The following is a 57671-nucleotide window of genomic DNA, read 5'->3' as shown; positions in this document are numbered from 1 at the left end:
AAGGTTTTTTAACTAATTCGCTTAATTCCTCTTGAGAACGTATATCTTCCCGACTAAAACCAAGAGTGTGCACAATTATCGCAAAAGCATTGTCATAGAGATGCTTAATCTCATTTTCAATCGCATTCAACGCTTCATCAGGATACTCAATAATTTCGTATTTTAAGAATTCTGGTGCACTAATATCCTTATCTTTAGGTGCTTTCACCGTTTTATCTAAAAATGCAACAATTTGTGGGATAAAAGGCGAAATAATCAAAACAGCGATTAAATTAAACAATGTGTGAAAAAATGCAACTTTTAAGGCATAGTTGTCCTCTGCAATTCCAAATGTTGAAGAACCAAAATTCACAAGTTGCACAAAAAGAGGGAACAAGGCTAAAACGATAATGGCGATTGTAAAATTAAATACACAATTTCCTATGGCAAGCTTCTTCCCTTCAATATTTGCACTTAATGAAGCAACAACAGCCGTGACAACACCTCCAACACTTGTACCCAATGTTGCTGCAAGGGCATTTTCATAAGTTAATTGCCCAGCAGATAAAGCAAGAAGAATCATCGCCAAAGTTGCATGACTTGATTGCACAATTCCAGTCAACAATGCACCAACACCACAAAAAATAAACGCACCAAGATAACCATCAGCACTAAATTGTGCAAAGTTAATCATATCGCCTGATGCACTAAAACCATCTTTAATATAAGCAACACCCAAAAAGAAAAAGCCAAGACCGATAAAAACCCCCCCCAAACCTTTGTAAAGCTTTGCTTTTTGTAAGGATAACAACGCTCCAACAACAACCAACGGAAGAGCCAAGTCAGAAATTTTAATATTACTTAATCCAACAATAATCCACGAACCAGCAGAATTTCCTAGATTTGCTCCAAACACAACACCAAGCCCACGTGCAAGGGTAATTAATCCTGCGGATAGGAAAGAAATAGAAATCACAGACACCAAGGTTGAAGACTGCATAATCACCGTCGCAATTGTTCCAAAAGTGATACTTTTTGGTGTTGTAGAAGTTGATTTCTTTAGAACTTTCTCTAATAAACCATCACTAAAACTTTTAAAGCCATTTCCTAAACTAGAAATACCAAAAAGCAAAATAGCTACACCTGCCAAAATCTGGCTCAATTCTGCATTTGTAGAGAAAAAGTAAAGTAGCAAAACAATACCCACTGCCAACCCAACTTGACGCATTCCACCCTCCTTTTTTAGATAAGACTGAATTTTATCGCTATGTAACTTAAAAGATTCCATAATTTTTTACAAAAATTTCTATAACACTCCCTTCTTAACCTGTAGCCTCTCGCATAAAACGCAAGAATCATTGCTAAACTAAGATATTATCTGATATAATCCAGCATCAGGTTATTATTTTTGAGCAGAGGTTTTTAACGAATGAAAACTTTTTTTAAAACAGTCCTTATTTTGATGATTCTTGCAATAGTCGGTGTTGTTGCCATTATCGTTCATCACTATAACGACATCCGTTTTGATTTGGATAAGGTTGTCCATTATAATCCTCCACTAACCACACAAATTGTGGATAGAAAAGGAAGGTTAATTGCTAATCTATTTGATAAAGAATTTCGATTCTATGCCCCATTTGAAGAACTCCCTCCAAGAGTCATTGAAGCATTAGCAGCCGTTGAAGATACGCTTTTTTTTGAACATATTGGAGTCAATTTTGATGCTATTGCAAGGGCAATGGTAAAAAATATTGCTAGCGGGAAAATGGTGGAAGGGGGAAGCACAATCACACAGCAACTCATTAAAAATGTTGTACTTACACCAGAAAGAACATTGGATCGCAAAATTAAAGAAGCTCTTCTTGCTATTCGCGTAGAACAAGAATTAACAAAAGAAGAAATTTTAGAACGTTATTTAAATCGTGCTTATTTTGGACATGGCTATTATGGTATCCGTACTGCCGGGTTGGGCTATTTTAAAAAAGATTTAGACCGCTTAACACTTAAAGAATCCGCCTTACTTGTTGGGCTTGTCCGTGCCCCAACATTCTATGACCCTACAAAAAAACTTGAATTTGCACTAGGACGTGCCAACAGTATTCTGCAAAGAATGTACACACTAGGCTGGATCAGTAAAGAAGAATTGGATCAGGGCGTAGAAGAAGTCCCTAAGATTTATGATGACACTTTAAGTAAGAATGTTGCTCCTTATGTCGTTGTTGAGGTTTTAAAGCAACTCAAAGATATGCAAGATTTAAAAAGTGGGGGCTACACTATTAAGTTAACCGTTGATTTGGATTATCAGGAAATTGCACAAGAAGCCCTTATATACGGCTATGAAGGTATCAAATCAAGACAAAAAGATAAGGATAACTCAACACTTAACGGTGCTATGATTGTTTTAGAGAATCAAACGGGAAGAATCCTTGCCATCACAGGTGGAGTAGATTTTGAAAAAAGCAATTTTAATCGTGCAACACAGGCAAAAAGGCAACCGGGTAGTAGCTTCAAACCTTTTATTTATCAAGCCGCACTCGATTTTCAATTCTCTGAAAGTGATTTACTTGCAGATATTGCAAGAACTTATGAATATGTTCTTCCAGGCGGAAAAAGAAAATTATGGACACCCAAGAATTATAGTAGTAGCTTTAATGGAATTGTAACGCTTAAGTATGCAGTAGAACAATCCTTAAATCTTGCAACAATCAACCTTGTTGAGAGCGTTGGGTTTGAGCGCATTTGGCAAATGGTTACCCATTATGGTTTCACAGATGTCCCTAAAGATTTAACAATTTCACTAGGAAGCTTTGGAGTCTCGTTGATGGATATGAGTCGTGCTTACACCCTCTTTTCTAACTATGGCACAATCATGGAACCTATGCTGATTGATTCCATTACAGACATTCATCATCGTGAAGTCAGATTTAATGAAAAAGCGACAAAAATCACAGAAGCAAGGCAAGCTTTCTTGATGATTGATTTATTGCGTAATGCTGTAAATAAAGGAACAGGCAGACGTGCAAGGGTAAAGGGTATCGAAATTGCAGGAAAAACTGGTTCAACAAATGGTAATGTAGATGCATGGTTTTGTGGTTTTTCTCCAACAATCCAAACGATTGTGTGGTATGGGCGCGATGATAGCTCTACTTTAGGTAGGAGAGAAACTGGAGGGGTAACAAGTGCTCCTGTGTTTGCATACTTTTATGATAAACTACTAAAAAAAGAACCGGGTTTGCAACGTCGATTTGCCATACCTCAAGGAGTATATCAACGAAATAAAGACAATGAAATATACTACTATACAGATATTTCCTATCCAAAAGAAGACCAAACATTCAATCAACAACTCATTGATTAGGGGGACAAAATCATGAATCACGCAAAAGCAGCTGCACTTGCATACAATCGAGAAACAGACAGAGCACCAAAACTTGTTGCAAAAGGGAAGGGACATATTGCAGATAAGATCATCGAAAAAGCAAAAGAATTTGATGTGCCCTTATTTCAAAATGAGATGCTTGTGGACTCTTTGCTAAAGGCTGAAGTTGATGCAGAAATTCCTCAAGCTCTATATCAAGCTGTTGTAGAAGTCTTTGTATGGCTGTACGAAAGTGAACAAAAAGCCCAAATGAGCCGTTAAGACCGAATTTTCAACCCATCAACTTTCTGCACCTTGGAAATCATTTGTATTTCAACATTACGATTCAACTTAGAATCTTGTATTTCCTCTTTTACCTGTTCCACGGTTAGTGATTCTATATCTTCATCTACATATATCATCTCAAATACAATTTCAGAAAGAGAGCTTTGAAGAGAAATCAGTTTATGAGCAACTTTAATAATATTATATTTGTTTGTCATCAGAAGCTTCACTTTGACGCCAACCATCAAATCAACATTATTAGAGATGATTAAATAATACTTTTTTTCCTGTTTATCAATTTTCTGGCAATAACGATAAAGCTCCTCCTCTGTATCGCGTAACAGGGCTTTATCAAGATGACTAAGATAAAGTCGTGCAAAATTTACAGCACATAAATTTTCCTCCGCACCCCCCTTAAAGTATTGCCCTTTTAAAGAGGCAGATTTAGAAGAAAGCTCCCAAATTTGGTCATCTAAAAGTGTTCCACATAAATCTAAACCCTCTTTCAATTTTTTTGTAATACGATTAAAATTGCTCTGAAAAACAACATTAAAAGTGTCATAATGACGCTTATAAAAGGAATCCTTAATCGCTGTAAGAGTATCAATAAATTGTGAAATATTTTGAAATTGGTTATTGCTGCCCTCTAAAGCTTGTGTCTTATCATCGATACTATCTTGGATTGTTGCCATTTCTTGTTCAATATTAGCAATCACTTTCGCATTTGCTGCCTCACCTTTATTTTCTTGTGCAACTTTTTTAGCTTGGAGAATTTCAAGCTTGGATCGTAACTTCTGAATCTCCACGCCAGTAACTTTCTCTTGACGACTACACAATGACAAAGATTCCTGATTCCCTGAAATTGCCGCTACAAGAGCCTGATAATGGGTTTGATAACGTAAAAAATATTCCTCAAAAAGTACCTTTGTATTCATATTATTATAACGCACCATACCACGATAGGAATTTTCTAAACGCGTAATAACACCTGTATATTGCAAAAAACGATCGCGCGTAATAGTTTTATCAAGAAACAAGAATGTATCTAAAGCTTTCAGAATAAATCTCTTCATTAAATGATAATTCAACAATAATGTTTTACTGTCTTTTGCCAATTCTCCCAACATATCAATCGTTGCATTTTCTAATGTAAAGTAATTTTTAATTGCTTGGGCGACAGTAATTGTTACATCAATATCCTGTAAATTTGCATAATTTGTTGTTCGATAGATAGCCTTAATTGTATTCATTCTTGCTTTTTCAGTAATTTCTTCCAGCTGGTCATCAGTCTCTGTTCGCCAAAAATCATACTCTCTAATCAATGCCTCATCAGAAAAGTTCTGAAATTTAGAAGAATGGATATCTGTAACCCTTTGTCCATCAGCACGATATTCAACATATAAACCCACAGTAGGAACAATTTTTGGATCATGCCAACTTTCTTTATTAAAATCAAAAAGTGTTTTAGAAATATTAATAACAACACCCCGACCGGTAAAATCTTGATAGCTGACAATTTTGCCGTGCATACACCCTCCTTCTACCTAAAAGGACAAATTTTATCAAAAAAAACATAAAAAAAGCTGAAAAATTATGACTTTAATACAATTTCTCCACCATAAAATCTCTTATATATTCCAAAAATACCCAGCAAAAGCAAACCTCCAACAAGATACCCCAACCACACATTAGTAATACCAGCAACACCAAAACTCACTAGTGCAACACAGGCAACTGTAGTCACATAAGGAAATTGCGTAATAAAATGGCTTTGCACAGAACAACCCGCACCTGTAGCCGAAAGAATCGTCGTGTCTGAAATGGGCGAAGCATGGTCACCATACACAGCACCCGATAAAACAGCCGCGATACACAATATAGTATCAAAGTGATTTACTTCTGCAATACCTAGTGCAATGGGTAGCATAATCGCGAATGTCCCCCAACTTGTACCTGTTGCAAACGCAATAAAACCGCTAACCAAAAAAAGCACAATTGGCACAATCATATCAGGATTCATCAAGCTCATCTGCAACCATTCTTCACTAATTTTTGCTAAATAAATTCCTGTTTGTAAATCCTCACGAATGGCAGGAGCAATTGCCCAAGCAAAAATTAAAATAAGATTTGCAGGTAACATAATCATAAAACCTTTATTAAAAATCATAGGGAATGAGCGTAAATGAATACGGCTAGAGGTAAGAAAAAGTGTAAAAACTAAAGTCAATAAGCCACCATAAAAAAGTGCGAACGGTGTTTGTGCCTCACCCAAAATAGCAATTAAATGGACTTCTTGTTGCTGTTTTTGGAGTTGTACAAAACCACTATAAAACAAGAAAAAAGCAATTAAAACAATCAAGACAAAAATAGGAAGAATCAAGAACCAAATGGAAGTACCCTTAGAATCCCCATCCGTACGTTTTTGAACGCCTACATTACAATTTTTACGCATAGCGGGTAAATTAATTCTCCAATAAATTGTTAAAAAAACTGCTAACAATGCAAACCAAGCATAAAAATTACTCCAAATACTAGATAGCAATGTTTGAAAATGATTACCCTCCTGCATTCCACCTAATAAACCAATAATATATGCCCCCCAACTTGAAAGTGGCATCAGAATACAAACAGGTGCAGAGGTCGAATCAATAATATAAGCCAAACGTTCTCGTGTAGAACGATTAATATCATTGATAGATTGCGAAATTTGTCCAACAGTGAGAGCATTAAAATAATCATCAATAAAAATGATTATCCCCGCAATAAAAGCAAAAAATTCCGAACCTGTTGCACTTTTAATGCGTTTTCTCGCCCAGTAAACAAAAGCCGCCATCCCCCCTGAATAGCTCATCGCCTGAGTTAAAATTCCTAAAATAACCAAAAAACCAAAAATATAGAAATTAGAATAAACAATTTCACCTCCATTTTGGTCATAAAACACTGCAATAAGGCTATAAAACACATACTCTATTGTTCCTAGTAAACTTTGTGACAATAAAATACCTGCAAGCAAAATACCCACAAAAAGTGAAAGAACAACACGACGCGTCAAAAAAACAAGTATAATAACCCCTACAGGAGGAATCAAACTCAAAGCAGAATCTGCATACATTACTTAAAAGACTCCTTAAAAGGTTAACTCTATCCTAATTGGGCTACAATTTCGCGTGTATCTCTGGCAATAATAATCTCTTCATTTGTCGGAATAACACAGACTTTAACTGGAGAATCTTTTGTAGAAATAACAACCTCTTTTCCGCAAACATTATTTGCCTCCTTATCAAGCGTTATGCCTAAGAATTTGAGATGTTCAACAATCATACCACGTATAAATTTTGCATTCTCGCCCACACCCCCACAAAAACAAATCGCATCAACGCCATTGAGGACAGCACAATACGCACCTACATATTTCAGCACACGATAGGCAAAGGTTTGTCTCGCCAGTCTCGCTAAATCATTTCCACTCAAGTCTGCGTCAAGCAAATCTCTAAAATCACTTGATAGTCTGGAGATTCCGAGCACCCCTGATTTTTTATTTAAAATATTAATTAATTCTTTGATAGAATAGCCCTCTTTTTCAGCAATATATTCTAAAACACCCGGATCAATATCTCCTGATCTCGTACCCATAGTTAAACCTTCCAAAGGTGTCATACCCATACTTGTATCACGACTTTTTCCATTTTCAATTGCTGAAATGGAAGATCCATTCCCTAAATGACAAATAATTAATTTATGATGTTTCTTATCCAAACCCAAAAATTCCACCGCTCGTTGAGAAACATATTTGTGGCTCGTGCCATGAAAACCATAGCGTCGAACTTTATGTTTTTCATACCAATCATAAGGTACACCGTAAACAAAAGCTTTTGGCGGAATTGTTTGGTGAAATGCAGTATCAAAAACTGCAACCATTGGCTTATTAGGCATTAATTTTTTACATGCTTCAGCACCCATAAGATTTGCCGGATTATGCAAAGGTGCAAGAGGAGTACACTCGATGAAACGTTTGATAACTTCATCTGTAACAAGCACAGAATCTTTAAAATACTCTGCACCATGCACAAAACGATGTCCTGTTGCTGCAATTTCATCAAGGGATTGAATCACGCCAGTTTTTTTATCTGTTAAGGCTTCCAAAACAAAACTAATTGCTTGAGAGTGATCCTCCATTGTCAACTCCCTTTTATCGTCAACCCCTCCATTATTTTTATATTTAAGAATACTCCCACTCAAACCAATTCTATCGCAAATTCCTGACGCTAAAACATTTTCTGTATTCGTATCAATCAATTGAAACTTCAATGACGAACTACCGCAATTTACAACCAAAACTAACATTTATACACTCCTTGAATCTAAATAATTTTTATGCTTGGCCTTGTGCCTGCAAAGCCGTAATAGCAACAACTCCAACAATATCATCAGCAGAACAACCTCGCGAAAGATCATTAATTGGAGCGGCTAACCCCTGCGTAATGGGACCAATTGCTTCAGCTCCTGCAAGTCTCTGCACAAGCTTATAGCCAATATTCCCTGAATCTAAATCCGGAAAAATCAACACATTTGCTTTTCCTGCAACATTTGACCCTTTTGCCTTGCTTGCACCAACACTAGGAATAATCGCTGCATCAAGCTGTAATTCACCATCAAGACACAAATTTGGTGCAAGTGTTTTGGCAATTTTTGTTGCTTCCACAACCTTAAGTGCATCGGTATGCGAAGAACTCCCATAAGTAGAATGACTTAACATTGCAACAATAGGCTCTTCTCCAAAAAGAGATTGAAAATTCTGTGCTGAAGCAATAGCAATGCTCGCAAGCTCTTCTGCATTAGGGCTTGGCACCAAACCGGGATCTGAAAAAATAAAATTTCCACCCAATCCATAGGGACAATTTGGAATTAACATTAACATAAAAGAAGATACAATCTTGCAACCTTGTGCACTTCCAACAACCTGCAATGCTGAACGCAAAACATTTGCTGTAGAATTAATTGCACCTGCAACCATTCCATCTGCTTTACCGCTTTTAACCATTGCTGCACCAAAATACAAGGGATCATCTAATAATTCCTGTGCCTTTTTTTCATCAACACCCTTATGTCCTCTAACTTGAACCAAAAGTTTGATAAACTCTTCACGATATACAGAATTCTTTGGGTTAACAATCTTAACCTTTTCTATATTCCTTACTTTCTTGATTTCATCTTCATTTCCAAGCAAGATAATATCAGCAAAACCTTCTTGTAGTATCTTTTCGGCTGCCTCTAACGTGCGTGGCTCACTACCCTCCGCAAGAACGATGGACGACTTCTTTACACGTACCTTATTTTTAACTCCCTCAATAAAGCTCATTTATATCTCCTTACACTTTAGTCTCGTCATTCTTTCTATGATAGATTGAATCCTACAAAGATTAACCTACAATTACTTAAAAAAAAGATTAAAAATTCACCCAACTTTAAGCAAGAATCTTAAAAGATTTTCCCTAAAACACCTATTACAGGGCTAAGGAAGCGTTAACTTACTCCTTAAAAGTTGTTTTCCAAATTCAACGCCGGGCTGGTCATATGTGTTAATCTGAAACAATGAGCCAATACATGAGGTTAAAATTTCATATGAAAAGATAAGAATTCCAGCTGTTTTTTCAGAAAGCTCATCAACAATAATCAAATCTGTTGGCACTCCTCTTGCAATAAGTGTTTCCATTGTTGATTCTCGTTGCAAACGTAATAATTTCTTAAAAGAAATTCCATTTACAAAATCTGTTGATTCCAGAGAAGAGAGGCTCATATCCGGAATTAAGACGCTTTCATCTCCAAATTGTCGCACAGATAAAAAAGTAACACTTTTATCATTAGGTCCTTGTACAATAAGCTGCAAGAATGAATGCTGATCAATGCTACCAATCAAAGAAACAGGTGTTAGCCCCACGCTTTTACTTTCTTTATTAATTTTTCCTAAAGATTCTCCCCAAAGTTGCACATACCAAGCATTAAAGTGTGTAAAGGCACTTGAATAGGAAAAAAGAACATTTATTGGATATTTTCTATAATTTTTAGCATAATAGATTGCCTTTTCTAAAAGACAATCAAGCTCTCGATTAAAAAATTTTTCTTCTACCTCTCTTGCACCCTTTAAAATCTCCTCAACATTATAACCAAGCAACATCAAAGGTGTAATACCCACATGACTTAATACAGAAAAACGTCCGCCAATTAATGGATCAATCGTCAATGAATAAATATCATTTTCATCTGCCCAATTCGCCAACGCAGAGTCACAATCCGTAATCACCAATAAGTGTTCTTTATGTACAGATAAAAGATTATAGCGACACAAAACATATTTCATAAGAGACGTGGTCTCAATGGTTGTTCCTGACTTACTAATAACAATAAAAAGCGTATTCTCCACATTAAGCCCCTCAAGGTTCTGAACAATCAAAATAGGGTCTGTATGCTCCAAGAATCGTAGGGAAATTTTACGCCGATGGCTTAAATGACTTAACATTGAATCGATAGCTTTCAATCCCAAAGAACTACCACCAATTCCCACAATTACAAGAGTATCAATCTTAGCCAACACTTCCTCCCGCACTCGCATAAAGGTTTTTGTTGTCTGTAAAGCTTCTGTGGAATAAGGCAATTCATAATAGGCACTCACACGGTCTTTTTTTTCTTTTTTAATTTCCTTAAAAAGTAAGCTTTTTTCCTTTTTGTCACTTGTATTTTTAAAAAATGAATGAAATTCAATCATCACCTTTCCTTATCGTGTCGCAACAAAAGTAGCCATATCAATCAATCGTGCCGTATATCCCATTTCATTATCATACCATGCAATCACTTTTGCATGATTCTTATCTACAACCTGTGTACAATCAGGAATAAAAATACTGCTATAAGTTGAGCCAATAAAATCACTGGAGACGCATCTTTCTTCATCAACTGCAACTAAATTTGCAAATTCTACTTGACTCATTTGACGCATTAAATCATTAATCTCTTCCTTGCTTGTATGCTTTTTTAACTGTACATTCAAGTCCACCAATGAAACATCAGGGGTCGGCACACGCACTGAAAAACCATTTAAAAGGCCGGATAATTCAGGAATCACAAGCCCAATAGCTTTTGCAGCACCGGTGCTTGTAGGGATGATATTTAAAGCAGCTGCCCTAGCACGTCTCACATCTTTATGTTTCACATCAAGTAAATTTTGGTCGTTAGTATAACTATGCACAGTTGTCATCAAACCACTTTGAATACCATAATGAATGTGAAGAATCTTCACTAAAGGTGCAAGTGCGTTGGTTGTACAACTTGCATTTGAAATCACTTGCTCCCCATTGTATGTCTGGTGGTTGACACCATACACGAATGTGGGGGTATTATCTGCTGGAGCTGAAATAATCACTTTTTTCACACCTTCTCTAAGATGGGCAGTAGCTTTTTCTTTAGAATTAAACGCACCCGTACATTCTAACACAATTTCTGCACCCAACTGCCCAAAAGGAATTTTGAGGGGATCTCTGTCGCTCACAACCTTAACAATTTGTTCACCGATTCTAATTGTATCCTCATTCACTTTTTCCGCATCAAAAAAACGATGAACAGTATCATATTTCAATAAATGCACAAGCGTATCAATGGGGGTGGTTGAGTTGATAGCAACAAGCTTAATATTTTTATTTTTTCCCAAAAGACGACAAGCACACAAGCCAATTCTTCCCGTGCCATTAATCGCGACATTAAATTGTTCCATAATTAAAATTCCTTTCTGTTAGCAATTAAATCAATTTTCAAACTCATATTTTATTGTATTTTTTTATATTATCCTCTTAAAAACAAAATCTTTGTATAAAATTTTCAATATTTCAATCTTTTTTTAGCCACTTTATGGGATAATTCGCCCAGCGAAATCGACCAAGTGGATGAAAGAGGCAGTTTTATGTTATGGCTTAATTCTGCTGAAATGTCATTAATAATACAACTGAATAGTTATCGGGGCTTTAAAAATGCAAAGTGACACTTATCAAAGACTATTAGACGCTATCGAAGTTCATATTTCTGGCTTAGATGGATTTTTAAACATTACAGAAGAAAAAATAGGGCAGATTCTTCTGGAAGCGTTGAAAGTAGAACATTTTTCTGCACACAAGGAAGTTGTGAGACAGGTTTTATTTGATTATTTTGCCTCACATGGCTTCCGTGCATATATTGTCATTAAGCATGATAGAGACATCACTTACCGATTAAAGATTAATGATTATGATGGTTGCATTTATACGGAAGCCTGCATGCAACAACTTCCTAAATTAGAAAATGCTCTAACTCCAAGCAAAAGTCGTCCCGGCATCTCTGTGTTGGATTCTGCGGTTTATAAATCCATCACTGACTTCTTAAATAAGTATATTCAGGAAGAAGAAGACAAAAAAGGTTTATTTAAAGCGATTCTTAAGAATTCATTGGGATTATCGCCACGTGATGCAATATTTTTTGTTGACCAGGGTGTCTTGGTGAAACAATTCCAAGAATCTGAAACATCACAAAACTCCATTGGACAACTTTCCTCCACAAGTCAACGTCTCCATGAAGGTTTAGATAAGACATTTCTGAAAGAAATTGAAAATATGGCACTTAAAAATGGCTTAAAAAAGAATATGGCGGAATTGATTGTGTCTTTGCTTAAAGGACCTCTTAATGTTTCAGAACACGATAATCTATATTTTGCAAAAAATTTTGTTCCAATTTTGCAAGAAAAATTTCTTGATTTTGTACCTGATGATAAAAGAATCCAAAACCCAGAAATTAAGCAAGCATTAGCAAACTATATTCTAAGAAATCATTTCAATGATTGCACCAACCATTTTGCTAAAGAGATTATCGGAAAACTCATCAACAAAGAACAAGGTGTTGATGCGTTTATTAAATTTTACAATGGTGATGTTAGCTTTTCACCGGAAGGAAAACGTTACACACGACCGGAAATTATGGATAAAGATGGAAATCGTTGGAATAGTGCAACTATTTTTCAGATTGGAATGCAACGAAAAATGGGCTTGGATAAAATTGCACGTAATATTGAAGCGATTCGCCTCACAGAAGAGTCGATTGCAAAATGCAAAAATAACATTAAAATGCAAGAAGACTTTATTGAGAATAATTTATCTGTTATCGCAAGCTTTGAAGCTGAAATTCAGAAGAAACTAGATATTTCAGGACAAGCAAAAGAAAATATCTTTGAACTTAAAAGACGATTGCAAAACACACAAAAAGGAACGGCAGCGGCAACAGAGATTCAAAATAAAATCAATGCACTTTCGATTCAAATTAAGCAACTTGACCGCGATGAGAAGCATATTTTTGGAGAAAAGAAAAAATTAGATGCTGAATTAGAAAAAGCAAAGGCAAAGATTATCACTTTAGAAAAAGATCAAGTTAGCTATGAATATAAACTAGGTAAAGATAAAGAACAAAAAGAGCAATTAGCGAAAAATCAAATTCCGCTTGAACAACGTTACAGTATTGTTGTTGAAGCTTTCTCTAAAGCCCTTTCTTCGTTCAGAGGATTCTAGCTTTGTTGAGTGATTCATTATTTTATAATTAAGGAGATTATATGATTGAAAGTATTGTGGCAATGCAAAATACAAAAAGCATTAAGGACATTGACATTCAGGATAAACGCGTTTTAATTCGTGTTGATTTTAATGTGCCAATGGATAGCGAGTTTAATATTAGTGATGATTCAAGGATTCGAGAAACAATCCCCACAATCAACTACTGCATTGACAATGGTGCAAAAAGTATTGTACTAGTAAGTCACTTGGGACGCCCTGTAGGTAAAAGTATAAATTTTTCACTCAAGCATATTTTAAAACGTTTAGAACGACTCTTAAATCGTGCAGTTACTTTTGTCGAAAGTGTTGAAAATGTCCAATCTGCCCTTAGTCTTCTACCCAAAGGCGGTATAGTCTTGATTGAAAATATCCGCTTTTATGAAGGAGAAGAAAATAATGACCCAGAGCTTGCAAAAGCATTAGCAAAACTCTGTGATGTTTATGTGAACGATGCCTTTGGAGCATCCCATCGTAAGCATGCATCGACTTATGGTATCGCAACATATGTACAAAATAAAGTTTCAGGATTACTATTAAAGAAAGAAATTGATTCTTTCTCCAAAGCACTCAAGAATCCTCTCAAACCTGTTCTTCTCATTGTTGGTGGCTCAAAGGTCTCCTCAAAATTAACTTTATTAATTAATATTTTAGATTCTGTTGATAAAATTATTATTGGAGGAGCAATGAGCAATACTTTTCTTCAGGCTGTGGGTTATGATATGCAAGAATCATTAGTAGAAGATGCGTTAATGGGTGATGCTATTGATATTTTGCGTTCAGCGAAATCAAAAGGTGTCAAAATCTACCTTCCTGTTGATGTTGTTTGCACAAATGATCCTAAGAATCCCACAGACATTAAAATTACCCCTGCACAAGATGTTCCGCAAGGAATGATGAGTGTAGACTTAGGACCCGCAACTGTAAAGCTTTTCAGTGAGGTGATTCGATCATCTGAAACTATTATCTGGAATGGTCCAATGGGAGTTTATGAAGTCAGTCAATTCTCACGTGGCACGTTCTCACTTGCGCACGTTCTTGCAGATACTTATGCTTATAGCGTGATTGGTGGGGGCGATACTGCAGATGCAATTGATAAAGCGGGAGAAAAAGATAATATGAGCTTCACTTCTACGGGAGGTGGTGCAAGCCTAGAATTACTTGAAGGCAAGGCACTTCCCGCGTTTGAAGTATTAGAGAAACGAGACCAATAAATTTTTATAGTTGTCTGTTTTTAGCACATCCATTTTAGGGTGTGTTTGTTACTCTTGCGTAAGTGGCTTCATTGCTAAAAAAGAATCCATCTTAAAAATTCTAAGCAAAAAATCCATAAAAATAAATCCATCAAGAGTTAACCCAACCATTCTTAATAAATAAACTAGTATAAGTTTTACGAGAGATTCAGGGAACTATCCAGCGTAATGCCCTCTAAGATAGGGCTTATAAACACCTCTAATCGCGACACCAAAAGCATTCAAGGGCAATCTGAATCGCTTTGCAATTCTTTTTGATTTTAGCCACTTTTGGCGTGGAATTGCAAAAAGCATCTCATATTCCTCACCACTTTGCATTTGATGGCTAGAGAATTTGCGCAACATTCTTACGCCACAATGATTTTGCTTACACAATCGTCTTAATTCAAATGCTAAACCATCAGAAATATCGATTCCAGCATGCAAACAATCTCTCAATGGAAGAGTGATAACGGAATGTGGAATGGGTTGCTTGAACCGCTGATTTCTTCGACTTTGACTATTTTCAAACTTATTTTGACGCATCAAACACTGAAACGTTTTCTTTGAGTCTCCAATCGTTCCACTAAAGGCAAAAATATCCCCTCGCTTAACACCCTTACGCATCACCCAACGATAACTTGAAGACTCTAAGCAATTTTGAAAACGGGGTTGAGAAGTTGGAGAATGAAGAATTTGGTAAGCCACTTGATTAGAATATTGTTGTGACATTTTCTGCCCAATCAATGTCCAATGAAAACCCAAAAGCGGAGAAACAATACTATCCCCCCCAACAAGCAAAATACCATAATGCAAACATGCAGCATCGACTGCCTCAGCAAGATGGCATACATCAGTTGCCGAAAGGCTCTTAGGTATCGTGATACATAATAATGCATAACGCGGAACTGCACCCATCGCATAAATATCAGAAACATTCACACTAAGAGATTTAAAAGCAATTTCTCTCAAAGAAAACCACTCGCGTTTAAAATGACTTCCTTCCACAAAGGAATCTGCGGCAAAAACGCATTTTCCAATTGCCACAGCATCATCGCCAATCCCCTTTACACTACGACCATTTATAAGAGTTTTTAAAAAAAGATCTTCTCTATCGATTCTATTCATTGATAAAAGTTATAAAAATTTTTCGCAAGTTTCTTGGATTTTTTTAGCGACTCTTTGTGCATCAACAATATCCATTTCCTGATGGCATGGAATTGATAACTCAGCTAAATAAAACTCCTGTGCTTTTGTGGTTTTTGTTGTATCGGCACCATAGCACTTATAGCTATTAATTGGCTTATAATGCACCTGTACACCGATACCATGTTGCCATAAAAGCTCAAAAATATCTTCTTTTGCACACCACAAAGAAGAATGCAACAAGATAGGATAAAGATGGTGGGTGCTTTGAATGGAGGAATCTTGACTAAGAGTCTCTACCCAATCTAGCGACTTAAAAAAATTATCATAAAACTCAACTAAAACCCTACGTTTATCAACAAAAGCTTGAAGTTTCTGAATTTGTGAAATACCTAAAGCAGCAGAGAGTTCATTAAGACGAAAATTAAAGCCAAACTCTTCAACCTCACTATTCCATAATCGTCCCTTTTGAACACCGTGTGAATGTAACATTCTTGCACGTTCCGTTAAAGAATCATCCTTGAAAATCACCGCCCCTCCCTCGGCAGTCGTAATCGTCTTTATAGCATGAAAACTAAAAACCGTTGCATCAGCAAAAGAACCAATCATCTGATTACAATAAGACCCGCCGAAAGAATGTGAAGAATCTGATATCCACAACAAATGACGTCTCTGTGCAATATCAGCAATTTCCTTGACTGCAACACTTTTCCCAGAATAATCCACACTCACTATTGCTTTTGTCTTTGGAGTAATAAGAGATTCTATCAAATTCTCATCAATATTTCCATCTGATTTAATATCACAAAAAACAGGAACTGCACCTAACGCAAGAAGCATATTGGAGGTTGCAACATAGCTATTCGGCGTGGTAATAACCTCATCACCCGGCTGAATACCCAAAACACGATAAGCGACATATAAGGCTGAAGTCGCCGAATTCAAAGCAAGAGCAGAAGGCATACAAGCAACCCTCGCTACCCGCTTTTCAAACTCAACAACACGCATTCCCTGCGTTAAATGTGAACTTCTCAAAGCATCACAAACCGCCTCTACATCTTGACTCGAAATAGACTGTTTACTATAAGGAATCATCAACTAACCTAAAAGCGTATTCACTTTTTGCTGAAGATACTGTGTATTAAAAGAATTTGCATACAATGCCGCATTTTGCTTTAGTTTTGCCTGATTAGCTTCATTATAATTTTCTGCCACATCATTATCCTGCTGATTACTTTCGGATGCAGTCAAGTTAACAATCGCCACAAGATTAGAATTCACACCATGCTCAATCCCATTCATAATAGCACCAATATTTGCACGTTCCATATTGACATTATCCAAGAAACGCAAAATACTGGATTGGTTATTCACATCAACTGACGATGTATTTGGTGCATTCACATTCAGTGTTACAGAAGAATCATTACCTGTTACGAATGTCATTTCAGAAGCAAAAACATTCTTACCATTAAAAGATGCCTGCATAACAGAATCTTTCATGCTTGTTCTAAGTGCATTTGTTTCAGATTGAATCATTGCCTTTTGTGTTTCATTTAACGCTCCGTTACCAAGCTGCACAGATAACACATTAATCCGGTCTGCAGTAAGCGTCATATTATTGAGGGTAGAATCTGCAATTTGCAACATCCCAATCGCATCATTAGCATTCTTAATCCCTTGTGTCAAGCCCGAAATCTGAGACAACAATGAATCAGCAATCATCATACTCGCCCCATCCATTCCATTGAGGGCACGCATAGCAGCGATATTTTCAAGAGACTTGTTCTCTTCTTCTTTTGCCTTGTTTGCATTATTAACAGCAGTTGAACCAACGCTCTGTACTTCTCCGACTTTCATTACTAACTCCTTTTATGGTGTGTTTATTATAGAAGTCTACCCCTTATAACTGCTTTAACTTCCAGTAGTTATATCGGCTTTTTCTTCTTAAACAAGAATCAAGCAAATTTCATTCCACAAAGGCACTTGCATTCTTAAGCGAATTAAAGCAATTATTGTTCCAAATATTTCGTATGAATCTTATTTGCAATAAAATCAATATTTTTCATCATCTTTTGATGAAAAGGAATTACGCTACGAACACCCTCTATAGTAAATTCATTTAAAGCACGATTCATACGTGATATAGCCTTTTCACGCGTCTCTCCCCACACAATCAACTTACCAATCATAGAATCATAATGCATAGGAATACTATAACCCTCATACGCATGTGAGTCAACCCGCACAAATTGTCCACCAGGAACAATATAATGTTTAATTTTACCCGGACTTGGAAAAAATTTCTCAGGGTCTTCAGCAGTAATACGGCATTCAATGGCATGTCCTCTAAATTGAATGCTCTCCTGAGGAGGAAGTTTCTCACCCTCTGCAATACGAATCATCAACTCAACAATATCAACTCCACTCACCATCTCACTTACCGGATGCTCCACCTGCAAACGCGTATTCATCTCCATAAAATAGAAATTCTGATTTTCATCAAGTAAAAATTCAAATGTTCCTGCACCCTCATATTGAATAAACTTTGCAGCTTCTACTGCTGTATTCAACAACCTCTCTCTTGTTTCTTTATGTAAAGCAAGAGCAGGAGATTCTTCAATCAACTTTTGGTGACGTCGTTGCACGGAGCAATCCCTCTCACCAATATGAATTACATTCCCATATTTATCTGCTAGAATCTGCACCTCAATATGCTTTGGTTTATCAATAAATTTTTCCATATAAATTGTTCCATCACCAAACGCACTCACCGCCTCACTCTCTGCTGCTAAATAGGCATTAATAATATCTTCTTCCTTATAAACCACACGCATTCCGCGTCCACCGCCACCACTAGCAGCCTTTAAAATAACCGGATATCCAATTTCTCTTGCCTCTTGTTTAGCATGTTCGTAATCTCGCAACACACCATCACTTCCTGGTATAACAGGCATTCCAGCACGTTTCATTACATCTTTTGCCTTGCTTTTATCGCTCATCAATTTCATCACTTCCACGCCCGGACCAATAAACTCAATCCCATGTGCTTCTAAAATTTCGACAAAATTTTGATTCTCGCTTAAAAATCCATAGCCCGGAAAAATTGCATCCGCTTCAAATAATTCTGCAGCAGAAATGATCGCCGGAATATTTAAATAACTTTCGCTTGACTTATCTCCGCCAATACAAACCTTTGCATCCGCTAAATCCAAGTAATGGGCATCTTTATCCGCTGTAGAATGCACAGCTATAGATTGTTTACCTAATTCTCTGATTGTCCTAATAGCACGTAGAGAAATTTCTCCACGATTGGCAATTAAAATTCGTTTAATTTCGCGCTTTTTTTCTTCCATTTCAATCCAACCCCACAAATCTTAGAGTTTTTCAACCACAAATAGCACAGTACCATATTCAATCGGCTGTGCGTCTGAAGGAACAATATCAAGAATTTTACAATCAAATTCAGCTTCAATTTCATTCATAATCTTCATTGCCTCAACAATTGCTAAAGTATCGCCTCTCTTCACTTTATCGCCAATATTGACATAGGCTGAAGCACCTGGTGAAGGTGAACGATAAAATGTTCCAACCATTGGTGAAGTAATTTTTTCACCCTGAACTTCTGTGGGGTTTTCCGCTTTTGCCGCTATTTGAGGAACTTGCGGTACACCAGCCACTTGAGCTGTTGGAATGCTATATGTTGGTTCACTTGCAATGATTGATTCCACTCGATTTGAATTTGGTTTTTCTAATTTCAAGCAAAAATCACCAATTTGTAAGTGCATTTTACACGCTTGTGTTGAATCAAACGACTCCATCAGCTCCTGAATTTCTTGTAGTTTCATCGTTTTTACCTCACTTTGTTTAATATTCTTAAATAAAATTCGTTATAATACCATAAAATAAACAATGTTTAGGAAAGATGATGGGCTTGAAAGAAGATTTATGGATACAAGAGCAATCCTTAAAGCATGGAATGATAGAACCTTTTTGTGATGCACAAGTGGGGATAGGGGTTGTTAGCTATGGATTAAGTAGCTATGGATACGATATTCGTGTCAGTAATGAATTTAAAATTTTTACAAATATTAATGCAACTGTTGTTGACCCCAAGAATTTTCAAGCAACAAATGCGGTAGATTTTTGTGGTGATGAATGTATCGTTCCCCCTAATTCTTTTGCTCTTGCACGTACAATAGAATACTTCAGAATCCCACGCAATGTTCTTGCAATTTGCTTAGGAAAAAGCACCTATGCACGTTGTGGTATCATCGTAAATGTTACACCTTTTGAACCAGAATTTGAGGGTTTTATCACCATCGAAATCAGTAACACAACACCTCTACCTGCAAAAATTTACGCAAATGAAGGCATTGCACAAGTCCTCTTTTTCGAAGGGGATAACCCATGCCAAACCAGCTATAAAGACAAGAATGGAAAATACCAAAAACAACAAGGTATAACCCTCCCCAAAATCCTTTAATTTGAGGTATTATGATCACTGAACAAATGAAGGCTATACCCTTTTTCTCTTCTTTTTCACCATCACAAATCCAAGAAATAATTTTATCAAACCATTATGTATGTTACCCAAAAAAGGCGATTCTTTGTTATGAATGCGACACCCTAAAATCTGTTTATTTTTTGTTACATGGGCGCATTAGAGTTTATAAAATAAATCGTTTTGGACAGGAAATCTTTTTATATCATATTCGCCAAAATGGTTTAATTACCGGATTATTTAAAAATATCTCATATGGAAATATAGAATTTGTTGAAGATTCAAATGTTCTTATTATTCCGCAAGAATCGTTTTGGAATCTCGTTCGTAAATATTCATTAAGTTCCCCTCTTTTACAACTCCACCAAGACTACATTATGCGTTTAGAATCCATCATTGACCAAGAAATTATTTTTGATGGACTTGCTAAAGTTTCTCATTTTCTTGACCAACACCTAGATGAATTTAATGCACTCAAAAAGCAAGAAATAGCCGCTTGTTTAAATATTCAACCTGAAACCCTTTCACGTATTCTTAAAAAATTACATCGTGATAATATCATAACAACAGATTCGAGAGGAAATATAGAGATTATTCAACAAATAAAATTAAGAAATAATTACAGAACGGAGGAAAAATGAATTCCATTGTTAAAGAACTCACATTTATGGGTATTGTGATTACTATTTGTATAACTACACTTATCAGTTCCACACTATTGATTAACTCAAAGGGAATTAGCGATGCTGAATTAATCAATATCGCAGGAAGCGAACGTATGCTAACACAAAAAATGCTGAAAGAATTATACACTCTTGATTTTATCTCACTTTATACAACAACAAACACCTTTGAAGAACGACTTGCTTTACTAGAAGGTGGGCAACACAAGGGTATTAAAATTCCTAATGATAAAAAAATTAAAGAGCAATTAGAGGCAGTCAAAATTCAATGGAACTTATTCCGCAAACAACTTGAAAATTTTAAGCATCACATTTACCATTCCTTAAGACAAGAACACATTCAACAAGAATTTGATAGCTATCTTTATTTTTATGGTAACGCACAAATTTCAGAATTTGACCGCGAACTCACAGATACAAATCTTGTTCTACTTTGGCTCATTGATGACCTTGTTACACTTTACACAGAAAAATCAATCGCTACGCGTGAATACTTAAGCCTTTTTCAGTATGTTTCTGCCCTCATCCTACTCTGTGTTGGTGCATACGGAATGCGACTCATTTGGAATATTAAAAAACAATTTGATGACTTTATTGCAAAAAGCAAACAAATTGCATCAATGGACACACAAACTGCTATACAAAGCCCCTTATTTACACAAACAGGTAAAGAGGAAAATGAATTCTGCCAAGTCGCATTACATTTAAATACATTCCTAGAACGTCTTAATATCGTTAAAAGTAGCCCTGCTCAAGCTAAAATGTTAAGTGAAAAAATTAGCAATGACATCAATGCAATTATTGACGATATTAACCATAATATTAACGAATTGCATTTGAGTAATGAGGAGAAAAACAAATTGATGAATGAAATTAATATTTCAGAAAATATCGCCATTGAGTCAAGCGAACAGCTCATCACAACAGCTAAACTTTTAGAGCAACTCAAAGAATCCCTTGAAAATGTAACACTCTACTTGAATAATCCAAAATAAAGTTGCCCTAAGGAAATACATCCATCATTACTAGGTAGTTTTTGATGAATAATATAGGGAATTTTTCTTTGTTTAAAAATCTGCAAGGTACTTTTCAATAAAACTTGGTTACAAAAAACACCACCACTTAACCCAACCGGAATAACACGTTCCTCATTCTCAAAGATATATTCAACACATTTCACTATCATCTCAACAATTGTATGAAAAAAACGCGTGATAGAGATTTTTGCTTCAATGCCTTGCTGTCTATCTCTAAGCATTGCGACAATCATATCAAGAAAGTAAATTTTATTCTTATTTATTTCAAAAGGATAGGGATTGAAAGGAATATCAACATAATCTCCCTCTAACATTAAGCCACATTCTCCATCATAAGTAACTTCAAATGGGGGATAAAAAATCATAGCCACCGCATCAAAAAGTCGCCCCATAGAAGTTGTTATCGGAGAATTCAAGTCCTTTTGATAAAGCTGATAAAGAGCTTTTTTTTGGGTTTCATTAAAAAAGGAAAGAGCGGGAATATCCATATCCCACACCCCTTCTTGATAAAGCATAAATAATAAAGAAAGAAGAACTCTTGCTGGTTCTTGTATCGCCCTCTCACCCCCTAAAAGCTTAAAAGGTTGCAAAGAAAAATAATATTTGTATTTCTTAGGAGTCGCTAAGAGAATCTCACCACCCCAAATATTCCCGTCATCGCCAAAACCACTCCCATCAAAGACAACACCTATTATCTCTTGAATGCCATACTCTGCCATTAACGCAAGTGAATGGGCGTGATGATGCTGAACAAACAAACTATTTTTAGCTCCCTTAGCCATTTTGTGTGTCCGATAAGATGGGTGTTTATCGGCAATAAATATATCTGGCTCTGCATAGTGACTTGTAAAAAAATCTTTTGTTTGCAAAAATAGATTCATACTCTCGACATTCTTCAAATCTCCAATATAAGGACTAACCAACATTTTATCCAAAAAACCAAGCCCGATTGTTCCTTTTTGCTCTGCCCCTAAACCCATCACTGGTTTCGTGAATTTTTTTTGGTCTGGAGTAGAAATCATCAAAGGAGCAAACCCTCTCCCAACCCTCAAAGGATAAGGTTTTTCATCAACAATCGTAAATAAACTATCATCAATAGAATGTGCAATGATACGATTATCATCAACACATAAATCATAAACATCTAATATTTTATTTAAATCCTCCAAACAAGCAATGATAGGCTCTCCGCTTAGATTTGCACTGGTAAAAATAATGGGATTTCCAAATTCCCTCAAAAGAAGATGATGCAAAGGAGAATAAGGGAGAATTGCACCAAGATAAGGAGTTTTTGGGCTAATATCCATCATCGCTAAAGAAGTGTGGCGTTTAGGTTTGAGTAAAACAATGGGAGCAGCAGTGCTTTGCAATAATTCTTCTTGAATAACAGAACAATTCGTATGTTCACGGATAGATTCTAGATTAGGAAACATCACAGCAAATGGCTTTTGGGGTCGTCTTTTACGCTTCCTCAAACATTGAATAGTTTTTTTGGAATGTGCATCGCAAATCAAGGTAAATCCCCCTACCCCCTTACAAGCAATAATTTTACCCTGCCTTAAAGATTCTGCAAGAAAAGCAAAGGGATTGGGTGTATTCAAAATATTATTCTGCGAATCTCGCACAAATAAAGTTGGTCCGCATTCTGGACAACTATTGATTTGTGAATGAAAACGAAAAGATTCTGCAGAATGATACTCTTCTAAACATTTTTGACACATTTCAAAATATCGCATTGTTGTTCGATGTCTATCGTAAGGTAGATGTTGAATCAAGCTCCAACGCGAACCACAATCAGTACAGCTAATAAACGGATACTTAAAACGACGATTATTGCAATCTAACATTTCCTTTAAACAACGTTCACACATAGCATAATCAGTGGGGATATGGACAAGAGACTGGGATTCTTGATTACTCTTTTCAATAAAAAAACAATGATATTCCTTCGCATTTACCTCCACACATTCCAAGGAATCAATTTGAATATGTGGGTGTAAATCTTTTTTAATACTGTATAAAAAATTCTCAATTTCTTGTTCATCTCCCTGCAAAAGAATTTCGACCCCAGACATACTATTCCGCACAAAACCACACAATTTTCTCTTTTGAGCATTTTTAGCTATAAAAGGGCGAAAACCTACACCTTGAACTTTACCTTGTATATGAATTTGAAAACTTTTTTTCATCATATGTAACCTTATTTTATTATTTCCCTAATATAAGGATATAACTTTTAAAATTTTAACATAGACTAAGTGATAAATAACTATCATTAGCCATCATTAATAAAATAATCCCTCTAAGGAATTCTAAGAATTGCTGTTTTTGGATTATTCTGTTAATGGAATTTTTTAGCTAAAGCATACAATCTGGGTAATATTACCATCTTTTGCATGATGATTTACCCAAAGTATGGCTTTTTGGAGTCTAGTTATGAAAAGTGTTTATATAGGCAATATAGTCTATAGTGCTTCCGAAGAAGATATGCGGAAGCTTTTTGGGCAATTTGGCGAGGTAATTTCTGTTAAACTCATTAATGACAGGGAAACAGGAAGACCTAAAGGATTTGGATTTGTGGAGATGGATGATACGGGTGCATTAAAAGCGATAGAAGCGTTAAATAATACTGATTATATGGGACGCAACCTTCGCGTAAATGAAGCAAGACCAAGAAAACAGATGTAAAGCGGATTTGAGTAGCTTTTCTTGAATATCTGAACTGACTCTGCACTTTATTCTTTTGATAATGTACAGAGTCATTCTACTGCATTCCAAAGAAAATTTGAAATTATTTCTTTCTCTGAGGGTGCGTTATTTTTTTGAAGTCTTACATAAGTAATTTGCGGACAAATTCATTCAATCTTTTGCCATCTACACTCGCTCCCATTCTTGCTTTCGCCTCTTTCATAAGCTTTCCTTGTTCCTTTATATCTGTAATGCCCAGTGTTTGAATCATTTCTTGAAGAATGCCCACTAATTCTTCATCACTTAATTGTGTTGGCAGATACCCTGCTAAAATATCTACTTCCTTTTGCTCTTTTTGTGCCAAATCCTCGCGATTACCCTGCTGATAAAGCCCTATTGCATCTTTTCTTTTTTTAATCTCACTCGCAATAATTTGATAAATACGTTCATCGCTCAATTCAATCCGCTCATCAACCTCAATCTGCTTAAAGGCTGCATTCAAAACGCGTAAAGTATCGCGTTTAAAATCATCTTTATTCTTCATTGCCTCTTTGATGTCATTCAAAACCTGTGTCTTAACACTCATCTTTTTCCTTTAAAACTATCAATATTATTGTTATTAGAGAATGCAAGAATACTTCGATAATCTACATTCCCGCACGAACAGCAATTGCTGCAACAATTACTGCAGCCTCATCAGAAGCATCTCGCTCCTCTTTTGGCATCAATTCTGCTATCCTTTTTTCCAAATAGGAAGTGTCATATAATCCTTTTCTGAATTCTTTATCCTTGCAAATATTCATCAAAAAAGGAAGTGTAGTATGTACTCCACGAATTTTAAATTCTCCTAAAGCACGTTGGAGTTTCCTAACCGCAAGATCATAACTAGATGCCCGCACAATTAACTTTGCCACCATAGAGTCATAATAAGGTGGAATAACAAAATCTTTATAAATACAGCTATCCACACGCACAAAAGGACCCAATGAAGGATAATAAGCAGTAATTTTTCCTGGGCTAGGCACAAAATCATTTCGTACATCTTCAGCATTAATCCGCACCTCAATCGCATAACCTTGATGATGAATATCAGATTGTGTTAAATCTAAAATCTCGCCACTCGCAATTCTAATTTGCCTTCCAATTAAATCAAGCCCCGTAATCTCCTCCGTTACACCATGCTCAACCTGAATCCTCGTATTCATCTCCATAAAATAAAAACGATTGTCGTCATCAAGTAAGAACTCGACTGTTCCTGCATTCTCGTAACCCACAGCCTTTGCAGCTGCAACCGCAACCGCACCCATACGACGTCTTAAATCATTGCTAATAGAAGGTGATGGAGCAACTTCAATTAATTTTTGATGACGTCTTTGAATGGAACAATCGCGTTCAAAGAGATGAACAGTATGTCCATAATTATCAGCAAGTATCTGAAATTCAATATGTTTGGGGTTAACAACAAACTTTTCCATAAAAACCGCGTCATTTTTAAAAAATGCCATCGCTTCGCGTTTACATGCATTGAAACTATCTTGTAAATCTTCCTCCTTATACACAACACGAATACCACGTCCGCCCCCTCCACTACTTGCTTTGAGGATAACCGGATAGCCAATTTTTTGTGCATAAAGTTTGATGGTATGCATACTCTCTGAATTCAGTGGCTCTGTTCCTGGCACAACTGGAATTCCATTCTTAATCATCAGTTCTCTGGCTGCATTTTTATCTCCCATTTTTGCAATAACTTCGCTACTTGGACCAATCCATGTTAAACCTGAATCTCTAACTTTTCTTGCAAATTCAGCATTTTCACTTAAAAATCCGTAACCCGGATGAATTGCTTCTGCACCATTTTCTTTTGCCATCTCAATAATTTTATCTGCATCTAAATATCCAGCAATTGGATCTTCGCTAATCTCATGAGCTTCTGAAGCCATTTTTACATGCAATCCATCTCTGTCTGCACGCGAATAAATGGCAATACTCTGAATGTTTAAGTCATTACAAGCACGGATAATCCGCACTGCAATTTCACCTCTATTTGCAATTAAAATCTTCCTAAACATCACTCCCCCTTTTTTAAAGCCTGATTGTAGCAAAAACAGCCTTTAATATGCTACAATCTTTTAAAATTTTAAAAAACTCTTTTCAAAAGGATACCTCTTAATGGACATTTATCACAGTATGATTCTGGGTTTTGTCGAAGGATTGACAGAATTCTTACCTATTTCTTCAACTGCACATATGCTAACAACCGCACATTTATTAGATATCGATCAACAACACAATTTATTTAAAAATTTTGTTGTTGTAGTACAATTAGGTTCAATTCTTGCCGTACTTGTTTTATTTTGGCAACGTTTTGTTTCAGGGCTTTCTTTTCTCTCTAAGCTTGCTATCGCATTTTTTCCTACAGGAACGGTTGGCTTTTTGTTTAGTGACTTTTTAGAAAAAATTCTCACTTCAGGTATCATTCCTTATACTCTCATTCTTGGCGGTTTTATTTTTATTATTGTCGAGTATCTCCACCGTAATAAGATTTATGCCATTCAAGATATTAACTCTATTTCATACAAGCAGGCCTTTATTATCGGTTGCTTCCAATCGTTAGCAATGATTCCAGGAGTTTCAAGAAGTGGTGCAACAATTATTGGTGGACTCCTACTAGGCTTCAATCGTGGAACTGCTGCAGAATTCTCCTTTTTGCTTGCCTTTCCGACAATGCTGATTGCCTCTTCGTATAGTATTTTTAAGCATCATGAAGCCATCAGTATAGAATATATTGAAGTTTTACTTGTCGGTATGCTTGTTTCATTTATTTCTGCCCTTTTTGCAATCAAATTTTTTCTAAATTTTATTTCTAAATTTAGTTTTATCCCTTTTGGAATATATCGTATTTTGTTGGGCATTCTATTACTCTATTTGGGGCTTTAAGAAAAATTTGCTATGATTCCAAAAAATAATAAATAATATTAAGGAGTGATATGCCACCTCAAACAAAAATTTTAGACCTCAAGACTTTTGATAAAGAGAATACAATTTTTATTGATGTTCGTACAAGAGGCTATTATCTTATCAGTCATGTAGAAAATGCTATTCATATTGAATCCGCCGAACGTATCGGTTTTATTGCTGAAGAAAACCGCGATAAGCAAATTGCACTTTACTGCCATAGTGGTTCTGTCGCTATGAGTTTAGCCGCAAAGCTAGAACAAGAAGGACACGATAATGTTGTTGCTATCAATAAAAATTTTTTCTACTTACCTAAATACGGGATTCCCATTGTAGGAGAGGGTGCTACAAAAATATGAGCTATCTTGTTCCTTTAGGTGTCGCTGCCGCTTTACTGATGCTTTCACCTTTTTTCAGTCGCTTAACAAGAATCCCCCCTTCAGTGATTGAAATTTTGCTAGGTATGGCCGCCTTTTACTTCGGTATTTTAGACCCATCTGGAGTATTTGTTGCAGTGGCAAAGGTTGGTTTTTTCTTTCTAATGTTTTTAGCCGGAATGGAAATTGACCTCAAGGAATTTTTTAAACTTGGAAAATCCTTTCTTAAACGGGCATTCATTTATTTTTCAACAATTTATATTCTTAGTGTCATCATAGCAATTAATACGAACTATTCCAATTTTTATGTCATTGCTTTTCCTGTCATGTCTGTAGGTATGATTATGGCACTTTTAAAATATTATGGAAAGAATCAAATTTGGCTAAATAATGCCCTACAAATTGGGATTTTAGGAGAATTTTTAAGCATTATTGCCCTTGTTTTAGTCTCCGGATTCTATCGCTATGGCTTTACCTTTGAACTTTACAAAACACTCCTTGTTTTATTTTTATTCTTAGCGGTTGTGGGTGTTTTATTTATGATTGCAAAAATCATTTTTTGGTGGTTTCCACTCTTAAAACTTTATTTTATTCCAAAAGAAATTACAATGAACGAGGATATTCGCTTTAGTATGATGCTCTTTTTTGTAATGATTGCCATCGTTACTTTCTTAGATATTGACCATATTTTAGGTGCATTCTTTGCAGGAATGATCATCACAACTTTCTTTCGCTACAATAAAGAATTACCCAAAAAACTCCACGATTTTGGTTTTGGATTCTTAGTGCCATTATTTTTTGTCTTTGTTGGTACCACCCTTGATATCAATATCATCTTACAAAAGCCCTATCTTTTTATGGATGCAATTCAACTCATTTGTATTATGCTCTGCATTCATTTATGTGCAGGATTCCTTGCAAATCGCCACTATCTCAAGGATTGGAATAGTCTTCTTTTAAGCTTATTTAGCTCATGTATGCCTCTGACATTCCTTGTCGCTTTTGCAACACTTGGGCATGATATGGGTGCAATTACCTCTGATGAATATTACACCTTTGTCATTGCCGCATTAAGTGAGGGTATTCTCTTTGTCATTATTATCAAATTCTTGAATATGTATCGCTTAAAAAACGCTTTACAGCATATCAAGCAACATAAAGAATCTAGCGGGAAGAAGCCTTAAAATCACGCATTTCTTTTAAATATAAATGAATAGCACGTATTTCTGAATCCTCTAAGTAATAACGTGGCATAACACGTGTCCCTTTTTTTAGAGTGGAGGCAAATTGTGAATAGTCTAAATTATTAATCACACCACCACTTAAAATTTGCATACCCTTTTTATTGTGGTAAATGGCAATTTCCCGACCCTCACCCTCAAGCCCATGGCAACTGACACAACCGATACCACGCGGATTCTCATAGAGCATTCTTCCATATTCAAATTGTGTAATAAAGCTTTCATCTTCCGCCCATAAACATAAAGAAAAAAACAAAATTAAAAAAACTCTCTGCATTTTGTTCCTTTTAATGAAAATAAAACCAAGTTTTCCCTATAATATCACACTTTAAGTTCAAAGTAAAGGGAAAATATGCAACTCCTTGATGGCAAAAAAATTGCAGAGAATATCGAGCAACAATTAACACAAGAAGTCAATCTTATCTACGAAAAATATCAAAAAAAACCAATTTTAGCCGTTATTTTGGTTGGGGATGACCCTGCAAGTCAAAGCTATGTACGTATGAAAAAAAAAGCAAGTGAGAGGGTTGGCATTCAAGCTATTCTACATTTATTGTCTCGTGAAACAACTCAAGAAGAATTAGAAGGCCTTATTCAACAGCTCAATGATGACTCAAATATCAATGGTATTTTAGTACAACTTCCCTTACCCGCCCACCTGAACACCCATTCCATCTTGGCAAAAATTTCTGTCCACAAAGATGTTGACGGATTTCACCCTTACAATGTCGGACGAGTGATGTCTGGACTAAATGCCTTTATTCCTGCGACACCAAAAGGCATAATGACCCTACTGAAATCCTATAACATTCCTTTGCGTGGAAAAAATGTCGTGATTGTTGGGGCAAGTAATATTGTCGGAAAACCCCTCTATGCTCTTATGTTAAACGCGGAAACAACCGTCTGCATTTGTCATATTTACACGAAAAATCTCACATTCCACACACAAAATGCAGATATTGTTTGCGTGGGTGTAGGAAAACCTAACCTCATTACAGCAGGAATGGTCAAAGAAGGTGCGATTGTAATTGATATTGGTATCAACAAACTAAACCATCACATTGTTGGTGATGTTGACTTCAAGAATGTCTCTCCGCTATGTTCGTATATCACTCCTGTTCCAGGTGGTGTTGGACCAATGACTATTATTTCTTTACTGGAAAACACTCTTATTGCTTTTCGGCAACAAAACTAAGGAAAATATATGAAACTTTGGAAGTCAAGTTTACAATTTTTGAATAGCTGGACTGGCACACTTCTTATCGTCCTGTTTGTTATTTTTTTTATTACACAATCTTATATTATTCCTAGCGGAAGTATGAAAAATAGTATGTTGATTGGTGATATGCTTTTGGGTAAAAAATACGCTTATGGCGTTATACTCCCCCGTATTCCATGGCTGGAGCTACCTATTTTACCTGACTTCAATGGTAATGGACACTTAATAGAAGGAGAACATCCAAGACGTGGGGAAATTGTTATTTTTCGCTATCCCTTAGATGACCGCACAAATTATGTTAAACGCGTTGTGGCTGTAGGCGGTGATGAGGTGATTTATACCAAAAAAGGTTTATATTTTCGCCCAAAAGAAGGGGATAGTTACATTGCAGAACATTATGCCGGCAATGAAAAACGAAGTTTTTTTAATAATAAAATTTTTGTTTATGACCCTTATTTAAATGAACATCCGGGTGTTCATTATGGTAACCACGCACTAGATACGCCAAATGCTTACGACACCCTACGCTATTTAAGTGAAAGCATTGCAATGGAAGTTTACAGTCAGGGTAATGAAATTTTCTTCCATTATAAGGTCGAAGAGGATCATTTTTTTATGATGGGTGACAATCGCGATGGTTCCAGTGATTCTCGTATGTGGGGAAGTGTACCTTATCGTTCTTTGATTGGAACTCCTTGGGTCATTTGGATGAGTATCGATGATGACTACAAAGTTCGTTGGGATAGACTTGGAAAAAGTATTGAAGAGCTAGAATTAAAGAAAAAACAACAAATTCAAGCACAAAATCAAGAGAGTAATCATGCCCTCAAAGAAGCTGCTGAAGAATTAGGACAAAAGGCTAATCCATAATGTTTGAGAATTTCGATATAGCAAAAATAATCATTGCCATCGGTGCATTGATTATTGCGATTGTTGGACATGAATTAATGCATGGCTTAAGTGCTTATCATTATGGAGACAACACCGCAAAACATTATGGACGTTTAACGATCAATCCCATTTCACATATCGACCCAATCGGCACTCTCATTCTCCCCTTGATGCTTTTTTTAATTGATGCACCTTTCTTGTTTGGTTGGGCAAAGCCTGTTCCTGTTAATACAGAAGTTGTCTATAAGAATGGTGGCTATAATGCACTTACTGTTGTCGCTTTAGCCGGAATTTCTTACAATTTCTTAGTAGCTTTACTGGTGGTAATGATATGGAATTTTTTACCTCCTGTTTGGTTAGATGATATGCTCGGAACTTTTTTGGAACAGCTTTTGCTGATTAATGTTGTGCTTGCTGTAATCAACCTATTACCATTTCCATCTTTTGATGGTGCACATGCTTTATGCTATCAGTTAAGTCGCTTCAAACTTTATGCGATTCCTCGTCTTTATGAGAGGATTGGTATGATGGGTGGCACTTTAGCATTTATGCTTTGTTTGGCTTTTGAACCAACAAGACAAATTTTATTTGTTCCTGTGCAGGCGGTGTTAGCATTCCTGTTGCATATTGGCACTTTAATATAGGAGAGAGTAATGAAATATATTATCGCATCTGACCACGCAGGATTTGAACTCAAAGCATACCTAAAGAGTTTCTTGGAATCTAAAGGTTTTAATGTGCTAGATATGGGAACGCACGATGTAAATCGTGTTGATTATCCTGATTATGCGAAAGAAGTAGCACAAATTCTAGCACAAGAAAAAGAAGCAAGAGGGATTCTAATTTGTGGAACGGGTATTGGAATGAGTATTGCTGCTAACAGATTTGCTGGAATTCGTGCGGCTCTGTGTCATGATGCTTACACAGCTCAACTTTCTCGACTCCACAACGATGCAAATATTTTGTGCTTAGGGGCAAGAGTGGTTGGAATAGGGACGGCAGAATCTATCCTTGAAGCCTTCATTCAAACAAGTTTTGAAGGTGGTCGGCATAGTCATAGAATTTGCAAAATAGAAACAGCTTAGCAAGGAATTTTCATCACACTTAAGGAGAGAAAAATGCTCTATGAATGGCTCGTTGTTGCTGCAATTATTTTATTTGTAGTCTTTGTTACCGTAAAAACTCTTTATTATCGCAGTATTGCACAAAAAGAGGAAAAAAATAGTGCTGTGTTAAAATTGACTTTACAGGAAGCAGAAATTCTGATTCGTAAGCATCAATTACAACTACAGAGAGGACTTGGGAATATTGATATTCTTACAGATGAAATCACTTCATTACGCAATGAGGTTAAACTCTTAAAGCAAAGAAATTCGCAATATCGTGTAGATAGCGAAAAATACAAGAATCGCATTAAAGACCTAGAGCAAAAGATTGAAGCCTTATTGTAATCTTTAAATAAAAATGAGGGTTACCTCCTTTAGGTTTATCTTATCTTGAAAGGATTCAAAATGACGGAAAAAGAAAAGAATTTTATTCTTAGGCATATTCGTTCTATCCCGGATTTTCCAAAACCCGGAATAGTATTCAGAGATATAACAACTTTACTGAACCATGCAGAGGCATTTGAGTTCTTAATGCAAAAACTCACAGAACGTTACCAGACTTATCCACTGGATTATATTGCAGGGATTGAGTCAAGAGGGTTTATTTTTGGTGCAGCTCTTGCTTCTCGCCTTAAAAAAGGTTTTATTCCTATTCGTAAAAAGGGTAAACTCCCCTCAACGACAATCACTGAAAAATATGCCCTAGAGTATGGTTTTGATGAAGTAGAGATTCACATTGATGCATTCAGGGGTGAGGAGGGTTGTAAAGTTTTATTGATTGATGACCTCATTGCAACAGGTGGAACTGCAGAGGCAGCAGTCAAGCTCATCACTTCAGCAAAAGCAAAGTGCATTGAGGCATGTTTTTTACTAAACTTACTTGAATGTCAAGGAACAGAAAAATTAAAAAACTTAACACCAGTCTACACAATTTTGGATATTTAATGGATTGTTCTGCTATAATTATTAGCGGAGAAACCAATAAATCAAGAACCTCTTGTGCAATAATAGACTCCAAAAGTAAGAGGTTGGGTAGCATTTTAACGGAATCAGCTTGTAACATAATGGCGTTCACATCTTAGTGTGGTTTTCGAATGATTAGGCAAAATATGATACCATTACCGATAAAAAATATGTTGCTTTTGTGAGGTTAGTAAGAAATGTTATTGTATTAGGAGAAAGAAGATAATGTTACAAAAAAGAATTACTCGATTTTTAAGAAGCTATTTTTTATTTATCATTGCTGGAGTACTTATTGTTGGGTTGTTCGCCTATAGTTATTATTCAGACTTTTCATTTGAAGAATTCATCACAAATTTATGGGAAAATCACTTAGAAGACTGGGGTTATTTGATTCTTTTTGTATGGAGTTTAATTGAGGGGGAATTAGGCTTAGTTTTTGCCGGTTTGGCTGTACATGATGGAAAAATGCACTTTATTCCGACAATTATCATCGCAGGCACTGCTGCATCCATTGCTGACCAATTCTACTTCTATATCGGGCGATTCAATCGTAGAGGTATTCAGGATAAACTTTCTTCCCAAAGACGAAAATTTGCCCTTGCAAGTCGTTTGCTACAAAAATATGGCTGGTCAATCATCTTTATCCAACGTTTCTTATATGGAATGCGAACAATTCTACCCATGAGCATTGGCGCAACACGTTATTCAGCAATTAAGTTCTGTATTATCAACTTAATCAGCTCATGGATTTGGGCATCGATTGCCGTTGGACTCACTTGGTATTTTGGAACAGAAATTTTTGGCATTATCGATTGGTTTGCCGACAACCCCTTTATCTTAATTGGTATAGCCGTTTGCTTTATCTTAGGCGGTTGGTGGCTTTTTCACACACAAACACAAAAAAAGGAAAGAAAATGAACATACAAGCAAATAAGCTCTCTTTACAAGAGATTCAAGCGGACGCGACTTTAGTTTTTATTTTGAATCAAAACTTAGAACATCGCTGGGTAGAACAAAGTGTTGATTTTACATCAGTAGGCTTTAAGGCAAAGGAAGATTCTAGTTTTTTTGACCCCACACATAAGATTCTTTATCTCGCTCTAGAACGATACGATATTGATTTATTGCGTGAAGTAGCAGCAAAGGGCATTAGAACTCTCAAAAAATACCCTTTTACCTCATTTAAATGCGGTATCTGCGATGACTCTAAGAATCCAAAAGAGGCATTAGAGGCAATTTTATCAGGTTTTCTACTCGGAAACTATGAAAACAATGCGTATAAAAGTAAAAAGGAAGAATCCAAGCTTAAGAAAATCATTTTTTCTCTGGAATGCTATAGTGGTCAACAACTCCCAAAAAACATTTTTGAATCCTGCTTAAAAGACGCTTTAGCAATGGCTGATGGCGTGAATCTTGCACGTTCTTTAGTTAATAAAATTCCAGAAGAGGCAACACCTGAATTTCTTGCGCAAACTGCAAAAAATTTAGCAAAAGAATATGATTTAAAAGTAAAAGTAAGAGATGAAAAATATTTATTAGAACATGGAATGGGAGCATTTTATGCGGTTTCAAAAGCAAGCGTTCACCCTCCAAGACTCATTCACCTCACCTATTCCCCTAAAAAACCTCTTAAGAGAATTGCACTTGTTGGTAAGGGTCTAACTTATGATAGTGGCGGATTAAGCTTAAAGCCTGCCGATTATATGGTTACAATGAAAGCAGATAAAAGTGGTGGTTGTGCCGTACTTGGCATTATTAACGCTGTAGCAAAAATGGGTTTAAATCTTGAAATTCATGGTATTATTGGTGCAACAGAAAATATGATTGGTGGAAACGCCTTTAAACCTGACGATGTCTTAACCGCAAAAAACGGTAAGACAATTGAAGTGAGAAATACAGATGCCGAAGGGCGATTAGTTCTTTGTGATTGCTTATGTTATGCACAAGAATTTGAACCTGATTACATCATTGATATTGCAACACTCACCGGTGCATGTGTCGTTGCCTTAGGCGAATATACTAGTGGAGTTTTGGGTTTTAATCATGAGTTAAAGGAACAATTCTTGAAAGCTGCAAAACATAGTGGTGAACTTGCCGCTACTCTTCCCTTCAATCGCCATTTACGTAAGTTGATTGATTCTAAAGTTGCAGATATTTGTAATATTAGCTCTACGCGTTATGGTGGCTCTATCACTGCTGGATTATTTTTGGGTGAATTTATTGAAGAGAAATATAAAGATAAATGGTTACACTTAGATATTGCAGGACCCGCTTATGTTGAAAAAGAATGGGATGTTAATCCATTTGGTGGTAGCGGTGCTGGTGTGCGTATGGTTTTGGAATTTCTTAAAGGACTTGCACGACACTAACTATTATTGTTAAGGATAGTCTATCTTAACATCCAAAATATAATAAACACAAAAAAGAGTACATAAAGAACAGATTTCGGATTTGTATGATCACTCTTGCAATGTTTGTGTTAATTGTTGTGGAACTCCATGTGAGTATTCCACGCAAAACTGATAAAATAGATTCTAAAAGGCAAAGCTTTATTAAATAAAAAGCTTAAAAATATACTCAAACTGGTGTTATTTCCAACAACAGACAAGAATATAGGGTGGATTTTTTATAGCAAATTGCCTGCACACATCATTAAAGGTATGCGAAAAGCTTTTTTAAAAGAGACTTAAAACGAAAATGTCTTGTGATTATCCATGTAAAGATATTATAGAGATTAAAGATTATATCTCATACACCCACTAAAGATATTTCTAAAGTTTTTAAAAGCAAGAAAATTAAAGACAAAGTTAGGCTTAAAGTTGAACTAGATTTTTCAAACTATATACAAAAACACTTTATTTAAGCTACAAGAATAAATCAAAGCAAAAAATTACCCCACAAACAAACAATCTGGCTTTAATAGATATTAAGATGGTACGCCCAAGAGGATTTGAACCTCTGACCTACGGCTTAGAAGGCCGTTGCTCTATCCAGCTGAGCTATGAGCGCACAAAGAATAATGACAATGGTACGCTCGGAGGGAGTCGAACCCCCAACCCTCAGATCCGAAGTCTGATGCTCTATCCAATTGAGCTACGAACGCATTGACTTTCACAATTTAAATGGGGTGGGCGACGGGGGTCGAACCCGCGACCCTCAGTGCCACAAACTGATGCTCTAACCAACTGAGCTACGCCCACCAGAAATAAATAAAATAGGTTAAAATGAAAATGGTCGGGGCGAAAGGATTCGAACCTTCGACCCTCTGGTCCCAAACCAGATACTCTAACCAGGCTGAGCTACGCCCCGACTTTGTTTTAAGGTCAGCATTATAAACCATTTTAAAGTATTTGTCAAGAATATATTCTCTTAATTATATTTGACGCTTTTTATTCCTAATAACATAATGTATGATATAAAAATTTTAGAAAAAAACCTATGTTAAAAGTAAGGAAGTGAGAAATCTAAAAGAAACTGATTTTAAAATGCTACCTTAATCCCTCCATAATCTAACAATTTTTCTATTTTTTAAATATAAAATATTAAGGTTTTAATTTAATATGCATGTAAGGAGATATTCCATAATCTCTTTACGCAACTCTAAGATATTGCTTTGCCGATAAGCTTTAGAGGAAAACAATCCACCGCATTAACAGCCTTCTTCATTCAAGAGTTTGTATATATCACAACCTTCTTGTTCTCCCAAATCACAAGCCTTACTAGCATATTCCTTTGCTGTACTATAATCTTGCCGAACACCTTGTCCAGTAAAATACATAGTCGCTATAATAACACAACCAACACCATCTCCAAAATCACAAGCTTTTGTAAAATATTCACTTGCTTTTTTGTAGTCCTGTTTTACACCTTGTCCATTATTAGACAAATCCCATAAGTTAACACAACCGTCACGATTCCCCAAATCACAGGCTTTTGCGTAATATTTACTTGCTTTTTCATAATCCTGCTTTACGCCTTGTCCATTATTATACAAACCCCCTAAGTTTTCACAACCAATACCCTCTCCCATATCACAGGCTTTTGCGTAATATTCTCTCGCCTTTTTATAATCCTGTTTTACGCCTTGTCCAACATGATACAAAACTCCTAAATTAACACAACCATTACCATCTCCAAAATCACAAGCTTTTGTAAAATATTCACGTGCTTTTTTGTCGTCCTGTTTTACGCCTTTTCCTTCATCATACAACAACCCTAAACTATTACAATCAACACCATTCCCCATCTCACAAGCTTTTTTGAAATCCTCAATTTTATTCCCAAAGCTCACACCAAAAAAACAAACCGCCACAAGTAAAATTTTCAAAATGTGCCACATAAACCCTCCTAAATATACCAATAAAAACAATCCACCGCATTAATAGTCTTTTTCGTTTAAGAGTTCGTAGGCATCACAACCTTTTTGCTCCATTAAATCACAAGCCCTGTCATAGTATTCCTTTGCTATGTTATAATCTTGCCGAACACCTTTTCCATCAACATACATAGTCGCTACAATAACACAACCAACACCATCTCCCATCTCACAAGCTTTTGTAAAATATTCACCTGCTTTTTTATAATCCTGTTTTACGCCTTTTCCTTTAGCATACAAATCCCCTAAGTTTTCACAACCAATACCCTCTCCCATATCACAGGCTTTTGCGTAATATTCTCTCACCTTTTTATAATCCTGTTTTACGCCTTTTCCTTCATTATAAAAAACTCCTAAATTATAACAACCATTACTATCCCTCGAATCATCACAAGCTTTTGCATAATATTCACTTGCTTTTTTGTCGTCCTGTTTTACACCTCGTCCTTTAGCATACAAATCCCCTAATTCCTTACAAATTAAACCACTTCCCAAATCACAAGCTTTTGTAAAATATTCACTTGCTTTTTTGTCGTCCTGTTTTACGCCTTTTCCTACTTGATAAAAACGCCATAAACTTTCACAACCATCACGACTTCCCAACTCACAAGCCTTTTTCAAATCTTCAACTTCACTCCCAAAACTCACGCCAAAAAAACAAACCGCCACAAGTAGAAATTTCAAAATCCGCCACATAAGCTCTCCTAAAATACCTTAATATTAAAGACAGCCCTAACAATTCCTGCAATGTGTAACATTTCTTGTTCTTGTCTATTGAGTAAAATTGTTCCATAATTTGGGTTACTAGAAATAAGTCTTGTCCACTGCCCTGTCGGGTCAATCTCAATCTGCTTAATGTAAAGCTCATCACGCACAACTGCGATCACAATATCACCATTTTTAGGGATACATTTTCTTTCAACAATGACTTTATTGCCATCTTCCGCATAAGGAAGCATAGAATCGCCTACAATCTTAATGACTTCAAGATTATGGATATTCACAATCTTGCATTCACGCAACAAAGCAGTATCTAGCTCCATGACTTTGCATTCTAATTCGTAGTTTGCAATACCATATCCCGCTGAAGCATTGATAAATGGGTAGTAATTAACCATTATAGCGGATTTTTTATGTTGCTTCAATGTATCTTTTTGATAAAATCTTGTCAAAATGATTAGCTTAACCTTATCAGGTAATCCTCTTACACGATAATTATTAACAGATTCCATTTTGATACCCAAAAGTTCCGCTAGTTCTTTATCATTAGCACAATTGAGCAATTCTTTAGCCTCTTTTACGCCCATATTTTCGATAAACTGTTCATCAAAATCAAAGGTAATAGATTGAGGCATTGAATTTAAACGCTTATTTTTATCCTCTTGATATTTTAATGTAGCGTGGGCGGTTAATTGCTTTTTATTTCTCCAAGAAGTTGCAGAATGAGGAGTATATCCCATTTTTTCGGCTACAGCTTCTAAACTTTTAACACCATAAAAGCCTTTCATTTCTTCCACAAGCACCTTAAAATCAGCCATATCAAGTCCTTTTAAGTATTTTTTATACATATTTTTACAAAAACTATTGACTTATGTAAAAAAAATACATATAATTTCACTATCAAAACATTAAAAAATGTTTTGAAACACATTAAAAATCCTCCTTGCAAATCCTATTCCAAAACAAGGAGGAAGTGAAAAGTATCTCTTGAATTAAGAGATTGCCATTTTAAAAAATTGTTCTTTAAAAACTAATTGTCAAATATTCCTAGAGTTTGCATTCAAAACTAAGAGATAAAAGGAGCTTTATGCAACAAACTGATGATGACTTAGAAATTTACACCATCAACATTGATGAGGATGAGCTAGACGAAATCTCCTCTAGTGAATCAGAAGAGTCTCACTCTGAAGACTCACCAATAGGGGTAAAATGGGTAAATGACAGAGACTCCTACACAATGGAGTTAAATAGCATTTAGTGAGAGTGAAGGAGACGGCGAAAAATTCTATCCTAGCTCTAAAACTTGTAGTAATTGTGGATATATCAATAATGATTTAAGTCTCAAAGATAGAATATTTCAATGTCCTAGTTGTGATATAAAGATTGATAGAGATTATAATGCTAGTTTGAATATTTATAGAGTTGGGGCATCAGCTCTTAGTGGAGAATTTGTAAGACCTGTAAAAGTAGGCTAGACTTGTTGATACTAGAAACCCCCTATCCTAATATTTGACCACAAAGCCCACAATAACTTCAATGCAATCCCTTGCAATATAAATTAAAATTAAAAGAAGTAAAGCGAAAAGCCCTTCTTTATGCTACAAAAAAACTAAATTGTGTTGGGAAAAATTTTTGCAAGGGCTTTAAATGTTAATGCGGAAAGAGGTAATTCCTTTAAGCAAGTGCGGTTAAAAAAATTCTCATTATTTAAACCCTGCATTATTTCTTGTGGAATCTGATTTTTATCAGATATTTCTAAAATATAAATATGTACTTGAAGAATATATTTCGTGTAAGAATGTTTAAAGGAATGGTGATGTTGAAATAAATTCAAATATGGAGATTCTTCCAAATTTAAAAGATTATATAATCCGTAATAAAGTTTTGTATTGCTTTTTTGCAAATAAATAAAATCTTCAACAATCAGCACTCCTAAAAAAAGTGCTTTAGGCTCTAATGCTGTCTTTTTTGGTGTTGGATATATAAGAGGATTATTTTTACCTTCACAATAGCATAATAATGGGCAAATCAAGCATTGTGGGTTCTTAGATATACATAAAGTTGCCCCCAAATCAAGCAATGCCTGATTGTAATCAAAGCTTGAATGTAGACATAAAAGATTCTTTGCAATATCATTTAAATTCCGCAAAGATGGTTGCTCCAATGCAAACAATCTCGAAAAAAGTCGCCTAATATTTCCATCAACAAAACTCACAGGCTTTAAAAAACCAAAACACAAAATTGCACCGGCTGTGTAATCTCCAATACCCGGTAAGCTTTTCAATTCTTCAAATGTTTGCGGAAGTTTTGCATTATATTGTTTAAGACAAATCTTTGCACTTCGATGCAAATTCCTCGCCCGCGTATAATAACCAAGTCCCTGCCATGCTTTCAGCACTTTTTCTTCATCTGCTTTTGCAAGAGATTCTAAAGTTGGGAATTTTTCTAAAAATGGGGCATAAAACCGCTGTTGCACAACATTCACCTGCGTCTGTTGCAACATAACCTCACTCACATAAACCTTATAGCCCCTCTCTACATCATCTGATAAATTACGCCATATAAGCTCCCTGCGACCATATAAGGCATACCATCCCAAAATGGCCTCATGAAAAGCCGATAACTGCTCAAAAATCTTACTCAATCTATCAGTTACCCTCGTAATTGCTCCAATCGTTCGTGTTTTGTTCCAATTTCTGTAATTTGAATACCAAAGTTACCATCAACAATCACCACCTCACCCTTTGCAATCACTTTATTATCAACAAGAATTTCAAGCGGATCGTTTGCAAGTTGATTTAATTCAACGACACTCCCAATATCCATCGCAATCACATCCTTAAGAAGCATTTTCTTTTGTCCGATACGCACTTTAACAGGTAAATGCACATCCATAATCATATTAATATTTTTCATCTCTCCACTAGAAAGATTTACGCTTCCACCTGCTGATGGGGTAGCTGGAGAATCAGATTCAAGAGTATCATTCTTTTCAAAATTACCAACAAAAGCTGAATCTGCAATAAAATACAATTCATTATTAATCTCGTTCAACGAAAAACTAAAGGTTAAAATTTTTGCATAAGAAGAGAGATTCAATTCACCTGACGCGACAGACTCTACCTTCTCTGGAGAAAAATTCAGTTTGGGTAACTCCTTTTGTGAAGCAAGTGCCGTACTGACTGCACCTACAATATTAGAAATCACCTCTTTTGTTGCGTCCAAATCATCATCAGTCATTTCATCTTTACTACTTCCATCGCCTCCGAGCATTAAATCTGAAATAGCCGTGCCAAGTGCAACAGGAACGGCCATTGCCACACCACCATTCCCGCCACTCACAGCAATTTTAACAAGTGCTACAGGACCATCGATAGTTTGGGAGGTGTTACCCTCACCCTTGAATTCCACATCAGGAGCAGAACCAGTTAACCCCTCAATCGTCGCCACCACTTCTTGCGTAATGAGTTTTGCAAAATCTGTCATCATATTTATTCACCCTCCCTTTCTTTCATCTCCGTCACACGGCTCTTACGTTGTGCTTCAAGCATTTCAAGAATCTCTTTAACTTGGTCTTTTTCAGTTTTAATAATTTCTTTCACCTTGATTGTTTTGCGGTATCTTTGCAAACCAATGCTAGAAATATATTTTTCGCGTCCATTCACATTTACAATAACAGTATCATCAGCAGCCCTATCAAGTCGCACAATATCACCCTTCTTCAATTCTAAAACCTCATTGAGCGTGAGTTTAGTACCGCCTAAAATTGCTGAAAGTTCCACCGCAGAACCACCCAACAATGCTTGCAATTCTTTGTTGCGACTTTTCTTAGAACTTGTCTCACTTAGCATTAAGTCCCTACTTGCCAAACGAGAAAGCACAGACTCTAAAGAAATAACAGGATAACAAAGGTTCATCATTCCACTTGAATGCCCAATAATAATCTCCATAACTACCATAATAACAATTTCATTTTGTGCAACAATTTGCACAACATTTGGGCTTGATTCTTTTGCATCAACGCTAGGAAAAACCTCCGTAACAGGTGCCCATGCCTCTTTAAGGTTTTGCATCATTTGCTTAAGAATCGTATCTAAAAGATTTAGCTCAATATCACTAAACTCACGCGTTGACTCATAAGGATCGCCCTTACCCCCCAACAATCTATCAATCATTGGAAATGCAATACTTGGATTAATCTCTAAAACACCTGTTCCGTCAAGAGGTTTTAATGAAAAAACATTAAAACTCGTTGGGCTCGGTAAAGACATCAAAAACTCTCCATAAGTCATCTGGTCTACAGAGTGCAGCTGAATTTCCACAATACTCCTCATTACCGCTGAAATTTGACTCGAAAGATTCCTTGCCATCTTGTCATGGATTCCACGAAATGCACGCAACTGCTCCTTGCTTACACGATTGGGTCGTTTAAAATCATAAAGAGTAACCTGCCTTTGGGCAAGAATGTCATTTTTCTCTAAAACTTCAACATCACTGGAAGCTTCATCATCATCAACAACTTCCAAAAGGGCATCAATTTCTTCTTGACTTAGTATATCAGCCATTATAACCCTCCTAATTGTTCAAATTTATGGCGAATTTTACCCAAAATCTCCTTATGAATCTGGGAAATTCTGGATTCTGTAATTTCTAAAACTTCACTAATCTCACGCAAACTAAGCTCTTCAAAATAATAAAGCTGAATGACTAACTGATCTCTCTCACTTAGCCCTTCCATAATTTGTGTAATAACCTGAATCAGCTCCTCTTCTTCTATCTGAATATCAGTCGCCGTATCTGTGGAAAAGTTCAACTGTTCATCAAGTGGAAGGGTGGCATAAATATCTGATGCAACTCTAGCATCTCTGATATGATCAATATCCTCATTCAATAGTTCACTCAAATATTGATCACTTGGAACTTCATCATGCAAAGTCGCATACTTATTTATCTCAGTTTCAATAAGACGAATAAGACGACGACTTGCACGACTCACCACATCAAGACTTCTCAAATAATCAAACATAGAACCCTGTACCCTTGTTCTTGCATAACCCCAAAAGGAATCATTTTTGTTTGCATCGTAGCGACGCGATAGCTTGATGAGTTCCTCTGCTCCTATGGAAATTAAATCATCTACATCAACACTACTCGGTAAGCGTTCTTTCATACGAAAAGCCATTGCACGAACAGCTGGAAGATAAGAGACGGCTAATTCATCCTGAATCATCCGTATTTCACTTTGATATGCCTCCCTACTCATGACCATACTCCCTACCATAACTTCTCTAGCTAGAATCAATCTCTAGCCGCCTCCTCATTTTTCTGGGAATTCTCCTCGTTAGACAATTCCCCCTCCTCACTTAATTCATTCATTTTGATAGTATGAATGAATTCACGCACACGATTGACCATTTTCTCTCTACGCTCAAATTCCTTAATAAAGTATGCCAAAGTTTTATCGTGATGTTCTTTATGAAGCCGTTTGCGTTCAAAATTAAAAAACATCAAATAAAAGGACATAGAGAGCGTAATAAGAAGATAAAAACCAATCGTAACCAGCCCTGTCCAAATGACAATCATCTCAGGAGAATCAAACTTTAAAATCGCAAGAACCAGTCCAAAGAAAAAGCCATTCACAATAGCAAAGCTAATGTAGTTATCAAACTTCATATGGCACTCCCATAAAGAGAAATTGACGCTCAAAACTGCTTTAAAATCTTCTCAAAGAAGCGTCCAAAGCGCCCGTCCTCTTTAGGTAGCACTTTTCGTTCCAACTTTTGAGCTAAATGGCGTGCAATCTCTTCAAGTTCCACACTAGGAGTGCTAAATGGAGAAATAGAGGCAAACAATTTCCTCCCTTTCGTCGCTTTTGTAACAATTCCATCATAGGAGAGAGCACCTAAGAAATCTAATTCTAAAGTATCAATATGCTCCCGTGCAACCTTATTAAATTTATCAAAAATCGCCTGTGCTTCCTTAGAATTCTTCACCATATTAATCACAACAAAAAGTCTATCTTTATTGCGAGAACAAATCTTAATCGTTGCGTAAGCGTCTGTTAAGGCGGCTGGATCGGTCATTGTTACCACAATCACTTCATCACAAGCCTCCAAAAAAGATTGCGTATGCTCCCCAATTCCAGCTCCAGTATCCACCAAAACAAAATCCAAATCATCAAGCAATATCGAATCTTCAATAATACGATCGAACATTAATTCACCACTGTATTTAAGAATCTCCGCACCACTTTCACCGGGTATCAAAAACAAACCATCAGATTCAATTGGAATAATAATATCCCTTAAAGAACATTCACCCTTTAGGGCGTGCAAAAGATTCTTCTCACTTTTTACCCCGAAAATAATATCAAGATTCGCTAAACCAATATCTGCATCAAAAATAGCAACCTTAAAACCTAACTTATATAAAATATAAGATAAATTACTGCATATCGTGCTTTTACCTACCCCCCCTTTACCGCTTGTAACAGCGATGAATTTAGTCCCCTTCTCATTCCTCAATCTCTCATTTTCTAAAATAAGTTCTTCAAGTTTATGAGCCTGGTTGCCTAATGACATTACTCAGCCTTCTTAAATCCATCAAGCAAACAATCAGTCAGATATTCGCTACTTGCAACAACCAAATCATTGGGTACTTCCTGCCCAATAGAAAAATAACTAAGAGGCTTTTTAGTCTCATGAACAAGTGAAAATACATTTCCAAAACCTCTAGTTTCATCAAGCTTAGTAAGAACAAGCGTATCAATATCAAGAACAGAAAAAGTGTGATAAATATCCTTTAAATCTTCATATTTTGTCGTTGCAGAAATCACTAAACTTACGTCAATTGCACAATTTGAGTCACTATTAACAAAACTTTTCAAAAGATCAATTTTTTGTTTATCATGTTGGGAGCTACCCACAGTATCCACTAAAATATAATCACAATACTTTAGGCTATCCACCGCTTGAACAAACTCACCAGGATCAACAACCGTATCAATGCTTAACTTCATCTTTTTTGCATAAAACATCAGCTGGTCCACCGCCCCAATCCTAAAAGTATCAAGCGTGATAATACCAACCTTATACTTTTTATTCATCATAAAAGCATAACGTGCCGCAAGCTTTGCAAGAGTCGTCGTCTTACCCACCCCAGTCGGTCCAACAAGCATAATAATTTTTTTAGAACCAACCTCCAAATTTTCAGGACGACAATAAACCATTTTACGCAAAACTTCACGAAAATAACGTTTGATGAATACAGAATTCTCGCGCATTTTCAGTGGCATTAACTCTAAAGTTAGTTGCATAATCTTATCTAAGTGACTACGATAAATCCCACTATTTTTCGCTAAACGATAAATTTCAGCAAATTCTTGAGGAATCATTAAGCCCTCTTTTTTTGGCCCCTCTTTATCCCACACCATCTCGCCAAGAATCTTCATCTTATCATTTAGCTTATCAATCTCTGCCTTAATTGCTTTAAGCTCTTTGATTTCATTTTTTGTTGATTCCGCCTCTGTGTTTCCCATATTTTGCCCAACAATTGGGCGAGAAAGCTCCTTATTCAGCTTGTTAGAAAGAGAATGGTTCTTTTGTGAAGTCGGTACACCCGCAAGCTCTGAAATTTGACGTACTGTATCTGAAAGTTGCAGTAAATCGTCACTTTCTTCACCCAACCCCAACACAGGTGTAAGGGCTGGAGCTTTTTTTGCATTCCGCTTTGCCTCTAAACTTTTCTGTGCAATTTCTTGTAATCTCTCACTTGCATTATTGCTTTTTTTGGGAGGCAAGGAAGGAGGCATACTGGGTTGTGCCTCCTCATCAATAGCAACTTGCACCTCATAAAGTGCTGGCTGTGTCATTGTCTTTTTACGCACTTCCTTCGTCTGCAACACCAAGGCTTCCTCTCCATGCTTTTGCTGAGCAATCTGCAAAGCCTCCGTTGGCGATTCTCCCTGATAAGTATAAACTTTCATCTACTTTCTCCCTAACTCATTTCTAACCATAACGGTATTATAACACTTTCTCTTTGCTTCCAAGCCTTGTGCGGAATCGTTAACGTTGGGGTTTGAATGTGATATCTTCCAAATGCGATAATATCAATGTCAAGTGTTCTTGGAGCATCTTTAAAAAGCCTTTTTCTTGGGCGATTAAAACGTCTTTCAAGATAGCTCGTATAAGCAAAAAAATCCTTATATCCATAGCTTGTTTTGACACGAATCGTTGCATTATAAAACCACTCTTGTTCCTCATAGCCAAAAGGAGGATTATAGTAAAGGGGTGAAGTTGAAAGAACTTCAATATGTGAATTTTCCTTGAGTTTACCAACTAAAGACTGAAAGTATCCTATCGTATCCCCACAATTTCCACCAACACCTATAACGACCTCAAAACGTTTTGCACACTTTTCCTTTTCATACAAAGGAAACATTTTATCATAGCGGATGTGTCTTACTTTAGGGATCTCACTCACCATTGGACTCTCCACAAAACCAAAAATAGTCGCTACATATCAACATCATCAAACTTTTTGTTCTTGCGTTTTTAAACGTGCAATCTCATTAAGAATTTGTTGCATAGCAATCAAAGCAAGATGATAACCAAAAGGACCAAAACCTGCCAAAACACTCGAGGCAACTTCTGCTGTTAAGCTATGTCTACGAAATTCTTCCCTTGCGTGGATATTGGTAATATGCACCTCAATAACAGGCAACCTCACCGCCAATAATGCATCACGAATCGCAATAGAGGTATGTGAATAAGCAGCCGGATTAATGATAATCCCATCAGCATCACCCAAGCATTCTTGAATCCTATCAACAATCTCACCTTCAAAATTACTTTGAAAAAACTCAATCTCCAACCCCTGCTGTTTAGCGACTTCTGCCATATTTTGGTGAATATCCTCCAAACGCATAGGACCATAAAGATGTTGCTCACGCATTCCTAGCATATTTAAGTTAGGACCTTGAATGACAACAACTTTCATCATTTACCCCCTTAGGCTTAAGAATCAAAAATATTCCCCATTATAACAAAGGAAACCTAAAGCTTAACATAATTTTTCGCATTTTCTCTTAAAATATGCTTTATTTGCAATATTTTTACTTTCTATCAAGTTTTTAACGTAATTAATTAAATCATCGATGCTCACATTCAATTTTTAGCCCACAACAAAAAATCCAGTCTTACAACTCTATTTTTTATTTTTTCTCTCCCTCTCCTCAAGCCAATCAGGCTTTTGAATCTTAGGTCGTTTTGAGGACATATAATTTAAATACACACGAATTGTTAACACAATCACTAAAAATGTAACAAACGCGGAAATAATTGTCCCTAATGTATAGTCTCCTGAAAACATCATAATCTTACTCCTTTTGTTGTTGGCTCATCATTGAAATATTCTCCAATTCTAATTCCTTAAGCAATGAGAATAGAGCAATAAATTGCTTAAAGGCACTCTGAGAATCCCCATAAATCGCTATTGGTGTTTTTTTATCAACAAGCACAAGCCTATTTCTGATCTGCTCCAAACTCATAGGGGTTTGTTCAAAGATAAAATCCCCTTCTTCAGTAATACTCAAGGATATCTCATTCTTGAGTGTCTGCCCCTCTTGCGTAATTTGATTTTCCACCAGACTGACACGATTAGTTTTAATAAAGCTTGTCTCCATTAAAATAATAACCAATAATACAAGAATAATGTCAATAAACGGAACAACATTAATGCCCTCAATTTTTTGCATTTTCATTATCAATCCCGCTTGTTAAGAACTTCCCATTCTGTAAGAATCACTTCACTTTTTCGCACAAGCAAATTATAGCAAAACAAAGAAGGAATAGCGACAAGCAATCCAAATGCTGTTGCTTTAAGTGCTAAGGCTAAACCTAGCATAACTTCTTCTGAATTTGAGCTATTCTGATGCACTTGCACAAAAGTTAGCATCACACCAAAAACCGTTCCTAAAAGCCCAACATAAGGGGCATTTGTCGCGATTGAGGAAAGTAACGTTAAATGCTTTGATAACGCAATTTCCAATGTACCTTTTTGCGAAAAAGACTCAAGCTGGATGGAGCGATAGAAAGAAATGCGTTCAAAAACTATCGCCAATGCAACAACACTCATTATTCCTAAAAGCCCTAAAACACCATAATCTACTATTTCTTTTAAGTAGAATTCCATTACTTTTTAACCCGTTTAAAACTAACATTGTTAATTATATTCATCTGTTTAGTCCGCTCCCTTCCCCTTCTTTGTTTTTTAAAAAGAAGATAACAAACCACACAAGTCAAGATTGTTGCAAAAATAATCTCAAAATACATTACCCCCACCTTTATCCATTAGTATCTTTTCAGCTCAGCTCTCGCCTCCCTGTCCGCAATTCTGCGTTTGATTGTTTCGCGTTTATCATGCAAGTCTTTTCCTTCCGCTAAGGCAATTTCTACTTTTGCACGATTCCTTGCATTAAAATAGATGGATAATGCAACAATCGTGCGTCCCTTTGTGGAAGTTTCGCCCAAAAGCTTGTGGATTTCCTTTTTGTGTGCCAATAATTTTCTCGCCCGCCTTTCATTAGGCTTAAAATGTACATAAGTTGTTTCTAAAAATGAAATATGTGCATTCAGCAAAAAAAGTTCGCTCCGCATTACGCGTACAAAACTATCCTTAAGATTTACACGCCCCGCCCTTAAAGCCTTAACTTCACTCCCCTTTAATTCAATTCCCACCTCCAGTGTCTCTAAGATAAAATAATCAAACCTTGCTTTTTTGTTAGTTGCAACAATCTTCTTTTTAGGATTTACTTGTTTATTACTTTTACTATTTTTTGCTAATAATTTATTTTCAACCATCTCTACGCCTTCAAGCGAAAGAAACTACTCCCACTCCCACTAAAAAAATATCCATCTTCACGATAGTCTTCTAATTCTTCATAAAGTGAAAAAGCACTACGAGCAAGATCATTTAGTTCAAATAAATCCGAAAAACCATTTAAAATTTCTTCACTTTTTTTATTTCCCCAAGTCTGCAACAAATGTGTATCAAAAACTTGCTTAGGCAAAAAATATTCACTATAGTGCCGGTAAACATTTGCTGTATTGCAAAAAACAGGCGGTGTATAAATCTCTAGCTCTGGTACTTCCTCTGTAAAAGGTTCAAGAATTTCCCCTATTCCTTGAACATTCGCACTTTCTAACCTACTCCAAAAAAATGGTACATCAGCCCCAACTTTCTTTGCAATTTGAATCCAAACAGATTCTTCTAGTTGAATATTCAAATACTCTTGCACCATACGCATAAATGTTGCTCCATTAGAACTTCCTCCAGCCAATCCAGAACCCATTGGAATGCGCTTAAAAATATGGATATGGAGATGATTTAAGGCCTCTTTTTGTGCTACAGACAAAAAAGGCTCTAAGGCTTCTTTTGCAGTCTGAATCGTATTTTTTTTAGACAACTGCACAAAATCACCACTTCCTTCAAAGCTTACACAAAATTCTTTTGCACCCTCTCTCAGACTCAAGGTATCAAACAAAGAATCCACACGCAAAAAACGCGAAAATAAGAGATGATAACCCTCTTGATTCTTGCCTGTAATTTTTAAAAAAATATTGACTTTTGCAAAAGAATCCCATTCCACTTTTTATTTTCCTTTATTTTTTTGTGGCACATTAGGGATTTTTACATGTGGCGTTCCATTTTTATGTGGAAGAATTTTGCTCAAATGCCCTAAGCTCTCGTTTGCTATTTCATTTCCACTGATAGATTGTTTGTTTTTATCCGCCACCATTTGCCGTAATTCTTCACGCAAAATAACAAACCGCGAAGGTGCTTCAAACCCAAGCTTCACAGTTCCCCTATCAATAGAAACAACCTTAATGACAATTTCATCACCAATAACAATGCTTTCGTCCTCTTTCCTTGCTAAAATTAACATTTCTCAATCCTATTTAAAAGATATTTAACCTCTGATTTTTCTACCCGTATTATAGAAAAAAAATCCTCAAATTCTACTATAAAACATCCGGTAGAGTCCACATTTAAATCAGATTTTTTCAATTTTTTTCCTTCTAAAAATGATTCTTTCAAGTTAGGAACACTTAAAATAGGGTATTTTATCAATTTAAGAGGATTTAATTTAACAATAGAAATTTTTTGCAAAATTTGTTTTTCTGGATGATTTTTTATAAAAATTTCACCTTCGTAACAACGTTCTAAACTGCTCAACACCCCAGAGACATTCAAACGATTCGCAATCATTTGCCCAATAGAACGTACATAGCCACCCTTACTTAAAGCAACTTCAAAGGTTAAAAAAGGGTGAATATAGTGGATAATCCTGAAAGAAAAAATTTGCATTTGAATAGAATCTAACACCACTTCCTTGCCTTCTCTAGCAAGCATATACGCTCGTTTCCCTTGAATCTTTTTTGCACTAAATATAGGTGGTGTATAAGTCATTACTCCTTGAATTTGTTGTGTCGACTCTTGAATATCACACCAAGAAAAAGGTGGAATGCAGGTAACTGATTCAATATTTTCAATATCTAGCGATTGACTCTTTGCCCCTAACCATAAAGTTGCACGATAACATTTAGGTTCTACGCAAATATGAGGTAAAAGCCGTGTATATCCCTCTGTGGCAACCAATAAAACGCCTTTTGCGAAGGGGTCAAGTGTCCCGCTAAACCCTGCTTTTTTTACGCCAAAAATTCTTTTTATGCGTCCCAAGAAATGATTAGAACTTTCAAAAATCGGCTTATAGGCAGCAAAAATTTCTCCTTGCATTCTCCTCCTTTTGAGTTTTATAACGCAAAATTGTAACCTTAAAAATATTAAAAAATGATTTGCAAAAAGTGGCGTTTTTTTGTTAAGATAACATTTCATTAAGGAGGCAATATGGAATTTTTGGAAAATTACTTTGGGAGCATATTGAATGCCATTTTTACCCTGCTTATGCTTAGTTTAGCATGGGTAGACTACAAAAGTTTTAATACGCCAAGACATCGTGATTTTAAATCCATCATTATGAGCACAGGAGTCTTAGGGACTTTTGTTGGAATTTTTGTGGGCTTATTTGGTTTTAATACATTGAATATTCAAGATTCTATTCCCTTACTTTTGGAAGGTTTAAAGGTTGCTTTTTACACCTCCATTGTCGGTATGGGTATTTCTATTGCACTTTCAATTTTACAAAAAGGCAAAGTGAATCAGCAGGATTCAGCAGATCAATTTTCTTTACAATTACAAAAATTTGATGACTTGACATACTTACAAGATTTAAAAGAATTAAAAATTCTTCCCCAAATTCTTGATGCTTTAAATACCCAAAAACACAATATTGAGGCTTTAAATGAAGGTAGAAAAGAACATTATCTCGCATTAGAAGAAATGACAAAAACACATTCTAGCACATTAATTGAATGCCTAAATCACCAACATCAACTCTTAAGCACACAGCTCCAAAACGAATTTGCAACACTCTCACAAACATTAAAAAAAAGTGTTGAAGAACTTGCGAAGGGGGCAAGCGAACATTTGGTTGAAACTCTAGCAGAAGTGATTAAGAATTTTAATACAAACTTGAATAATCAGTTTGGAGAAAATTTTAAAGAATTAAATATAGCGGTTGGAAGAATGTTAACTTGGCAAGAGCATTATCAGCAAAGCATTGAAACAAGCCAAGAAACCTTAAAACAAGCTGTGATAGCAATAGAAAAAAGTGGTGATACATTGAGTCGCATCACAGAACACCACCATCAAACACAAACATTCTTCAATCAATTAGGAGAGATGATTCAACAAACAAGACAAGAGGGAGAAGTTTTATTTCATAGCTTAGAGAGTTTTGCAGGCTTAAAGAAAAATGCAGAGGATATGCTTGAATCTTGTAAGCAAAGCTTTGAGATTTCAGTCAATACTTCAAGAGAGATTGAAGCAATTTTAAAGAACGCATTTAATGAGAGCGAAGAGACTCTTAAACAACGCATTTTAAGAATCGGAGAACAAAGCAGTGATATTATAACTAATTTGCAATCGCATTTTCATGCATTTAGCGAACATTTTAATAGTGAAGTAATTGGTATCTATCGGCATCTAAATCAACAAATTCAGGAGGATTCTGCCTTATTCATTGAAAATATGAATACCCAAAGTGGAGAATTTAAGCAAGGTATTGCCGCTTTACAAACAACGGGGGAAGAGAGCTTTTTACATTTACGGGAAAATTTGGAGAACCTCTCTAAAAATAGCGCAAAACAATTACAAGAATCCATCGCCCATAGTGAGGAATTACTCAAAAATCGTAGCGAAGCCCTAGAACAGCTGATTTCAAACCACACAAAGAGTGTAAAAGAAAATTTTCAAGAAATTGGAGGTGAATTTTCTAATGTGATTCAAAATATTGGAAATGGTGTGAATCATCTACAAGAAAATTTACAACAAGAATTAACGCACACAATGCAGAATTTACGCAGTGATTTAAAAAACTTCAATTCACACTTAAACACAGAATTAATGCAAACAACCCAATCATTTAAGGAAAAACTAAGTCAAGATTCATCTATTCTACTTGAACATTTACGGAAAGAAGGCAAAGAAAGAGAGTTGCTATTCACTGCCCAACAACAATTTATCGAAGAACAACAACGCATTGCAAAAGAAGGTATTATTGCTGGAGCAAATGCAATGGTGAAACAAAATCGGGCTTTTTTAGAAAGTGTTGGGACACAAACAAAAGAATTCTTCACACGTTCTCTAAATGAATGGAAACAAGAACAAAAAAATGCTATTGATACAGGGCTTGAAGATTATCGCCGACTCTCTCTTGGCTTTAATGACTTATTGCAAAATTTACTTGGTCATCTAAATATGTTGCAACATGGTATCAGTCAAGGTGTGGCGGAAGTGAGAGAATCCCTCAAAAAGGCTTTTAGCGATATGATTATGGAGATGAAGAAAAGTAGTGATGAATATAACCATTCTTCATTAGCTATTATGGAATCTAACATTTCAAGCATTTCAAATAAAATCACAACATTACAAGAACTATCCCATCAATCCATGGAACGCATCACTGCAGATTATATTGCCTCCTTAAAAGGTGCAATGCAGGAAAGTGCAAATATTCCCAAAGAAGTAAGCGTACAAATTCTTTCAGAAGTGCAGAATCTCCAAAAAGCAATCGCAGCCAATATTCTTACAACAAATCAGGATATTTTGCATAATAAAGAGGAAGTGAGTGCGATGATTGCACAGGTGAATTCCTCTTTACAAAATGAGTTAAATTCTGCTTCACAAATCAATAAAAACCTACAAGAATCTCTACAAAAACTAGATGAATCCCTCTCTCACCTCACAGATGGATTCAAAGGTGATTATGAATGGTTTTTACGCCGTATTAGTGATTTTATGGGTAATCGCAATTAAGTGGAGAAATGAATGCAAAGAGATAGTCAATGGATTAGTATTTCTGATATGATGGCAGGATTAATGATGATTTTTTTACTCATCACTGCCTCTTATATGTTAATTTCAAACAATGCACGACATGAGCTAGAAAAAAGTAATGAAGAGCTAAAAAAACTAAGCGATAAAATGAGCCTCATCGCACAAGAGCATTATGACCTAGAATCTGCCTTGTATGTGGATTTAATGAAAGAGTTTAGTAAAGATTTAAAGCAATGGAATGCCCTCATTGATGAGGGAAATACGATTCGTTTTCGCGAACCCGATGTCTTATTTGGAGCAGGTGAAGGAGAAATGAGGGAAAGATTCAAGCAAATTTTAGATTCTTTCTTTCCACGTTATATTGCGATTCTTTCTAGCCCAAAATATCGCAACCATATTGAAGAAATCCGTATTGAAGGGCATACTTCTAGTGAATGGAAAGCATCTAGCCAAATTACGGAACGTTATTTGGAGAATGCTTCTTTAAGTCAAGCAAGAGCATTTTCCGTACTTCAATACTGCTTTTCTTTACCTCAAATCGCTAAAGATAGGGAGTGGCTTATCAGTGTGTTACGAGCAAATGGGCTTTCTTTCTCAAAACCTTTAGAAAACGATATGCTTTCGCGTCGTGTAGAATTCCGCACAATTACAAAAAGCAAACAAAAAATTGAACAAATTTTGAATGTAAGTCAAGAGAATAATCTGAATGAGGAAATCCAGAAGAGTTTAGAGAAAGAGTTTAAAAAAGGTACAAAAAATGAACAATAAAGCACAAGAAATAAGTATTAATCCAAAAGCTATTCCCTCTAAACCCACACAAGAATGCACAAAAACAAAACAGGTAGAAGAAATTGAACAACTTGCACATTTTTTACTAAAATATGCGATTTACTTATTTGGCTTTGGAGCATACTCTGCGAGAATTATACGTTGTGTTGTGCGAATTGGTAATGCTTATGGATACAATGTTCATATTTCCATCTTTTTTCGCAATATTACATTAACTCTCAGTACGCCAAACTTGAATTTAGCTTCAACTTATGTGCTTTCAAGTCCACCTATGCCTTTGAATTTTGGGGCAATTGTAAAACTATCTGCCTTAAGCTGGAAAGTACATGATGAAAAAACTCCTTTTACTGAATTATTACAAGAATTTAATCAAATCATCCAACTCAAAAAAAGAAATATTTTGCAAGAATTATGTTTTGTTCCCTTATCTAACGCTTCTTTATGTAAAATTTTTGGTGGAGATATAGAATCCTTTATGATTGTATTATTTTCAACCACACTAACACTTATTTTTCGTGAGTATTTCATACGCATCAAATTAGATATGCGTTTATTAGCAATTATTTCTGCATTTATGGTCTCATTTTTTGCATCCTTATTTCAACAAATTTTAAGTACAGAAACATTAGATATCGCCATTGCTGCCTCCGTACTCTTTTTAATACCGGGAATTCACTTTATCAATGCCACTTTAGATATTTTAGATTCGCACATTCTCACAGGTATTTCGCGTGGGATTGATGCAGGGATTATTATTGCCTGTATTGCTGCAGGAATGTATTTAAACTTATATTTAATAAGGATTTTGAATGTGGGCTGAATTCTTCCAATCCTTTCAAGAGGCTATTTTTGCTGCTCTAGGAACATTAGGATTTGCCTGTATCGCTAAACCACCTATAAAAACGGTTATTACAACAGCATTCTTAGCAGCAATTGTTTTTGGTTTGCGTTATTATCTACTCTATTTTTTATCTTTTAATATCGTTGTTGCAACTTTTATTGCCTCTTTATTTGTTGGATTTAGTGCTTTATTTTTTGCAAGAATGCTTAGGGTTCCTGCAGAAATTATCTCTTTACCTGCCGTTATTCCAATGATTCCAGGAATGTATGCATATCAAACCATCCTTTCTTTTGAAGCATTTTTTCAAAATAAAGACGCAAACAAGGCTGTTGTATATTTGGTTGAAATGATGAAGAATCTTCTTACAACAACCTTTATCACTCTTGCTATCGCCATCGGTATTACTCTCTCATTATTTGTTTTTTATGAACAAAGCTTGATGATGACACGTTCTCTTAAACATGATAAACGTTCTTTTTGGAAATTCTTAAAATCTGAATTTTAGCTTAAACATAAGCTCCAATAGATTGAAAATGCCCATTTTTCATAAAACCGTGTGTGCACTACTAAAAATTTATGCTACAATGCGAATTTTATTAATAAGCTTTGTTGAGAGAAATTACTTTTAATGATTCAGCTAAACTGCTAGATGAATTTATAATTTAATCGGGCATTAATAAAAGCTTAAAAAACAAGGAGTCCAAAAATGAACAGTATCAGAATTAAGCTAGCACTCATTGCTGGCTTTACTACCCTAGTTTTAATGATTGTTTTGGGGATCACCTCATACGTGTTTAGCAAAGAAGCATTGATTGATGAAGTTTTAAAGTCTACAATTAATGATGTTCGGTTGTTAAAGTCAAATATTGGTGATTTTGAAAGAGACAATTTATTAGCTATTTCTGATTTACAAAAATTAATTTTGCAAAAACCTACTTCAGAATTAAACTCTGAAGAAGCATTCATTGCGAGTGTTGGTCCTCATTTGCGTCCATTCAAGGAAGGGGGACAGTTTTTGGCAGCTTTCATTGGACTTCCTAGTGGAAAAATGGTTGTCTCGGATACAAGTACACCGGAAGATAGCTTATATCGTGTTTATGGAGGTGATAGCTCTTATATGGCTAGCTCAAGACCATGGTATCAAGGTGCAGTAAGCAACAATGGTTTATTTGTAAGCGATATTTATGTTGATTCTGAAACAAAATTACCCTGTTTTACTTATGCCATTCCTTTGATAAAAGATGGAAAATTAATAGGAATTTTAGGGATTGATTTACCAGTTACTAACATTCAGCGACAAGTTGAGAATTTTTCAAACAGAGTCTTCATTTATGATAATAGTTTAACAATTTTTGCATCTTCAGATCAAACATTACTACTAAAAAAAGACCCAAATATTCCCAATATCGATTCTCTTCTTAGAGCAAATGGAACATTGGTGCCTCTCCATTATTTAAGAATTGAAGATAAGATGGATCGTATTTCAGTATGTGACTTTATTGAAAGTGGGGCAAGATACACAATTTGTGCCACCACATCACCTGCAGAAATTAGCCAACCAGCGACAGAGATTTTCTATATCAATCTTGCATTAATGGTCATTATGGGAATAATTTCTATTTTAGTGCTTTATGTGATTATGACATTTTATTTGAAGCCAGTTAAGGCTATACAAGATGGATTAAAAAACTTTTTTGAATACATTAATCATCGCACAGAATCGGTCAACCTAATTCCTATTACCTCTAAAGATGAATTCTCTAATATGGGTGAAATGATTAATAAAAATATTCAAATTACGAATAAAGGTTTAGAGGCTGACTCCTTGTTAGTTGGGGAAGTTGTGCACATCGTTCAAGAAGCAAAAGAAGGACGTTTTGGTAAAACAATCGTTCAAGAAAGCTATAATCCACAGATACAAAAAATTAGACTTGCACTTAATGAGATGTCTGAAGCTCTTTTTCAAATGGTCGGCAATGATCTCTCAAGAGCAGCCCAAGTTTTCCATTCCTATGAAAATAATGACTTTACATTAAGAATTCAAGATGCACAAGGCTTAGAAAATGGCGTGAATAAACTTGGAGACTCTATTGCAGAAATGCTAAGAGTATCCGCAGGTTTTGCACAAGAATTAGAAAGTAAATCTAAAGAATTAGAAAGCACTATTCAACGACTTTTACAGGGTTCAAATACTCAAGCTTCCTCATTA

At 35.8% G+C, this 57671-nt stretch carries 61 protein-coding genes and 4 tRNA genes (1 of these 65 running past the window's edge); 26 read left to right on the top strand and 39 right to left on the bottom strand.

The annotated features are described in order from the left end of the window. On the bottom strand, positions 1–1207 hold the 5' portion of the coding sequence (locus CCZ01_RS03610; protein ID WP_112051870.1) for a Na/Pi cotransporter family protein. 584 nt of this gene lie to the left of the window's left edge; only the first 1207 of its 1791 coding nucleotides appear in the window; the start codon lies at positions 1205–1207; the stop codon falls past the left edge of the window. 201 nt (positions 1208–1408) lie between these two features. On the opposite strand from CCZ01_RS03610, the gene CCZ01_RS03605 reads away from it, so the two are divergent. Next, a complete protein-coding gene (locus tag CCZ01_RS03605) occupies positions 1409–3337 on the top strand; it encodes a transglycosylase domain-containing protein (RefSeq protein WP_112051869.1) in 1929 nt (642 codons plus the stop codon). Between the two features lie 12 nt (positions 3338–3349). Beyond that, the gene (locus CCZ01_RS03600) at positions 3350–3619 is read left to right on the top strand and encodes an EscU/YscU/HrcU family type III secretion system export apparatus switch protein (RefSeq protein WP_112051868.1); all 270 of its coding nucleotides are present in this window, start codon (positions 3350–3352) and stop codon (positions 3617–3619) included. On the opposite strand, the gene CCZ01_RS03595 is transcribed toward CCZ01_RS03600, so the two are convergent. From CCZ01_RS03595 to gap, 6 genes are all read right to left on the bottom strand, one after another. Continuing rightward, on the bottom strand, positions 3616–5151 hold the full coding sequence (locus CCZ01_RS03595) for a hypothetical protein (protein ID WP_112051867.1): 1536 nt from the start codon (positions 5149–5151) through the stop codon (positions 3616–3618). The two genes, CCZ01_RS03600 and CCZ01_RS03595, sit on opposite strands and share 4 nt — an antisense overlap. Before the next feature lie 62 nt (positions 5152–5213). After that, positions 5214–6734, bottom strand: a complete 1521-nt coding sequence (locus tag CCZ01_RS03590) for a Na+/H+ antiporter NhaC family protein (protein WP_112051866.1) — start codon at positions 6732–6734, stop codon at positions 5214–5216. A gap of 29 nt (positions 6735–6763) precedes the next feature. Further along, positions 6764–7966, bottom strand: a complete 1203-nt coding sequence (locus tag CCZ01_RS03585) for an acetate/propionate family kinase (RefSeq protein ID WP_112051865.1) — start codon at positions 7964–7966, stop codon at positions 6764–6766. A 28-nt stretch (positions 7967–7994) separates the two neighbouring features. Beyond that, positions 7995–8981, bottom strand: coding sequence for a phosphate acetyltransferase (gene pta / locus CCZ01_RS03580; protein ID WP_112051864.1), 987 nt, complete (start codon positions 8979–8981; stop codon positions 7995–7997). A gap of 153 nt (positions 8982–9134) precedes the next feature. After that, entirely contained in the window at positions 9135–10385 is a 1251-nt protein-coding gene (locus CCZ01_RS03575; RefSeq protein WP_112051863.1) for a glucose-6-phosphate isomerase, read from the bottom strand. Positions 10386–10394: 9 nt separating this feature from the next. Next, a complete protein-coding gene (gene gap / locus CCZ01_RS03570) occupies positions 10395–11387 on the bottom strand; it encodes a type I glyceraldehyde-3-phosphate dehydrogenase (RefSeq protein ID WP_112051862.1) in 993 nt (330 codons plus the stop codon). 253 nt (positions 11388–11640) lie between these two features. Here gap and CCZ01_RS03565 point away from each other — a divergent pair, with 253 nt between their 5' ends. Then, complete coding sequence (locus CCZ01_RS03565; protein WP_112051861.1) at positions 11641–13200, top strand: coiled-coil domain-containing protein; 1560 nt, start codon at positions 11641–11643, stop codon at positions 13198–13200. A 41-nt stretch (positions 13201–13241) separates the two neighbouring features. Continuing rightward, entirely contained in the window at positions 13242–14453 is a 1212-nt protein-coding gene (locus CCZ01_RS03560) for a phosphoglycerate kinase (RefSeq protein WP_112051860.1), read from the top strand. A 195-nt stretch (positions 14454–14648) separates the two neighbouring features. On the opposite strand, the gene CCZ01_RS03555 is transcribed toward CCZ01_RS03560, so the two are convergent. From CCZ01_RS03555 to accB, 5 genes are all read right to left on the bottom strand, one after another. Continuing rightward, positions 14649–15599: an AIR synthase related protein gene (locus CCZ01_RS03555; RefSeq protein WP_112051859.1), complete on the bottom strand. Its 951-nt coding sequence runs from the start codon at positions 15597–15599 to the stop codon at positions 14649–14651. A gap of 9 nt (positions 15600–15608) precedes the next feature. Next, the gene (gene pseC, locus CCZ01_RS03550) at positions 15609–16712 is read right to left on the bottom strand and encodes a UDP-4-amino-4,6-dideoxy-N-acetyl-beta-L-altrosamine transaminase (RefSeq protein WP_112051858.1); all 1104 of its coding nucleotides are present in this window, start codon (positions 16710–16712) and stop codon (positions 15609–15611) included. A gap of 3 nt (positions 16713–16715) precedes the next feature. Further along, a complete protein-coding gene (locus CCZ01_RS03545; protein ID WP_112051857.1) occupies positions 16716–17477 on the bottom strand; it encodes a flagellin in 762 nt (253 codons plus the stop codon). A gap of 152 nt (positions 17478–17629) precedes the next feature. After that, positions 17630–18973, bottom strand: coding sequence for an acetyl-CoA carboxylase biotin carboxylase subunit (locus CCZ01_RS03540; protein ID WP_112051856.1), 1344 nt, complete (start codon positions 18971–18973; stop codon positions 17630–17632). Between the two features lie 21 nt (positions 18974–18994). Continuing rightward, the gene (gene accB / locus CCZ01_RS03535) at positions 18995–19465 is read right to left on the bottom strand and encodes an acetyl-CoA carboxylase biotin carboxyl carrier protein (protein ID WP_112051855.1); all 471 of its coding nucleotides are present in this window, start codon (positions 19463–19465) and stop codon (positions 18995–18997) included. Positions 19466–19545: 80 nt separating this feature from the next. Here accB and dcd point away from each other — a divergent pair, with 80 nt between their 5' ends. Genes dcd through CCZ01_RS03520 form a run of 3 tightly spaced genes read left to right on the top strand, consistent with a single transcriptional unit; the run spans position 19546 to position 21799 of the window. Further along, entirely contained in the window at positions 19546–20103 is a 558-nt protein-coding gene (gene dcd, locus CCZ01_RS03530; RefSeq protein WP_112051854.1) for a dCTP deaminase, read from the top strand. Positions 20104–20114: 11 nt separating this feature from the next. After that, positions 20115–20762: a Crp/Fnr family transcriptional regulator gene (locus tag CCZ01_RS03525; protein ID WP_112051853.1), complete on the top strand. Its 648-nt coding sequence runs from the start codon at positions 20115–20117 to the stop codon at positions 20760–20762. Beyond that, positions 20759–21799, top strand: a complete 1041-nt coding sequence (locus CCZ01_RS03520) for a type IV pili methyl-accepting chemotaxis transducer N-terminal domain-containing protein (RefSeq protein ID WP_112051852.1) — start codon at positions 20759–20761, stop codon at positions 21797–21799. Before CCZ01_RS03525 ends, CCZ01_RS03520 begins: the two co-directional genes overlap by 4 nt. Here the strand turns inward: CCZ01_RS03520 and hypF are convergent. Continuing rightward, positions 21778–24033, bottom strand: a complete 2256-nt coding sequence (hypF, locus tag CCZ01_RS03515) for a carbamoyltransferase HypF (protein ID WP_112051851.1) — start codon at positions 24031–24033, stop codon at positions 21778–21780. The two genes, CCZ01_RS03520 and hypF, sit on opposite strands and share 22 nt — an antisense overlap. Before the next feature lie 244 nt (positions 24034–24277). On the opposite strand from hypF, the gene CCZ01_RS03510 reads away from it, so the two are divergent. Continuing rightward, complete coding sequence (locus tag CCZ01_RS03510) at positions 24278–24529, top strand: RNA recognition motif domain-containing protein (RefSeq protein WP_112051850.1); 252 nt, start codon at positions 24278–24280, stop codon at positions 24527–24529. A gap of 142 nt (positions 24530–24671) precedes the next feature. Here CCZ01_RS03510 and CCZ01_RS03505 read toward each other — a convergent pair whose 3' ends face one another. Further along, entirely contained in the window at positions 24672–25115 is a 444-nt protein-coding gene (locus CCZ01_RS03505; RefSeq protein WP_112051849.1) for a GatB/YqeY domain-containing protein, read from the bottom strand. A 61-nt stretch (positions 25116–25176) separates the two neighbouring features. Then, on the bottom strand, positions 25177–26598 hold the full coding sequence (locus tag CCZ01_RS03500; protein WP_112051848.1) for an acetyl-CoA carboxylase subunit A: 1422 nt from the start codon (positions 26596–26598) through the stop codon (positions 25177–25179). Between the two features lie 100 nt (positions 26599–26698). On the opposite strand from CCZ01_RS03500, the gene uppP reads away from it, so the two are divergent. The 3 genes from uppP to CCZ01_RS03485 are packed head-to-tail and all read left to right on the top strand — an operon-like array spanning position 26699 to position 29045. Beyond that, positions 26699–27466 (top strand): undecaprenyl-diphosphatase UppP, encoded by a 768-nt coding sequence (uppP, locus tag CCZ01_RS03495; protein ID WP_112051847.1) that lies wholly within the window; start codon positions 26699–26701, stop codon positions 27464–27466. Between the two features lie 50 nt (positions 27467–27516). Then, complete coding sequence (locus tag CCZ01_RS03490) at positions 27517–27843, top strand: rhodanese-like domain-containing protein (protein ID WP_112051846.1); 327 nt, start codon at positions 27517–27519, stop codon at positions 27841–27843. Further along, positions 27840–29045, top strand: a complete 1206-nt coding sequence (locus CCZ01_RS03485; protein WP_112051845.1) for a cation:proton antiporter — start codon at positions 27840–27842, stop codon at positions 29043–29045. The genes CCZ01_RS03490 and CCZ01_RS03485 overlap by 4 nt, the downstream gene beginning before the upstream one ends. Here the strand turns inward: CCZ01_RS03485 and CCZ01_RS03480 are convergent. Then, the gene (locus CCZ01_RS03480) at positions 29026–29379 is read right to left on the bottom strand and encodes a c-type cytochrome (protein ID WP_112051844.1); all 354 of its coding nucleotides are present in this window, start codon (positions 29377–29379) and stop codon (positions 29026–29028) included. The genes CCZ01_RS03485 and CCZ01_RS03480 overlap by 20 nt on opposite strands. Positions 29380–29454: 75 nt before the next feature. Here CCZ01_RS03480 and folD point away from each other — a divergent pair, with 75 nt between their 5' ends. The 8 genes from folD to CCZ01_RS03440 all read left to right on the top strand — a co-directional run bounded on the left by folD (position 29455) and on the right by CCZ01_RS03440 (position 35650). Further along, positions 29455–30297 (top strand): bifunctional methylenetetrahydrofolate dehydrogenase/methenyltetrahydrofolate cyclohydrolase FolD, encoded by an 843-nt coding sequence (gene folD, locus CCZ01_RS03475; protein WP_112051843.1) that lies wholly within the window; start codon positions 29455–29457, stop codon positions 30295–30297. Between the two features lie 9 nt (positions 30298–30306). Continuing rightward, positions 30307–31191: a signal peptidase I gene (gene lepB, locus CCZ01_RS03470; protein ID WP_112051842.1), complete on the top strand. Its 885-nt coding sequence runs from the start codon at positions 30307–30309 to the stop codon at positions 31189–31191. Next, entirely contained in the window at positions 31191–31856 is a 666-nt protein-coding gene (locus tag CCZ01_RS03465) for a site-2 protease family protein (RefSeq protein ID WP_112051841.1), read from the top strand. The genes lepB and CCZ01_RS03465 overlap by 1 nt, the downstream gene beginning before the upstream one ends. 9 nt (positions 31857–31865) lie before the next feature. Further along, positions 31866–32297: a ribose 5-phosphate isomerase B gene (gene rpiB / locus CCZ01_RS03460; RefSeq protein ID WP_112051840.1), complete on the top strand. Its 432-nt coding sequence runs from the start codon at positions 31866–31868 to the stop codon at positions 32295–32297. 33 nt (positions 32298–32330) lie between these two features. After that, positions 32331–32663: a hypothetical protein gene (locus tag CCZ01_RS03455; protein ID WP_112051839.1), complete on the top strand. Its 333-nt coding sequence runs from the start codon at positions 32331–32333 to the stop codon at positions 32661–32663. Positions 32664–32723: 60 nt separating this feature from the next. Then, positions 32724–33263 carry an adenine phosphoribosyltransferase gene (locus CCZ01_RS03450; RefSeq protein WP_112051838.1) on the top strand — a complete coding sequence of 180 codons (540 nt, stop codon included), beginning with the start codon at positions 32724–32726 and terminating at the stop codon, positions 33261–33263. Positions 33264–33506: 243 nt separating this feature from the next. Continuing rightward, a complete protein-coding gene (locus tag CCZ01_RS03445) occupies positions 33507–34199 on the top strand; it encodes a DedA family protein (RefSeq protein ID WP_112051837.1) in 693 nt (230 codons plus the stop codon). Continuing rightward, complete coding sequence (locus CCZ01_RS03440; RefSeq protein ID WP_112051836.1) at positions 34196–35650, top strand: leucyl aminopeptidase; 1455 nt, start codon at positions 34196–34198, stop codon at positions 35648–35650. The genes CCZ01_RS03445 and CCZ01_RS03440 overlap by 4 nt, the downstream gene beginning before the upstream one ends. Positions 35651–36213: 563 nt before the next feature. Here CCZ01_RS03440 and CCZ01_RS03435 read toward each other — a convergent pair. The 7 genes from CCZ01_RS03435 to CCZ01_RS03405 form a co-directional block, all read right to left on the bottom strand. Further along, positions 36214–36290, bottom strand: a tRNA-Arg gene (locus tag CCZ01_RS03435). Between the two features lie 17 nt (positions 36291–36307). After that, positions 36308–36384, bottom strand: a tRNA-Arg gene (locus CCZ01_RS03430). Between the two features lie 20 nt (positions 36385–36404). Continuing rightward, positions 36405–36481 (bottom strand) — tRNA-His (locus tag CCZ01_RS03425). A gap of 31 nt (positions 36482–36512) precedes the next feature. Then, positions 36513–36590, bottom strand: a tRNA-Pro gene (locus tag CCZ01_RS03420). Between the two features lie 340 nt (positions 36591–36930). Next, the gene (locus CCZ01_RS03415; protein WP_112051835.1) at positions 36931–37620 is read right to left on the bottom strand and encodes a tetratricopeptide repeat protein; all 690 of its coding nucleotides are present in this window, start codon (positions 37618–37620) and stop codon (positions 36931–36933) included. Positions 37621–37659: 39 nt separating this feature from the next. Further along, positions 37660–38352, bottom strand: coding sequence for a tetratricopeptide repeat protein (locus tag CCZ01_RS03410; RefSeq protein ID WP_112051834.1), 693 nt, complete (start codon positions 38350–38352; stop codon positions 37660–37662). Between the two features lie 8 nt (positions 38353–38360). Next, positions 38361–39194 carry a S24 family peptidase gene (locus CCZ01_RS03405; protein WP_181566295.1) on the bottom strand — a complete coding sequence of 278 codons (834 nt, stop codon included), beginning with the start codon at positions 39192–39194 and terminating at the stop codon, positions 38361–38363. A gap of 269 nt (positions 39195–39463) precedes the next feature. Between CCZ01_RS03405 and CCZ01_RS10325 the strand changes: the two genes are divergently transcribed. Together CCZ01_RS10325 and CCZ01_RS03400 are read left to right on the top strand one after the other, a co-directional pair. Next, complete coding sequence (locus tag CCZ01_RS10325) at positions 39464–39634, top strand: hypothetical protein (protein WP_181566294.1); 171 nt, start codon at positions 39464–39466, stop codon at positions 39632–39634. Beyond that, entirely contained in the window at positions 39624–39851 is a 228-nt protein-coding gene (locus CCZ01_RS03400; RefSeq protein ID WP_258436605.1) for a transposase, read from the top strand. Before CCZ01_RS10325 ends, CCZ01_RS03400 begins: the two co-directional genes overlap by 11 nt. A 134-nt stretch (positions 39852–39985) precedes the next feature. On the opposite strand, the gene mutY is transcribed toward CCZ01_RS03400, so the two are convergent. From mutY to CCZ01_RS03325, 16 genes are all read right to left on the bottom strand, one after another. Continuing rightward, positions 39986–41020 carry an A/G-specific adenine glycosylase gene (gene mutY, locus CCZ01_RS03395; protein WP_112051832.1) on the bottom strand — a complete coding sequence of 345 codons (1035 nt, stop codon included), beginning with the start codon at positions 41018–41020 and terminating at the stop codon, positions 39986–39988. 8 nt (positions 41021–41028) lie between these two features. After that, a complete protein-coding gene (gene fliY / locus CCZ01_RS03390; RefSeq protein ID WP_112051947.1) occupies positions 41029–41862 on the bottom strand; it encodes a flagellar motor switch protein FliY in 834 nt (277 codons plus the stop codon). Between the two features lie 5 nt (positions 41863–41867). After that, entirely contained in the window at positions 41868–42941 is a 1074-nt protein-coding gene (fliM, locus tag CCZ01_RS03385; RefSeq protein ID WP_112051831.1) for a flagellar motor switch protein FliM, read from the bottom strand. Next, a complete protein-coding gene (locus CCZ01_RS03380) occupies positions 42941–43639 on the bottom strand; it encodes an RNA polymerase sigma factor FliA (RefSeq protein WP_112051830.1) in 699 nt (232 codons plus the stop codon). The genes fliM and CCZ01_RS03380 overlap by 1 nt, the downstream gene beginning before the upstream one ends. A gap of 35 nt (positions 43640–43674) precedes the next feature. Then, positions 43675–44049, bottom strand: coding sequence for a hypothetical protein (locus CCZ01_RS03375; protein WP_181566293.1), 375 nt, complete (start codon positions 44047–44049; stop codon positions 43675–43677). 29 nt (positions 44050–44078) lie between these two features. After that, a complete protein-coding gene (locus CCZ01_RS03370) occupies positions 44079–44957 on the bottom strand; it encodes a MinD/ParA family protein (RefSeq protein ID WP_112051829.1) in 879 nt (292 codons plus the stop codon). After that, positions 44957–46360, bottom strand: coding sequence for a flagellar biosynthesis protein FlhF (flhF, locus tag CCZ01_RS03365; protein ID WP_112051828.1), 1404 nt, complete (start codon positions 46358–46360; stop codon positions 44957–44959). The genes CCZ01_RS03370 and flhF overlap by 1 nt, the downstream gene beginning before the upstream one ends. A gap of 11 nt (positions 46361–46371) precedes the next feature. Then, the gene (gene folK / locus CCZ01_RS03360; protein WP_112051827.1) at positions 46372–46860 is read right to left on the bottom strand and encodes a 2-amino-4-hydroxy-6-hydroxymethyldihydropteridine diphosphokinase; all 489 of its coding nucleotides are present in this window, start codon (positions 46858–46860) and stop codon (positions 46372–46374) included. A gap of 45 nt (positions 46861–46905) precedes the next feature. Beyond that, positions 46906–47373 carry a type II 3-dehydroquinate dehydratase gene (aroQ, locus tag CCZ01_RS03355; protein ID WP_112051946.1) on the bottom strand — a complete coding sequence of 156 codons (468 nt, stop codon included), beginning with the start codon at positions 47371–47373 and terminating at the stop codon, positions 46906–46908. Positions 47374–47580: 207 nt separating this feature from the next. Next, positions 47581–47748 carry a hypothetical protein gene (locus tag CCZ01_RS10320; RefSeq protein ID WP_181566304.1) on the bottom strand — a complete coding sequence of 56 codons (168 nt, stop codon included), beginning with the start codon at positions 47746–47748 and terminating at the stop codon, positions 47581–47583. A 4-nt stretch (positions 47749–47752) separates the two neighbouring features. Next, positions 47753–48136: a biopolymer transporter ExbD gene (locus CCZ01_RS03350; RefSeq protein ID WP_112051826.1), complete on the bottom strand. Its 384-nt coding sequence runs from the start codon at positions 48134–48136 to the stop codon at positions 47753–47755. Positions 48137–48138: 2 nt separating this feature from the next. Then, on the bottom strand, positions 48139–48567 hold the full coding sequence (gene exbB, locus CCZ01_RS03345) for a TonB-system energizer ExbB (protein WP_112051825.1): 429 nt from the start codon (positions 48565–48567) through the stop codon (positions 48139–48141). 158 nt (positions 48568–48725) lie between these two features. Beyond that, positions 48726–49235 (bottom strand): SsrA-binding protein SmpB, encoded by a 510-nt coding sequence (smpB, locus tag CCZ01_RS03340; protein WP_112051824.1) that lies wholly within the window; start codon positions 49233–49235, stop codon positions 48726–48728. Between the two features lie 2 nt (positions 49236–49237). Next, entirely contained in the window at positions 49238–50023 is a 786-nt protein-coding gene (locus CCZ01_RS03335; protein WP_112051823.1) for a 4-(cytidine 5'-diphospho)-2-C-methyl-D-erythritol kinase, read from the bottom strand. Positions 50024–50026: 3 nt separating this feature from the next. Then, complete coding sequence (csrA, locus tag CCZ01_RS03330) at positions 50027–50320, bottom strand: carbon storage regulator CsrA (RefSeq protein ID WP_112051822.1); 294 nt, start codon at positions 50318–50320, stop codon at positions 50027–50029. Further along, positions 50314–51171, bottom strand: a complete 858-nt coding sequence (locus CCZ01_RS03325; protein ID WP_112051821.1) for a pseudouridine synthase family protein — start codon at positions 51169–51171, stop codon at positions 50314–50316. The genes csrA and CCZ01_RS03325 overlap by 7 nt, the downstream gene beginning before the upstream one ends. Before the next feature lie 111 nt (positions 51172–51282). Between CCZ01_RS03325 and CCZ01_RS03320 the strand changes: the two genes are divergently transcribed. The 5 genes from CCZ01_RS03320 to CCZ01_RS03300 form a co-directional block, all read left to right on the top strand. Beyond that, entirely contained in the window at positions 51283–53811 is a 2529-nt protein-coding gene (locus CCZ01_RS03320; RefSeq protein ID WP_112051820.1) for a coiled-coil domain-containing protein, read from the top strand. Between the two features lie 12 nt (positions 53812–53823). Continuing rightward, on the top strand, positions 53824–54600 hold the full coding sequence (locus CCZ01_RS03315; RefSeq protein ID WP_112051819.1) for an OmpA/MotB family protein: 777 nt from the start codon (positions 53824–53826) through the stop codon (positions 54598–54600). Next, a complete protein-coding gene (locus CCZ01_RS03310; protein WP_112051818.1) occupies positions 54590–55441 on the top strand; it encodes a threonine/serine exporter family protein in 852 nt (283 codons plus the stop codon). Before CCZ01_RS03315 ends, CCZ01_RS03310 begins: the two co-directional genes overlap by 11 nt. Next, complete coding sequence (locus CCZ01_RS03305; RefSeq protein WP_112051817.1) at positions 55431–55967, top strand: threonine/serine exporter family protein; 537 nt, start codon at positions 55431–55433, stop codon at positions 55965–55967. Before CCZ01_RS03310 ends, CCZ01_RS03305 begins: the two co-directional genes overlap by 11 nt. Before the next feature lie 201 nt (positions 55968–56168). Next, the coding region (locus CCZ01_RS03300; RefSeq protein WP_146745211.1) for a methyl-accepting chemotaxis protein at positions 56169–57671 on the top strand (1503 nt) is incomplete at its 3' end.

It is taken from the genome of Helicobacter monodelphidis (assembly GCF_003288845.1).
Classification (GTDB): Bacteria; Campylobacterota; Campylobacteria; order Campylobacterales; family Helicobacteraceae; genus NHYN01.
This window is presented reverse-complemented; position numbering and strand designations above follow the sequence as displayed.

Coding starts and splice junctions, on each gene's coding strand:
- CCZ01_RS03605 (WP_112051869.1), top strand. CDS start 1,409: ATGAAAACTTTTTTTAAAACAGTCCTTATTTTGATGATTCTTGCAATA.
- CCZ01_RS03600 (WP_112051868.1), top strand. CDS start 3,350: ATGAATCACGCAAAAGCAGCTGCACTTGCATACAATCGAGAAACAGAC.
- CCZ01_RS03595 (WP_112051867.1), bottom strand. CDS start 5,151: ATGCACGGCAAAATTGTCAGCTATCAAGATTTTACCGGTCGGGGTGTT.
- CCZ01_RS03590 (WP_112051866.1), bottom strand. CDS start 6,734: ATGTATGCAGATTCTGCTTTGAGTTTGATTCCTCCTGTAGGGGTTATT.
- CCZ01_RS03585 (WP_112051865.1), bottom strand. CDS start 7,966: ATGTTAGTTTTGGTTGTAAATTGCGGTAGTTCGTCATTGAAGTTTCAA.
- pta (WP_112051864.1), bottom strand. CDS start 8,981: ATGAGCTTTATTGAGGGAGTTAAAAATAAGGTACGTGTAAAGAAGTCG.
- CCZ01_RS03575 (WP_112051863.1), bottom strand. CDS start 10,385: ATGATTGAATTTCATTCATTTTTTAAAAATACAAGTGACAAAAAGGAA.
- gap (WP_112051862.1), bottom strand. CDS start 11,387: ATGGAACAATTTAATGTCGCGATTAATGGCACGGGAAGAATTGGCTTG.
- CCZ01_RS03565 (WP_112051861.1), top strand. CDS start 11,641: ATGCAAAGTGACACTTATCAAAGACTATTAGACGCTATCGAAGTTCAT.
- CCZ01_RS03560 (WP_112051860.1), top strand. CDS start 13,242: ATGATTGAAAGTATTGTGGCAATGCAAAATACAAAAAGCATTAAGGAC.
- CCZ01_RS03555 (WP_112051859.1), bottom strand. CDS start 15,599: ATGAATAGAATCGATAGAGAAGATCTTTTTTTAAAAACTCTTATAAAT.
- pseC (WP_112051858.1), bottom strand. CDS start 16,712: ATGATTCCTTATAGTAAACAGTCTATTTCGAGTCAAGATGTAGAGGCG.
- CCZ01_RS03545 (WP_112051857.1), bottom strand. CDS start 17,477: ATGAAAGTCGGAGAAGTACAGAGCGTTGGTTCAACTGCTGTTAATAAT.
- CCZ01_RS03540 (WP_112051856.1), bottom strand. CDS start 18,973: ATGGAAGAAAAAAAGCGCGAAATTAAACGAATTTTAATTGCCAATCGT.
- accB (WP_112051855.1), bottom strand. CDS start 19,465: ATGAAACTACAAGAAATTCAGGAGCTGATGGAGTCGTTTGATTCAACA.
- dcd (WP_112051854.1), top strand. CDS start 19,546: ATGGGCTTGAAAGAAGATTTATGGATACAAGAGCAATCCTTAAAGCAT.
- CCZ01_RS03525 (WP_112051853.1), top strand. CDS start 20,115: ATGATCACTGAACAAATGAAGGCTATACCCTTTTTCTCTTCTTTTTCA.
- CCZ01_RS03520 (WP_112051852.1), top strand. CDS start 20,759: ATGAATTCCATTGTTAAAGAACTCACATTTATGGGTATTGTGATTACT.
- hypF (WP_112051851.1), bottom strand. CDS start 24,033: ATGATGAAAAAAAGTTTTCAAATTCATATACAAGGTAAAGTTCAAGGT.
- CCZ01_RS03510 (WP_112051850.1), top strand. CDS start 24,278: ATGAAAAGTGTTTATATAGGCAATATAGTCTATAGTGCTTCCGAAGAA.
- CCZ01_RS03505 (WP_112051849.1), bottom strand. CDS start 25,115: ATGAGTGTTAAGACACAGGTTTTGAATGACATCAAAGAGGCAATGAAG.
- CCZ01_RS03500 (WP_112051848.1), bottom strand. CDS start 26,598: ATGTTTAGGAAGATTTTAATTGCAAATAGAGGTGAAATTGCAGTGCGG.
- uppP (WP_112051847.1), top strand. CDS start 26,699: ATGGACATTTATCACAGTATGATTCTGGGTTTTGTCGAAGGATTGACA.
- CCZ01_RS03490 (WP_112051846.1), top strand. CDS start 27,517: ATGCCACCTCAAACAAAAATTTTAGACCTCAAGACTTTTGATAAAGAG.
- CCZ01_RS03485 (WP_112051845.1), top strand. CDS start 27,840: ATGAGCTATCTTGTTCCTTTAGGTGTCGCTGCCGCTTTACTGATGCTT.
- CCZ01_RS03480 (WP_112051844.1), bottom strand. CDS start 29,379: ATGCAGAGAGTTTTTTTAATTTTGTTTTTTTCTTTATGTTTATGGGCG.
- folD (WP_112051843.1), top strand. CDS start 29,455: ATGCAACTCCTTGATGGCAAAAAAATTGCAGAGAATATCGAGCAACAA.
- lepB (WP_112051842.1), top strand. CDS start 30,307: ATGAAACTTTGGAAGTCAAGTTTACAATTTTTGAATAGCTGGACTGGC.
- CCZ01_RS03465 (WP_112051841.1), top strand. CDS start 31,191: ATGTTTGAGAATTTCGATATAGCAAAAATAATCATTGCCATCGGTGCA.
- rpiB (WP_112051840.1), top strand. CDS start 31,866: ATGAAATATATTATCGCATCTGACCACGCAGGATTTGAACTCAAAGCA.
- CCZ01_RS03455 (WP_112051839.1), top strand. CDS start 32,331: ATGCTCTATGAATGGCTCGTTGTTGCTGCAATTATTTTATTTGTAGTC.
- CCZ01_RS03450 (WP_112051838.1), top strand. CDS start 32,724: ATGACGGAAAAAGAAAAGAATTTTATTCTTAGGCATATTCGTTCTATC.
- CCZ01_RS03445 (WP_112051837.1), top strand. CDS start 33,507: ATGTTACAAAAAAGAATTACTCGATTTTTAAGAAGCTATTTTTTATTT.
- CCZ01_RS03440 (WP_112051836.1), top strand. CDS start 34,196: ATGAACATACAAGCAAATAAGCTCTCTTTACAAGAGATTCAAGCGGAC.
- CCZ01_RS03415 (WP_112051835.1), bottom strand. CDS start 37,620: ATGTGGCACATTTTGAAAATTTTACTTGTGGCGGTTTGTTTTTTTGGT.
- CCZ01_RS03410 (WP_112051834.1), bottom strand. CDS start 38,352: ATGTGGCGGATTTTGAAATTTCTACTTGTGGCGGTTTGTTTTTTTGGC.
- CCZ01_RS03405 (WP_181566295.1), bottom strand. CDS start 39,194: ATGGCTGATTTTAAGGTGCTTGTGGAAGAAATGAAAGGCTTTTATGGT.
- CCZ01_RS10325 (WP_181566294.1), top strand. CDS start 39,464: ATGCAACAAACTGATGATGACTTAGAAATTTACACCATCAACATTGAT.
- fliY (WP_112051947.1), bottom strand. CDS start 41,862: ATGACAGATTTTGCAAAACTCATTACGCAAGAAGTGGTGGCGACGATT.
- fliM (WP_112051831.1), bottom strand. CDS start 42,941: ATGGCTGATATACTAAGTCAAGAAGAAATTGATGCCCTTTTGGAAGTT.
- CCZ01_RS03380 (WP_112051830.1), bottom strand. CDS start 43,639: ATGAGTAGGGAGGCATATCAAAGTGAAATACGGATGATTCAGGATGAA.
- CCZ01_RS03375 (WP_181566293.1), bottom strand. CDS start 44,049: ATGAAGTTTGATAACTACATTAGCTTTGCTATTGTGAATGGCTTTTTC.
- CCZ01_RS03370 (WP_112051829.1), bottom strand. CDS start 44,957: ATGTCATTAGGCAACCAGGCTCATAAACTTGAAGAACTTATTTTAGAA.
- flhF (WP_112051828.1), bottom strand. CDS start 46,360: ATGAAAGTTTATACTTATCAGGGAGAATCGCCAACGGAGGCTTTGCAG.
- folK (WP_112051827.1), bottom strand. CDS start 46,860: ATGGTGAGTGAGATCCCTAAAGTAAGACACATCCGCTATGATAAAATG.
- aroQ (WP_112051946.1), bottom strand. CDS start 47,373: ATGAAAGTTGTTGTCATTCAAGGTCCTAACTTAAATATGCTAGGAATG.
- CCZ01_RS10320 (WP_181566304.1), bottom strand. CDS start 47,748: ATGATGTTTTCAGGAGACTATACATTAGGGACAATTATTTCCGCGTTT.
- CCZ01_RS03350 (WP_112051826.1), bottom strand. CDS start 48,136: ATGAAAATGCAAAAAATTGAGGGCATTAATGTTGTTCCGTTTATTGAC.
- exbB (WP_112051825.1), bottom strand. CDS start 48,567: ATGGAATTCTACTTAAAAGAAATAGTAGATTATGGTGTTTTAGGGCTT.
- smpB (WP_112051824.1), bottom strand. CDS start 49,235: ATGGTTGAAAATAAATTATTAGCAAAAAATAGTAAAAGTAATAAACAA.
- csrA (WP_112051822.1), bottom strand. CDS start 50,320: ATGTTAATTTTAGCAAGGAAAGAGGACGAAAGCATTGTTATTGGTGAT.
- CCZ01_RS03325 (WP_112051821.1), bottom strand. CDS start 51,171: ATGCAAGGAGAAATTTTTGCTGCCTATAAGCCGATTTTTGAAAGTTCT.
- CCZ01_RS03320 (WP_112051820.1), top strand. CDS start 51,283: ATGGAATTTTTGGAAAATTACTTTGGGAGCATATTGAATGCCATTTTT.
- CCZ01_RS03315 (WP_112051819.1), top strand. CDS start 53,824: ATGCAAAGAGATAGTCAATGGATTAGTATTTCTGATATGATGGCAGGA.
- CCZ01_RS03310 (WP_112051818.1), top strand. CDS start 54,590: ATGAACAATAAAGCACAAGAAATAAGTATTAATCCAAAAGCTATTCCC.
- CCZ01_RS03305 (WP_112051817.1), top strand. CDS start 55,431: ATGTGGGCTGAATTCTTCCAATCCTTTCAAGAGGCTATTTTTGCTGCT.